The sequence below is a fragment of the Streptomyces sulfonofaciens genome, from assembly GCF_014656295.1.
In the GTDB taxonomy this organism is placed as follows: domain Bacteria; phylum Actinomycetota; class Actinomycetes; order Streptomycetales; family Streptomycetaceae; genus Streptomyces; species Streptomyces sulfonofaciens.
In genome coordinates, this window is sequence record NZ_BNCD01000027.1 from 1 (window position 1) to 57,671 (window position 57,671).

Genomic DNA, 57,671 nt, shown 5'->3' on the forward strand with positions numbered 1-57,671 from the left:
GTCACCGGGCGGGTCCCCGACCGCCAGTGGAAGCAGTCCTACTGGGACGCCAACAAGGACGCCTGGTGCAAGTCCGGCAAGAAGGACGGCGACTACGTCCAGAAGATCGCCTACGAGAACTGCCTCGAAGGCAACCGGATGCGTGCCGGTGACTCGGTGAACTACGCCATCGGCCAGGGCGACACCCTCGTCACACCGATCCAGGAGGCCATGATCTACTCCGCCCTGTCCAACGGCGGCACCCTCTACCGGCCCACCATCGGCAAGGCGATCATCAGCGCCGACGGCAAGCACGTCCAGGACATCAAGCCGCACGCCCAGGCCAGGCTGCCGATGACCCCGAAGCTGAACAAGGCCATAGACCAAGCTCTCGCGGGCGTCGTGACGCAGGGTACGGCGGCCTGGCGCTTCGGCGGGTGGCCCCAGAAGCAGATCCCGATGCACGCCAAGACCGGTACGGCCGAGGTCTACGGCAAGCAGACCACCTCGTACTTCTCGACGTACACCAAGGACTACGCCGTCATCATGACGATCTCCCAGGGCGGTACCGGTTCCGGCGCCTCGGGACCCGCGGTGCGCAAGATCTACGACGCGCTCTACGGCGTCAACCAGGACGGCAAGATCGACAAGAAGAAGGCGCTGCTGCCGTCGCCGCAGAAGAACCTGCCGAAGATCGATTCCGACGGTTCCATCGACGCGCCCCAGATCAAGCCCTACAACCCGCACGGCGACGAGACGGCGGCCCGGCAGCAGGCCGGTGACCAGCAGGCCGGTGACGAGCAGCCGGCCGTCCAGGACCCCGGTGCCCTGGATCCGGGCGGCCAGGACCAACAGGCGGCCGAGCCACCGGCGGGCGGGCTCCAGCCGGCCGCCTACCAGCAGCCTCCCGATGCCGCCGCGGGAACCCCGCCCCTCTACCAGGCCGGGGACCAGTTCGCGGACGGTGCCCAGGACACGACCGGGTCCGCCGTCGCGGGGCCGACCGGTGACCAGCAGAGCGACGGGCGCCCGTATGCGGCGCCGCCCGGCGAGCCCGTGATCTGGAGGCGGAGCTGACGATGGCAGGCCCCCACGGCTTCTCCGTCTCCGGATACGGACCCCAGCGCTCCAACTGGACGCGGCTGTTCGCACGGGACTCCGTGCTGCGCAAACTGGACTGGCCGATCATGCTGTCGGCCGTCCTGCTGTCCCTGATCGGCGCGGCCCTCGTCTTCTCGGCGACCCGCAACCGAACCGAGCTGAACCAGGGCGACCCGTACTACTTCCTGCTGCGGCACCTGCTGAACACCGGCATCGGCCTCGCCCTGATGGTGGCCACCATCTGGCTGGGCCACCGCACCCTGCGCACCGCGGTGCCGATCCTCTACGGCCTGTCGGTGCTGCTGGTCCTGCTGGTGCTCACCCCGCTCGGCGCGACGATCAACGGCGCCCACGCCTGGATCGTGTTCCCCGCCGGGTTCTCGCTCCAGCCCTCCGAGTTCGTCAAGATCACCATCATTCTGGGCATGGCGATGCTGCTGGCCGCAAGGGTCGACGCGGGTGACCGCGAGCACCCCGACCACCGCACCGTCCTGCAGTCCCTCGGCCTCGCGCTCGTGCCGATCATGGTCGTGCTGCTGATGCCGGACCTCGGGTCGGTCATGGTGATGGCGATGATCGTGCTCGGGGTGCTGCTCGCCTCCGGCGCCTCCAACCGCTGGGTGTTCGGCCTGATCGCCGCGGGCGCGGCCGGCGCCGTGGCGGTGTGGCAGCTACACATCCTGGACGACTACCAGATCAACCGCTTCGCCGCCTTCGCCAACCCGGAGCTCGACCCGGCGGGCGTCGGCTACAACACCAACCAGGCCCGGATCGCCATCGGCTCCGGCGGCCTGATGGGCACCGGGCTCTTCCACGGTTCGCAGACGACCGGGCAGTTCGTGCCCGAGCAGCAGACCGACTTCGTCTTCACGGTCGCGGGGGAGGAGCTGGGCTTCGTCGGTGCCGGCCTCATCCTCCTGCTGCTCGGCGTCGTGCTCTGGCGCGCCTGCCGCATCGCCCGCGAGACGACGGAGCTGTACGGCACGGTCGTGGCCGCAGGGATCATCGCCTGGTTCGCCTTCCAGTCCTTCGAGAACGTCGGCATGACGCTGGGCATCATGCCGGTGGCCGGACTGCCGCTGCCGTTCGTGTCCTACGGCGGGTCGTCGATGTTCGCGGTGTGGGTCGCGGTGGGACTCCTCCAGTCGATCCGGGTGCAGAAGCCCTTGGGGTAGCCGCCGCCCCCGGGGTGGCATCGCCGCTGCCCTCGGGGCAGCCGCGTCGACACCGGACCTGAGCCGGCCGGAGCCGACGGGAGCCGACCGGGACCCGGCCGGAGTCGACGGACCTGGCCGGTCCCGGCAGGGCAGGGCGCGGTCGGAGGCCGGCGGCCCAAGCCGGTCCGGCCCGGCCGGATGCCGGTGGGGCTTCGTGCGGCCGTGCCACGGGGCCTCGTGGCACGGCCGTCCTGCCCCCTCCCTCATCGGCCGCGGGAGCGCGGAGGCAGACCTCGCGGCGCGGGGGCGACTAGTGTCGATCCTGGGAGCGAGGGAGCGCGGATCGCACATGGCGGAGACGAAGCGCGAGATCGAGCGGAAGTACGAGGGCCCCACCGAGGGGTTCGACCTCACGCGCCTCACCCGGGTCGCAAGGGTCGCCTCGGTCGAGGACAAGGGCCTCGTGGAGCTCGACGCGGTCTACTACGACACCCCGGACCAGCGGCTCGCCGCCGACCGGATCACCCTGCGCCGCCGCACCGGCGGCACCGACGCGGGCTGGCACCTGAAACTTCCGGTCGCCCTGGAGGAGGGCGTACGTGAGGAGGTCCGGACACCGCTGCGGGACGCTCCGGGGAACGGGGCCCCCGCCGCCCGCCGGGCCGGTTCCGCGGCCCGGGCGGCCACCGGCGGGAACCCGGAGGCACCCGATGCGCGTGCGGAGGCACCTCCCGAAGCGCCCCACGAGGCACCTCACGAGGGATCTCCCGAAGCGCCCCACGAAGCACCTCCCGAAGCACCTCCCGAGGAGCTGGTCGCCCTGGTGCGCTCCCGGGTCCGTGACGCGCCGCTCGGCCCGGTGGTACGGCTGCGCTCCGCCCGCCGCCTCGGCCACCTCCTGGACGCCACCGGCACGCTGCTCGCCGAGCTGAGCATCGACGGGGTGCGCGCGGAGCGCCTGGGCGGCCGCCCCGCGGGCACCGGCGCCAACGGCACGGCCCGGGGCGGGGCGGGCCCTGCGACCGCGGCGTGGACAGAGGCGGAGGTCGAGCTGGCCGACGGCGTGGCCCCGGAGTTCCTCGACGAGGTCGAGGAGGAGCTGCGAAAGGCTGGCTGGCGGCTGTCCGACGCGCCGTCGAAGCTGGCCAGGGCCCTGGCGGAGACCGCCGGCCCCGGGACGGCGGCGCCGGGGGAGGCCCCCGCGGCCGGTGCGGGCGGCACCACCTGCACCGCGCACGGGCGCGCCGCACCGGAACATGCCGAGGGGCCCGAAGCACCGGAACGCGGCGAGGAGCCGGCCGCTCGGCAGCGCGCCGGCCAGGAGCGCACCGCACGGCAGCGCACCGGCCAGGACCGCGTCGGCCGCGACCGCGCGGCCCCCGCCGCCGAACCCGTCCTCGACTATCTCCGCACCCAGCGCGACGCGCTGGTCGAGCTGGATCCGGCCGTCCGCCGCGACCTGCCGGACTCCGTGCACCGGATGCGCGTCGCCACCCGGCGCATGCGCAGCGTCCTGCGGTCGTACCGCGCGGTCCTGGACCGCCGCGCGACCGCGCCCGCCGCCGACGAGCTGAAGTGGCTCGCCGGCGAACTGGGCGCCGACCGCGACCGCGAGGTGCTCGTCGAGCGGATCTCGGCAGCGCTCGACCACCTGCCGCCCGAGTCCGCCGCGGGAACCGCCCGCGGCCGTCTGGACAACTGGTCGGACAGGAGCCACGGTGACTCGCGGCGCCGCCTGATCGGCGTCCTCGACAGCGAGCGCTACCTGAGGCTGCTGACCGCGCTGGACCGTCTCCTCGCGGACCCGCCGCTGCTGGAGGCAGCGGCCAAATCGCCCGAGAAGGTGCTCGCCAAGGCTGTGCGGCGGGACCGCAGGCGGCTCGGCGGCCGCCTGGAGAAGGCGCTGCGCAGGCCACCGGGCACCAGCCGCGACATGGCCCTGCACGAGGCGCGCAAGGCCGCCAAACGGCTGCGGTACACGGCCGAGGCGGCGCGGCCCGTACTGGGTCGCCGTGCGAAGAAGGCCGTGTCACGGGCCAAGGGACTGCAGAAACTGCTCGGCGACCACCAGGACAGCGTGATGGCCCGCGCGACCCTGCGCGCACTGGCCGAGGAGGCGCACACGGCCGGTGAGAACGCCTTCCCCTACGGAGTGCTCTACGCGCGCGAGGAGCGGCATGCGGCTGAGGACGAGGCGCGGCTCGCGGCGCGTGAGGGCTGAGCGGGGCAACGGGGCAACGGTGGGCCGTGAGAGGCACCGTGAGGCCGAACTGGTCCCCGGGGGCTCAGCACGGCCCCGTGGGGGCCGTGGAGCCCGCGAGAGGCACCCCCGCAGGGCCCCGAAGCCAGCCCCCTGGGGCCCTGGGGCCCTGGGGCCCGAGCGGGGCACCGCGGGGCCGGGAGAGGCGCCGTAGGACTTCAGGACCCTGGGAGAGGAACCGCAGGGCTGAGAGGGCCACCGTGCGCGGGCGGGACCCGCGCGATCGCGAGGGGCGAGGGGCAAGGAGGCAAGGGACGAGGGACGAGGGGCGAGGGGACGAGGTCCGCGGAGAACCGGGGTCCCGGTGGGCGTGGTGCCGGAGCGGCCGCGGGCGGACGAGCGTGCGGAACGGTCCTCGCGCCGCGTTAGGGTGAAGGGTCATCTGCGTCCGCTCACGAAAGTCCCGAGATGTCTGTCGAGTCGGTCTTCCCACAGCTCGAAGCCTTGCTCCCGCATGTGCAGAAACCGATCCAGTACGTCGGCGGAGAACTCAACTCCACCGTCAAGCCCTGGGACTCCTGCGATGTTCGCTGGGCGCTCATGTACCCCGACGCGTACGAGGTCGGCCTGCCCAACCAGGGCGTCATGATCCTCTACGAGGTGCTGAACGAACGCGAGGGCGTCCTTGCGGAGCGTACGTACAGCGTCTGGCCGGACCTCGAAGCGCTGATGCGCGAGCACGGCGTCCCGCAGTTCACGGTCGACGGCCACCGTCCTGTGCGGTCCTTCGACGTGTTCGGCCTGAGCTTCTCCACCGAACTCGGCTACACCAACATGCTCGCCGCCCTCGACCTCGCCGGCATCCCGCTGATGGCCGGCGAGCGCGGCGCCGACGACCCGATCGTGCTGGCCGGCGGCCACGCCGCGTTCAACCCGGAGCCCATCGCGGACTTCATCGACGCGGCGGTGGTCGGCGACGGCGAGCAGGCCGTCCTGGAGATCACCGACATCATCCGGGCCTGGAAGTTGGAGGGCCGGCCCGGCGGGCGCGACGAGCTGCTGCTGCGCCTGGCCAGGACCGGCGGCGTGTACGTGCCCGGGTTCTACGACGTCGAGTACCTGCCCGACGGCCGTATCTCCCGGGTCGTGCCCAACCGCTCCGGCGTGCCCTGGCGGGTCTCCAAGCACACGGTGATGGACCTGGACGAATGGCCCTACCCGAAGCAGCCGCTGGTGCCGCTCGCGGAGACGGTGCACGAGCGGATGTCCGTGGAGATCTTCCGCGGCTGCACCCGGGGCTGCCGGTTCTGCCAGGCGGGCATGATCACCCGTCCGGTGCGCGAGCGCTCCATCACCGGCATCGGCGACATGGTCCACAGGGGTCTGGAGGCGACCGGCTTCGAGGAGGTCGGGCTGCTGTCGCTGTCCTCCGCCGACCACTCCGAGATCGGCGACATCGCCAAGGGCCTCGCGGACCGCTACGAGGACGAGAAGATCGGCCTCTCGCTGCCCTCCACGCGCGTGGACGCGTTCAACATCGACCTGGCGAACGAGCTCACCCGCAACGGCCGCCGCTCGGGCCTCACCTTCGCCCCCGAAGGCGGCAGCGAGCGCATCCGCAAGGTCATCAACAAGATGGTCTCCGAGGACGACCTGATCCGCACCGTCGCCACCGCGTACGGCAACGGCTGGCGGCAGGTGAAGCTGTACTTCATGTGCGGCCTGCCGACGGAGACCGACGACGACGTCCTGCAGATCGCGGACATGGCCATGCGGGTCATCCAGAAGGGCCGGGAGGTCTCCGGCTCGAACGACATCCGCTGCACGGTCTCGATCGGCGGCTTCGTGCCCAAGCCGCACACGCCCTTCCAGTGGGCGCCCCAGCTCGGCGCCGAGGAGACCGACGCGCGCCTGGAGAAGCTGCGCGACAGGATCCGCGGCGACAAGCGGTACGGCCGCTCCATCGGCTTCCGCTACCACGACGGCAAGCCCGGCATCGTCGAGGGCCTGCTCTCCCGCGGCGACCGCCGCGTCGGCGCCGTCATCCGCGCCGTCTACGAGGACGGCGGGCGCTTCGACGGCTGGCGCGAGCACTTCAGCTACGACCGCTGGATGTCCTGTGCCGCCCGCACCCTGCCCGAGCTCGGCGTCGACGTCGACTGGTACACCACCAGGGAGCGCGCCTACGAGGAGGTGCTCCCCTGGGACCACCTAGACTCCGGCCTGGACAAGGACTGGCTCTGGGAGGACTGGCAGGACGCCCTCGACGAGACCGAGGTCGAGGACTGCCGCTGGACGCCGTGCTTCGACTGCGGGGTGTGTCCCACGATGGACACCAGTATCCAGGTCGGCCCGACCGGCAAGAAGCTGCTGCCTCTGACGGTCGTCAACGGCTAGCCCGGATGACCGGCGGGCATCGGCCGTCTCGCCGCGGGCGCCGCCGCGTCGGATGCCCCGTGTGGGGCACCGTCCGCACCGGGCACCGTCCGCACCGGGCAGCCCCCGCACCGGGCGCCGGTCGGCCCGCTGAGCGCGCAGCGGACGAGCTTCCCGGGCGGCGGTGACCGCGGTGACCGAGGCGCGCGCAGTGCTCTTCGGCGCCCCGCGCCCGCGCACCGCGCCCCGCCGGGAACTCGGCGCGGGCGCGGCGCGTACTCTTGATAAGAGGTCCGGGCGCGTCTGAGCTCCGCCGGTGCGGAGCCCTGCTGCGGATACGGGCGGCGCCGGACGGGCGCCGACCGGTCCGTCACGCGAGGGCACGCGCCGAGGACCGCAGCACACAAGGAGACGTACCACTGGGCAAGCGACAGCCCGAAGGCCCGCCGCCCGCACCCGCGGTGCAGCGCATCCGACTGCGCTACACCAAGCGCGGCCGCCTCCGGTTCACCAGCCACCGTGACTTCCAGCGCGCCTTCGAGCGCGCCCTGCGCCGAGCCGAGGTCCCCATGGCCTACTCGGCGGGTTTCACCCCGCACCCCAAGGTGTCGTACGCCAATGCCGCACCCACCGGCACGGGCAGTGAGGCCGAGTACCTGGAGATCGCGCTCACCGAGCAGCGCGACCCGGACAAGCTGCGCGAGCTCATCGACGCGTCGCTCCCCGCCGACCTCGACGTCATCGAGGCCGTCGAGGCCCGCACCCCGCACCTCGCGGAGCGGCTCACCGCATCCGTGTGGGAACTGCGCATGCCCGGCGTCACGGCAGCCGACGCGGAGCGGGCCGCAACCGCCTTCCGGGCCGCGGACGCCGTCGAGGTGCAGCGCAGGACCAAGAGCGGTATGCGCACCTTCGACGCCCGTGCCGCCGTCGTGGATCTCACCGTCCGGGACACCGCGGCGACGGGCTCGGACGGCGGGAACACCGTGGCTGATAGGCCGGGGGACCAGCCCTGTGCGATACTGCGCCTGGTTGTTCGGCACGTGACGCCTGCCGTACGACCCGACGACGTCCTGTCCGGTATCCGAGCTGTGGCCGACCTGGCGCCGCCGGTCCCCGTCGCGGTGACCAGGCTGGCGCAGGGGCCATTCGATGAGGAGACCGGCACGGTGACCGACCCGCTCGCGCCCGACCGCGAGGCAGTGACGGCCGCCCCGGCCGAGGGCCAAGGGGCCGCCGGACTCGCCGCCGCGGCGGCTGCCGCGCCGGAAGGTTCCGCGTAGGACGGTCGTCGTAGCGCCGCCCTCGTACTCGGGAGCCACCGGGTCGGGCAGCGCACCGACCAGAAGACTTTCGCCAGGCCGTGCGCATACGGCGTACGGAACCGGCGAGACAGGACACAGAGAGCTCCCGTGCGGCGCCCGCGCCCCGGACGGCGGTTCCGCGCAGCACGCGCGGACCGCGGACGTCACCGGTACAGCGCGGCGCCCGGGAGCCTGACGGGAGAACCGCCCGCATGCTCGAACCGATCGAACCCACCGAGGGCTCAGAAGACAGCACCACAACCCCGAGCGACACGCTCCCACCGCGTCGTCGCCGCCGTGCCGCGTCCCGACCGGCCGGCCCGCCCTCGGCCGCGCAGGCCGAGGTGACGGCGGATGCGGCGTCCGCCCGGGCGGACGCCACCGCAGAAGCGCCGGCACCGGCAGGCGGTGCGGAGGCGGCCGCGGAGCGGACCGTTCCGGCACAGTCGGCCGCGTCCCCGCCCGCCGGGGGCTTCGTCCCCGATCCGGCCGAGGACGAGGGTGCCGACGCCGTTGACACCGACGCCGCCGACGCGGCCGATGACCAGGCCGCCGAGGCCGAGCAGCCGGCCACCGCCGGCGCGTCCGCACCGGCCCCGCGGCGTACACGCCGCCGCGCCTCGGCGCCGGCAGGCGCGCCCAAGAGCGCGGAGCACTCCGCGGCAGGGTCCGCCCAGGCCGCCTCCTCTCCCACCGGCACGGAGCCGGCCGAGCCCCTCGCCGGCGCGTCCGCCGCCGAGGCGGAAGCCACCGCCGAGCCGGCGCCCGCCCGCCGCACGCGCCGCCGCGCATCCGCCCCCGAGGGAGCGCCCAAGGGCGCAGCCGGAACCACCGCGGCTCCGACCGACGGTCCTGCCGCCGGGACGGCCGCCGAGTCCTCCACCGCCGCCCGGCCCGCGCGAGCGGAGAGCAGGGCGCGGCAGCAGGCCGCGGACACCGAAGCCGCCACCGGCGCCGCGCCCGTCCCCGCCAGCCGTACCGCGGCCGACGCGGAGGCCGACGGCGCGGCGGGCAGCAGCGTGGCCGCGCCCAAGAGGCCCAGGAGGGCCCGGAAGCAGAGCGCGGCACCGGCCGCCGCCGCGGAGCCTGCCGCCGAGGCCGAGCCGCCCACCGCCACCGAGCCGGCCGCACCCTCCGCGCCGGCCACCGGTGAAGGCACCGGCGACGGCTCCGACGAGCCGCCCGCGCCGCGCCGGGCACGGCGCCGCGCCACCCGCAAGGCGGCGGACGGATCCGCCGAGCCGGCGCAGCCGTCCACGGCTCAGGCCCCCACGGCGGCCCCGGAGTCCTCCGTGGCTCTCGCGGAGCCGTCCGTACCGCAGCAGTCCGCACCCGCACGGAAGCCGTCCGTACGGACGGCTCCGCCTCAGCAGCAGGAGGCCGAGATGGCCGAGGACGAGACCCCGGCGCGCCCGGCGCGTCCCGCCGTCGCCGTCTTCCAGGCGCCGGTGTTCACCGAGCCGAAGTTCCAGACGCCCGAGCGCGCCGCCGCCGAAGCCGCCGCGGAGGCGGCCGACGAGGACCGCGCCGCTGCTTCCGCCGACGCCTCGGCCGACGCCACGGACGACGTCGACCCCGAGGAGGCGGAGGGCCGTTCGCGGCGCCGCAGGCGCCGCAGGGTCGTCGTCGAGGGATCCGGCGGCCAGTCCGGCCAGGCCGGCCGATCCGACCAGCCGGCAGGCGAGGGCGGGTCCGGCGACGACGGCGACGCCGCAGCGGCCGAGCAGGACGGTGACGCCGACGACGCGGCCGACGGCGACGACGGCGAGGACACCGGTTCGCGCCGCAGGCGCCGCCGGGGCGGCCGCAGGCGCCGCCGCGGGGAGACCGCGGACAGCGCCGACCAGGACGAGTCCGACGAGTCCGGTGACGCGGGTGCCGAGCAGGGCGCGGACGACGAGGCCGAGGAGCCCGAGGACGACGAGCACGGCGACGCGTCCGATTCCGATTCCGGCTCCAGCAGCAGCCGGCGCCGTCGGCGCCGCCGGCGCCGCGCGGGTGACGGTGCCGAGGGCGGGGCGTCCTCCGACGACCCGGAGCGCACCGTCGTCAAGGTCCGCGAGCCGCGCAAGAAGGACGAGCGGCCCGGCACCGGCTCCGACGAGGTGCAGTCCATCAAGGGCTCGACCCGTCTGGAGGCCAAGAAGCAGCGCCGCCGCGAGGGACGCGAGCAGGGCAGGCGCCGGGTGCCGATCATCACCGAGGCGGAGTTCCTGGCGCGCCGCGAGGCCGTCGAGCGCGTCATGGTGGTCCGCCAGTACGGCGACCGCACCCAGATCGGCGTCCTGGAGGACAACGTCCTCGTCGAGCACTACGTCAACAAGGAGCAGTCGACCTCCTACGTCGGCAACGTCTACCTGGGCAAGGTGCAGAACGTCCTGCCGTCCATGGAGGCCGCCTTCATCGACATCGGCAAGGGCCGCAACGCCGTCCTGTACGCCGGCGAGGTGAACTTCGAGTCGCTCGGCCTCTCCGGTGGCCCGCGGCGCATCGAGACCGCGCTGAAGTCCGGCCAGTCGGTGCTCGTCCAGGTCACCAAGGACCCCATCGGCCACAAGGGAGCCCGCCTGACCAGCCAGGTCTCCCTGCCCGGCCGTTACCTGGTGTACGTGCCCGAGGGCTCCATGACCGGCATCAGCCGCAAGCTGCCGGACACCGAGCGCGCCCGCCTGAAGACCATCCTGAAGAAGATCGTCCCCGAGGACGCGGGCGTGATCGTGCGCACCGCGGCCGAGGGCGCGAGCGAGGATGAGCTGCGCCGCGACGTGGAGCGCCTCCAGGCGCAGTGGGAGGAGATCCGCAAGAGGGCCAAGGGCGGCAACGCCCCGACCCTCCTCTACGGCGAGCCGGACATGACCGTCCGGGTCGTGCGGGACATCTTCAACGAGGACTTCTCCAAGGTGATCGTCAGCGGTGACGAGGCATGGGAGACCATCCACGGCTACGTCGCGCACGTCGCCCCCGACCTCGCCGGCCGGCTGGAGCGATGGACCTCCGAGACCGACGTGTTCGCCACCTACCGGATCGACGAGCAGCTCCTGAAGGCACTGGACCGCAAGGTCTGGCTGCCGAGCGGCGGCTCGCTGGTGATCGACAAGACCGAGGCCATGGTCGTGGTCGACGTCAACACCGGCAAGTTCACCGGCCAGGGCGGCAACCTGGAGGAGACCGTCACCAGGAACAACCTGGAGGCGGCCGAGGAGATCGTGCGCCAGCTACGGCTGCGCGACCTGGGCGGCATCGTCGTCATCGACTTCATCGACATGGTGCTGGAGTCGAACCGCGACCTGGTGCTGCGGCGCCTGCTGGAGTGCCTGGGCCGGGACCGCACGAAGCACCAGGTCGCCGAGGTCACCTCGCTCGGCCTGGTCCAGATGACCCGCAAGCGGGTCGGGCAGGGCCTGCTGGAGTCGTTCTCCGAGACCTGCGTGCACTGCAACGGCCGCGGTGTGATCGTGCACATGGAGCAGCCGTCCGCGGTGGGCGGCGGCGGCAAGCGCAAGAAGCGCGGCCGCGCCGCCGAGTCCGTGCCGGAGCAGGTCAGGCCGACGCCGCAGCCGGAGCCCGCCGAACGCGACCTGGTGGCCGAGACGGCCGCCGAGGTGGCCGAGGAGGTCGCCGAGCCGGTCGCCCTGCCCAGCCCCGAGTTCCAGCCCGACGAGGAGCTGTACAGCAGCGTCGCCGAGGCGGAGGCCGCCGCGGGCCGGGCCGGCGGACGGCGCATCCGCCGCCGTGCCACCCGCCGTGTGTCGGCTCCTGCGGGCACGCCACGGGTCAGCGCCGCGGCACAGGAGCAGCCGGCCGAGGAGCGGGAGGCCGCCCCGGTCGAGTTCGGCCAGGCCGCGGCCGAGCCGCAGGCCCTGGCCGACCCCGTGGAGACGGCCGCCGAGCCGGGCCAGCCGCTCGCCGAGGCGACGCTTGCCCCGGCTGCCCCGGCTGCCCCGGCCGCCGAGGCCGCGCCGGCCCCGGCCCCCGAGGGCGCACCCAAGCGCGGCCGACGCCGGGCGACCCGCAAGGCCGCGGCTCCGGCGGGCGCGCCGGAAGCGGCGGAGGTCACGGTGACCGAGGCCGCCGCAGCCGAGCCCGAGGCGCAGCCCGCGCCGGAGGAACCGGCCGTCCCCGCGGAGCCCGTCGCCGCCGAGCCCGCCGAGCCCGCAGAGAGTGCCGCTCCGGCCCGTCCGAGGCGGCGTGCGGTCCGCAAGGCCGCCGCGCCGACCGCGTCGGAGGAGGGCGCCGTCGTGGTCGTACCCGCGGCACCCGCCGAGACGGCCGAGGCCAACGAGGCGGCCGGCCGCGACGAGGAGGCGGCCGAGGAGGCCGCCGCCGCCGAGGCGGAGGAGGCGGAGGGCGGCGCCGCCGAGGCACCGGCCGCCGTCGAACCGGAGGCCGAGGCCCCTGCTGGGGCGGAGTCCGAGGCGGGCGCCGAGGGCGCTGCCGCCAAGCGGGCGGCGCGCAAGACCGCCAAGAAGACGACGGCGAAGAAGGCCACGACCGCCAAGAAGACCGCGGCGAAGAAGACGACGCCCGCGAAGAAGACCGCCGCCAAGAAGGCCACGACCGCCAAGACCGCCGCCAAGAAGGCTCCCGCCGGAAAGACGGCCAAGGCGGCGGCCAAGAAGACGACGGCCAAGAAGGCGGCCGCCAAGAAGACGTCGAAGACGACCGCGGCGGCGGAGCAGCAGGCTCCGAGCTCCGTCACGGCCTCCACCGACGACTGACGGGCACCACCCGCCGCAGGCCATGGGGACCGTTCCGGGTGCCCGTGGCCTGCGGCGGGCGGGCCCCGGAAGGCGCCCACCGCCGGGCGTGCCCGGGCCGACGGCAGGGGACGGCGGAGGGGCATGGGGGCGAGGGGGCGGCCCGCCCCGCGGGGAGCCGCCCCGGGCCTCGGTTTGGCTGCCGTAACGGGCGCCGTGTAACCTTGACCGTCGGCGTTCGTACGCCATCCCTCTGAGCACCTTCCTCCGGGCGGTACCCCAAGGGCCCCACCCGGAGAGGCCGTTCCTTCCGCCGGGTGAGCCCTGTCGGTTGTCGGGCCCCGGCCCGTGTGGGCGGCTGGCATCAGAGGTCCCGATTCGAGCACAGAGAGTGAGATCCGCGTGTACGCCATCGTGCGCAGTGGTGGCCGCCAGCACAAAGTGTCTGTCGGCGACATCGTTGAGGTTGACAAGCTTTCCACGGCAAAGGTGGGCGACGCGGTAGAGCTCTCCACCCTGCTGCTCGTCGACGGCGAGACCGTGACCAGCGACCCCTGGGTGCTGGCCGGTGTCAAGGTCCAGGCCGAGGTCGTGGACCACCACAAGGGCGCGAAGATCGACATCCTGCGCTACAAGAACAAGACCGGCTACCGCCGCCGGCAGGGCCACCGCCAGCAGTACACGGCGATCAAGGTCACCGAGATCCCCTCGGCCGCGAAGTAAGGGACTGAAAAGACATGGCACACAAGAAGGGCGCATCGTCCACCCGGAACGGTCGCGACTCCAACGCTCAGCGGCTCGGTGTGAAGCGCTTCGGCGGCCAGGCCGTCAACGCCGGTGAGATCATCGTCCGCCAGCGCGGCACCCACTTCCACCCCGGTTCCGGCGTCGGCCGGGGCAGCGACGACACGCTGTTCGCCCTGCAGGCCGGTGCGGTGCAGTTCGGCACCAGGCGCGGCCGCAAGGTCGTGAACATCGTGCCCGTCGTCTGATCGGCACCACGCCTGATCAGCACGGACCACTGCCGAAGGCGGACCTCCCTTCCCCCGGTACGGGGAAGCGGGTCCGCCTTCTGCGTGTGACACAGACCCAGCGAACCCGTACGCATCTGGAGGCACCAACCATGACCACCTTCGTGGACCGCGTCGAGCTGCATCTCGCCGCAGGTAACGGAGGCCACGGCTGCGCCTCCGTGCACCGGGAGAAGTTCAAGCCGCTCGGCGGCCCCGACGGCGGCAACGGCGGCCGCGGCGGCGATGTGATCCTCGTCGTCGACCAGTCGGTGACGACACTGCTCGACTACCACCACAGCCCGCACCGCAAGGCCACCAACGGCCGCCCGGGCGAGGGCGACCACCGCTCCGGCAAGGACGGGCAGGACCTCGTGCTGCCGGTGCCCGACGGCACGGTCGTGCTCGACAAGGACGGCACCGTACTGGCCGACCTGGTGGGCCACGGCACCTCGTACGTCGCCGCCCGGGGTGGCCGCGGCGGCCTCGGCAACGCCGCGCTCGCCTCGGCACGCCGCAAGGCGCCGGGGTTCGCGCTGCTCGGTGAGCCGGGCCGGTCCGGCGATGTGGTCCTCGAACTGAAGACCGTCGCCGATGTGGCGCTCGTCGGCTATCCCAGCGCCGGCAAGTCGTCGCTGATCTCGGTGCTCTCCGCCGCCAAGCCGAAGATCGCGGACTATCCGTTCACCACCCTGGTGCCCAACCTCGGTGTGGTGACCGCAGGTGCCACCGTCTACACCATCGCCGACGTGCCCGGCCTGATCCCCGGTGCGAGCCAGGGCAAGGGCCTCGGCCTGGAGTTCCTGCGGCACGTCGAGCGCTGCAGCGTCCTCGTGCACGTCCTCGACGCCGCCGCGCTGGAGTCCGACCGAGACCCGGTCTCCGACCTCGACGTGATCGAGGAGGAGCTGGAGCAGTACGGCGGTCTGGAGGGCCGGCCCCGGGTCGTCGTCCTCAACAAGACCGACGTGCCGGACGGCAAGGACCTCGCCGAACTGGTCCGCCCCGAACTGGAGGAGCGCGGGCACCGCGTCTTCGAGGTGTCCGCCGTCGCGCACAGCGGCCTCAGGGAGCTGTCGTTCGCACTCGCGGACCTGGTCGCGAAGGCCCGTGCCGCGAAGCCGCGCGAGGAGGCCACCCGGATCGTCATCCGCCCCAAGGCCGTCGACGACGCGGGCTTCAGTGTCGTCCGCGAGGCGGACGGGCTCTTCCGGGTCCGCGGCGAGAAGCCGGAACGCTGGGTGCGCCAGACCGACTTCAACAACGACGAGGCCGTCGGCTACCTCGCCGACCGGCTCAACCGCCTCGGTGTCGAGGACGAACTGCTGAAGGCGGGGGCCCGCTCCGGCGACGGGGTCGCCATCGGCGCCGAGGACGACGCCGTCGTCTTCGACTGGGAGCCCACCATGCTGGCCGGCGCCGAGATGCTCGGCCGCCGCGGTGAGGACCACCGTCTGGAGACGCTGCGCCCCGCGGCCCAGCGCCGCAGGGACCGCCAGGCGGAACGGGACGAGGCGGAGCGGGAGTACGACGAGTTCGGGCCGTTCGGACCCGAGGGGAGCTGACCCTCCGAGGGCGGACGAGGGCACCCGCCAGGGTGGCCGGCCCCCGGTGGGCGCCCGCGTGGGTGTCCGGAGGGTTTCCTCTCTTCGGCCGGAAGGTTGCGCGCAGGTGTGCAACCATCGCGGCGCCCGGGAGGTCTGTGAAGGGCGTGGGGCGTTCAGTGGCGCTTCACGCCCTTTCCGTTGTCCGCGCGCTCCAGGGAGCGGGAGCCGTACCGCGGCGTGCACGACGTGTACGCCGTGCACGCCGTGTACGACACGGACCGCCGACCCACGGACAGGACCAGCCATCGGACATCAGCGTCACGTCCACGTCCCGGAGGATGGATCATGAACTTACGCAGAGCAGCCGGTGGTCTCGGTCTGGCTGCGGCCCTCGCGGTCAGCCTGTCGGTGACCGCACCGGTGGCGTTCGCGAACCCGGCGGAGCTGCCCGCCGGCGCCGCGCTGCGCGACGACTTCAACGGCGACGGCTACGCGGACGTCGCCTTCGCCGCACCGGACGCCACGGTGGGCGGCAAGGCCAAGGCGGGCTACGTCGCCGTCATGTACGGCTCGGCACAGGGTCTGAGGACCTCCTCCAAGCAGGTCTTCGACCAGGACTCGCCGGGCATGCCGGGCGTCGCCGAGGAGGGTGACGCCTACGGCAGCTCGGTGACCACCGCCGACCTCGACCGGGACGGCTACGCCGACCTGGTCGTCGGCTCCGCCGGTGAGGACGTCGGCACGGCGGGTTCCAACGCGGGCTCCCTCGCGGTGATCTGGGGCGGCGCCCAGGGCCTGGCCGGCTCGGCCACCCTCCTCAACGGTGCCGAGGCCTACGACGCGGCCGGCGGGCACACCGTGGCCGGCGACTTCAACGGCGACAGGGTCCCGGACCTGGCGACCGTCGCCGACTCCAAGGATTTGCGCGTCCTCACCGGCCCGTTCGAACGCAACGGGGCCCCGGTCGGCGGTGTCCGCGACGTCACGGACGACTTCGACAGCCGTATCCTCGACCTCGCCGCGGGCGATGTGAACGGCGACGGCATGACCGACATCGCCGCGGTCGCCAACGACGGCGACGAGTACGACGACCGCCGCATCACCTACTGGCAGGGCACCGGCGAGGGGCCGGCCCCGTACGTCACCGTGCGCAAGCCCGACGGCGGCCGCCTCGAAGGCGGCGAGAACCTCGACATCGGCGACGTGAACGCCGACGGCTACGCGGACATCGTCGCGGGCCGCCCCATCGACGGCTACGACAGCGACCTGGACCTGCCGCTTGCCGAGGGCGGCATGGTCACCTACCTGCCGGGCAGCGCCAAGGGGCCCGACGTCTCGCTGGCCGGGGTCCTCAACCAGGACAGCCCCGGCGTCCCGGGCGTCGCCGAGGGCAGCGACGGCTACGGCAACAGCGACAACTTCGGCACCGGGGTCTCGGTCGGCGACATCGACGGCGACGGATACGCCGACGTGGCCGTCGGCGTGCCCGGTGAGACCTTCGACGGCAGGACCCACGCGGGCAGTGTCGTCACCCTGCGGGGCAGCGCCAGGGGCCTCACGGGCACCGGTGCCGCGGTGCTCAGCCAGGACACCGACGGGGTCCCCGGCGCCGCCGAGGCCGAGGACCGCTTCGGTTCGGCCACCAAGCTCGTCGACGCGGACGGCAACGGCACGGCGGACCTCGTCGTCGGCGCCACGGGCGAGAACGAGAACGCCGGCTCCGTGTGGGTTCTGCGCTCCACCGCCTCCGGGGTGACGCCGGCGGGTTCCTTCACCTTCGGTGCGGGCACACTGGGCACCGTGGCCGCGAACGCAAAGCTCGGCTCGGGCTTCGACTTCTGACGGGGAGCGTGTCCGTGCTCCGTCCGTGCGGGCGTCCGCGCCTCGCGTCACGGGTGCTCGACACCCGGGAGGAAACCGGCATATGGGTGCCGGATTTCCTTGTGCAATCAGTCACATAGGTGTAAGGAGGGGCCGGCGATGGCCGCCGTCCGTGCCAGGGTGAACCGGCGATTGCCTGCACATGTGCGGTGCACGTCGCTCACCTTGCACCGCGGTAACCGTGAGTGAGACCATCGCCGGGTTCCCAGTCGCCCCGAGGTAGGTAACCCTGTGTCCCAGCTCATAGCCAAACCCCGTACCACCGCAGTCGTCCTGGCCGGCGGTACCGGTCAGCGCGTGGGTCTGTCGATTCCGAAGCAGTTGCTGAAGATCGCCGGCAAGGCGGTCATCGAGCACACGCTCACGACCTTCGAGCGTGCGGACTCCATCGACGACGTGCTGGTGCTCATGGCGCCGGGGTTCGTGCCGGACGTCGAGAAGATCGTCGCCAAGGCGGGGCTGAGCAAGGTCACCAAGATCATAGAAGGTGGCGCCACCAGGAACGAGACCACCGAGCGCGCCATCGAGGCCCTCGGCGAGGGCCTGGCCGAGGGCGAGGACCGCAACCTCCTCTTCCACGACGCGGTGCGGCCGCTGCTGTCGCAGCGCGTGATCGACGACTGCGTGGCCGCCCTGGAGCGCTACCAGGCCGTCGACGTCGCCATCCCGTCCGCGGACACGATCATCGTCACCCGCACGCACGGCGAGGACGGCGAGTTCATCACCGAGATCCCCGACCGCTCCCGGCTGCGCCGCGGCCAGACACCGCAGGCGTTCAAGCTCTCCACCATCCGCAGGGCCTACGAGGTCGCGGCCGGTGACCCGCACTTCCAGGCCACCGACGACTGCTCGGTGGTGCTCAAGTACCTGCCGGACGTTCCCATCCACGTCGTCGCGGGCGACGAGTTCAACATGAAGGTCACCCAGCCCGTCGACGTCTTCATCGCCGACAAGCTCTTCCAGCTCGCCTCCGGCGCCGCACCGGCCCAGGCCGGCGAGGAGGCCTACCGCGAGCTGCTGACCGGCAAGACGATGGTCGTCTTCGGCGGTTCGTACGGCATCGGCAAGGACATCGCCGACCTCGCCGAGAGCTACGGCGCCAAAACCTTCGCGCTGGGCCGCTCCACCACCGGCACGCACGTCGAGAACCCGGAGCACGTCGACGACGCCCTCTCCAAGGCGTACGCCGAGACGGGACGCGTCGACTACGTCATCAACACCGCGGGCGTCCTGCGCATCGGCAAGCTCGCCGAGACCGACAACGCCACCATCGAGGAAGCCCTCAAGGTGAACTACCTGGCGCCGGTGCAGATCGCCCGCGCCTCGTACAAGTACCTCGCGGAGACCAAGGGACAGCTACTGCTGTACACCTCCAGCAGCTACACGCGCGGCCGTGCCGAGTACAGCCTCTACTCCTCCACCAAGGCCGCCATGGTGAACCTCACCCAGGCCCTCTCCGACGAGTGGGCGGGCGACGGCATCAGGGTCAACTGCATCAACCCCGAGCGCACCGCGACCCCGATGCGCACCAAGGCCTTCGGCCAGGAGCCGGCCGGCAGCCTGCTGTCCTCCGAGGCCGTGGCGCGCGCTTCCCTCGATGTGCTGGTCTCGGAACTCACCGGCCACGTCATCGACGTGCGCCAGCAGGATCCGACCAAGCCCGCGCACCAGGCCACGGGCTTCGAGCAGGCCCTGGCTTCCGTCCTCGACCGCCAGGACGCCGTGTAATATTTCGCGACAACCATGGATACGGGCCTTCGAGAGCGCTGTAGCGGCGATCTTGAGGGCCTGTGCCCGTGAGGGCCGGAAATTCACATGGTGTGCACGGCGCACACAACCCGTACACGGCCGATCGACCCCGCGCGGCGGCCGATCACACTCCGCACGCACCGCAGTACGACCCGCACCGCACACACTCGACCGGGTTCGGCCACCCCCGGGCCCACACTCTGAAAAAGTCGGCATGACCCCCCAGAAGTAGGTCCTCCGTGATATCCACCGCCATCCGCGTCGCCCGCGTGGGCAGTCGCGCCGAGCTCGCCGCAGCCGTCCTCATGCTGCTGGGCTACCCCGGCCTCACCGTGGCCGCGCTGATACCGAGTGTCGGGGGCTTCGCAGCAGCAGGTGCCGTGACATACCTGGCGGACAGATACCTCCACCATCGCGGCAGCTACCTCATCAACCGGCTCGGCAAGGTCCGCGCCGGTCTGTCGATCCGCTTCCTGGTGCGCGAGCTGCTGCTCATCCTGCTGCTGGCCCGGATGGACCTCTCCACCCAGCCGGTGTTCTACGCCGCGATCGCCTGCTTCCTCGTCTTCTTCGGCTTCCAGGCCCCGCACAGCGTCCTGACCACGCTGATCAAGCTGCGCCGCAGGCTGCCGGTGGTCACCCGCAACGTCGACCTCTCGAAGGTGTCCATCCCGGACGCCCCGCCGCGCCGGCTCACCCACCGCGCCGCGGAGAAGATGCTGCACCTCGACCTCGCCGCGGTCGCGGGTCTGCTGGTCGCCGCCCGGGCCGACGCCCCCGTGGCGGGCTTCGCCGGCATCGCCGTCACCCTGGTGCTCGGCCTCGGCTACCTGGTCGCCCTGGTGCCCTACGTGCGCGGCAGGCGCATCCCCTCCGGCGCGGACGTCGTCCTGGACAAGGTGGACGACTGGCTGCGCTCCTACCGGCCCGAGACGGTGCTCTACTTCTCCGGCTCCAAGGACTCCGCCTACCAGGTCAACATGTGGTTGGAGACGCTGGAGCAGCTCGACACCCGCCCCCTGGTGATCCTGCGCGAGCGCGTCATCCTGAAGAAGCTCGCCCGCACCGGCGTCCCCGTCATCTGCGTGCCCGGCGGGGTGCACCTGATGAACATGGACCTCTCCTCCGTCCGCGTCGCCCTCTACGCCGCGAACGTCGGCAAGAACATCCACCTGCTGCGCGTGCCCACCATGAAGCACGTCTTCATCGGCCACGGCGACAGCGACAAGCTCGCCAGCGTCAACCCGTTCAGCAAGGTCTACGACGAGGTGTGGACGGCCGGCCGCGCCGGACGGGACCGCTACGCACTCGCCGACGTCGGCGTGCGGGACGAGGACATCGTCGAGGTGGGCCGGCCCCAACTGGCCCCCATCCAGCACTACGCCGGCGCGCCCGAGGGCCGGATCCCCACCGTGCTCTACGCGCCCACCTGGGAGGGCTGGGACGACGATCCGGGCAACACCTCGCTGCTGCTCGCCGGCGAGAACATCGTCCGATCGCTGCTCGCGGCCGACCCGGCGGTGCGGGTGCTCTACAAGCCGCACCCGTTCACCGGCACCCGCAGCAAGGCCGCCAAGGCGGCCCACGACCGCATCGTCGCCCTGGTGGAGAAGGCCGCGGCGCAGCGTGCCGCCGACCCCCGCTGGACCGCCGACGAGGCGGCCCAGGGCGCGGCACGCGCCGACCTGGTCCGCATCGAGGCGGAGCTCTCCCGCCTCGCGGGCGGGGGCGACGACGAGCGCGACGAGGCGGAGGCGTCCAGGGACGGCATCGCCGACCCGGAGCGCGAAGCCCGCGCCAAGCGGCTGCGGGACGAGTGGAACGCCGCCTACTGGCGCTCCTTCCCGACCTGGGAGCACCGCGTGATCACCGGTGCGGAGCCGCGCCTGTACGACTGCTTCAACGTCAGCGAGGGCATGGTCTCGGACATCTCCAGCGTGGTGTCGGACTTCATCGCCAGCGGCAAGCCGTACGCCGTCACGGACTCCGCGGGCCTCGGTGCCGAGGAGTTCAAGCGGCAGAACACCGCCGTGCGCGCCGCGGTGATCCTCTCGAACGCTGCGGTCGAGCTGCCCGAACTGCTGGCCGCGGTCCGCAGCGCCGACGCCGACCCGCTCGCCGAGGCCAGGATCGAGCTCAAGGAGTACCTGCTCGGCCCGGACGAGCCGACGTCCATGGAGCGCTTCAACGCCGCGGTGCGCGACCTGAAGGCGCGCGCCGAGGCGCGCAACGAGGGCCAGGGCGCCCTCGCTGCGGAGCTGGAGACCATTCCCGTGCCGCGCGCCGAGCGGAGCGCCGGGGCCGCGCCGACCGGGGCCGCGCCCGCCGGGAGCGAGGCGCCGATCGCCTGAGCGGGGCTTTTCCCCGGTCACCCGAGCGAGGCTGCCGCCCGGCGTCCGCCTGATCCGAACCGTCCACCCGATCCCGGGGCCCATGCCCCGGGGTCGGGTTTTCGTATATCCGTACGCGTGATGGACGTCACGTGAAGGATATGCGGTGTTCGGACAACGCCACCCCCCGGTGCGTCGTCTTCTTGGTGACCGGTGGAGGAGAACAGAAAAAGGGAGCCTGGATGAGTGTTCCTGACGTGAGCGTCATTGTCGGGGCATACGAGGCGATGCCGTACCTGGTCCGCTGCCTGGAGTCGGTCGAGGCGCAGACGCTGCCGGCCGACCGCATGGAGGTCATCGCCGTCGACGACGGCTCCACCGACGGGTCGGGCGAGTACCTGGAGAAGTTCGCCGCGCAGACGGATCTGGCGGTCAGGGTGGTCCGGCAGCCGAACTCCGGCGGCCCCAGCGGCCCGCGGAACGTCGGCCTGGGTCTGGCCCGCGGCCGGTACGTCTTCTTCCTCGACGCCGACGACCACCTCGGCGAGGAGGCCCTGGAGCGGATGGTCGCGATGGCCGACCGGCACGGCACCGACGTGGTTCTCGGCAGGATCAAGGGGATCGACCGCACGGCACCCAAGTCGATGTTCCAGGACGGCAACCTCGCCCGCACCGACGTCTTCTCCTCGAACATCAAGTACACCCTCAGCGCCCAGAAGCTCTTCCGGCGCGCCCTGGTCGAGCGCCACGGCCTGCGGTTCGACGAGTCGCTGACGACCGGCGAGGACGCACTGTTCACCCTGGACGCCTACCTGCGGGCCGACGGCGTCTCCGTCGTGGCGGACTACACCTGCTACTACCTGGTCGGCCGGGACGACGGAAAGCACGCGACGAAGCGCGGCAGCTACACGCGCCGCTTCGACTCGGCGCGCGCCCTGATGCGCCTGATCGAGGAGCGGGTGCCCGCCGGGCCCCGGCGCGACACGCTGATGGTCCGGCCCTTCGTGATCACCATCCTGCCGCAGTTCGGGCCGTCCTTCCTCGCGCTCGGCGAGGAGGTCGCACGCCACAAGATGGAGCTGGCCAAGCCCCTGATGGACGCCTACTGGACCAGGGGAGTCGCGGCCCGGCTCAAGGTCCACCAGCGGCTCCGGCTGCACCTGGTGGCGAAGGACCGCGCCGACCTGCTGGTGGACGTCCTCGCCTTCCTCAAGGCGAAGAAGACCCCGCAGACGGTCCTGGAGCGCCGAGGTCGGCGCGCCTACCTGGCCTACCCGCACTTCCGCAGCGCCTCCGCTGGCATCCCCGACTCCGTCTACGCGCCGTCCGAGGCCGAGACCGACGCCATCGCGGGCTTCCGTCCGCCCCGCCGCAGGCCCGGCCTCGGTGCGGCCCGGCGAATGGCCCTGAAGGTGTGGCGCACACGGAAGCGGGACCTGGCGGCATCCTGAGCGGGCGCCGGCGCGCGACGGGCCCGGCCCGCGACGCGGCGGGGCGGGCCCGTGCCGCGGGACCGGACGCGGCGCGGCGGGGCGGCAGCCGGTTCGCGGTGGCTGCCGACCGGTTCGCGGCGGGCGGTGGGACGGCCCGCCCCACCGTGGGACGGCCCGCCGCGGTGCCCGGCCCGGGGTCGTCGCGGGAACCCGTTGCTGCCGCCTGCCGCCTGCCGCCTGCCGCCTGCCGCCTGGTGCCGTCGCCGGTCCGGGCTAGGGCCGCCGCCGGCCCGGGCGGAAGCTCTGAGCGCCCGTCTGCGCGTCCTTCGCGGTGGGCGGGGACACCTGCTGCCCGGGGATCTCCGCGGCCTCCTGAGCGGCCGCCTGCCCCCGTACGGCGGTCTGTTCCCGGGCCCCGGCCTGTCCGGGCACGGTGGACGCCGTGCGACGGGCCATGCGCGCCCGGTGCGCGGCCGCCTCCTCGCACAGCGCCCGGACCGCCGCTGCGAAGCGGACCGCGGACGGCGGGTCGGACGGGCCGAGCAGCCGCAGCTTCAGCTCGGCACGGGCGCCGGCCAGGGCGTCCCGTCCCGGATCGCGCACGCTGCGCAGCAGTTCGGGCACCTGCGAGGCGTCCTCGGTGAGCACCGTGGCCGCGCGCACGGTCGGGAACGCCTCGCGGAAGGCATCCTCCGCAAGACCGCTCGTGTTCGCCACCGCGTACGGCTTCCCACTGGCGAGGTAGTCGGAGATCACGCTCGACACATCGCTGATCAGCAGGTCCGCCTGGTCGAAGCAGGAGTACAGCGCCGGGCGGGCGTCCGTGACGACCTGGTGCAGCCCGGCGGGCAGCGACGCCCAGTAGGCCGCTTCCCAGGCCGCCGTCGCCGCGTCCACCGCGGCCGCCCGGCCCGGCTCGGGAGCGCCCTGCACCAGCATCCGCTCCAGGTCGTCCGCGGCGCGCCGGAAGACCGAGGTGGTCACTCGGTCCAGCTCCTCGGTGCGCCGTGCGAGCGCGGCTCCCGCCGCCTCGTGGCCGGGGTGCCGCTCGCCCCCGCGCTCGGCGTTCGCGGCGTGGATCAACGCCTGGATGCGTTCGTTCGCGGCGCCCGCCCTCGGGTCCACGGATCCTGTCATGGGGTGCGGCTTGTACAGCAGCCGTACGCCCGGGTCGGCGAGCAGCGCCCGTACGACGTTCTCCCCGGCCAGGACCAGCGACGTGTTCCCCGGGTTGCCGTCCCAGCCCTCCCAGGTCGGCGCGTACAGCACGGTGACGAAGGAGCCCGCGGGCGGGCCCGCGAGGGGGCGGATGGCGTCCAGTTGGGGGCGGCCGATCTCGACGACGTCCTTGTCGTCGACGCCCACGTCCGCGAGCGCATAGCGCGCGCGTGCCTCGGGCCCGGCGACCCACACCTGGTCGTACGCCTTCGCGTACGGGTTGCAGGACGACAGCTTGTCGCTCTCGCCGTGGTTGACGAAGGCGTGCTTGAGGGTGGGGATGCGCAGGATGTGGGAGGTCTTGCCGGAGTTCGCGGGGTGGATGAGCACCTGGAGCGTGGAGTGTTCGAGGCGCATCAGGTGGGCGACCTTGGGGATGCACACGATCGGGATGTCCGTCGCGGCGATCCGCTGCACCATGAACCGCTCCCGCAGCACGATCACGGGCCGGCCGCCGAGCCCGGCCAGCGGTTCGAGCCACATGTTCGCCTGGTACGCGGAGGACGCACCCCCCGAGAAGTACATGCCGACCGTGGGCCGGTAGCGCGCGAGCCACGAGTCGAACCACTCCAGGACCTCCTGCTCGCCCGGCGGCCTGCGGCCCGGCAGCAGCCACAGCAGCAGCTCGCCGAGGCCGGCCGCCGCGCATCCGATGGACACCGCGATCCCCGCCGCTGCCGCCGCCGGTGCGCCCGTACCGGCGGTTGCCAGCAGTCCGGTGGTCGCGGGCAGCCCGAGGAGCAGCACCCGGTGCCCCGGGCGGCGCAGCAGCAGCGCGGGCGGTGCGGGTCTCAGCCCGAGCGCCGAGGCGTCCACGTTGCGGGTGACGACGGGCAGCGCCCGGCCGCGGCGCACCAGGATCGCCAGGGCGTGGCTGGCGAAGTGCAGGCCGTAGAAGAACAGCAGCCCGTACACCAGGGGCAGGTACCGGGTGTACTGCTGCTCGTCGTCCAGCCGCAGCAGGCCCGTGACGAGCAGCAGGTCGCGCAGCACCTGGCGGAGCGCGACGTCGGCACGGACCCGGGCGAAGGCGGTGACCACCCCCCTCTGCCAGCGGTACAGGACGCCCTCCATGGCGAGCCCCACGGCCACCGAGCCGACCAGCAGCGGCACATGGGGGAGCACCGCTCCGGCGGCCTGCGCGGCGAAGGACGCCGTCAGGAGCACGGGAGCGGGGAGTTGCGCGAGCGAGCGTCGGGCGCGGCTGGTGGGCGGCATGGCGGGTGGCTCCAAGCGGTACGCGCGCGTGCCCCTCGCGTCGGTACGGGGCGTACCGCCCTCGCGGCGGCCCGGCTGCGCTGTCATCCGGTGCGTGATCGTTCTCCCGGATCAACGCACCGGACGCCGCCTTGGTTATGGCCGTGTTACGGCCGGTACGGCCGGTACGGCCGGCACAGCCGGCCGCCCCGGGCCCTGGCTCCCCGCGCTCAGCCCTTGGCCTGGAGCGCGCGCTTGAGGGGACGGCCGACGGCCCGCCTGGCGCGGCGGTAGACGGACTGCCGGGGCTGTGCCGAGGCGGCCGCGGGGAGCCTGGCCAGGGCGCGCTCCAGCACGGTGTTCCGCTTGGTGACGTCGTCAAGGCGCGAGTGCAGCCAGTTGAAGCGCTCGCTCACCGAGGTGAGGTCGGCGGTGTTCCAGGGCCGCACCGCGGGCGGGAAGTCCGGCTCGCTCATCCTGGCCTCGAACTCCGCGCCCTGGTCGCCGTGCTCGAACGTGTTCTCCAGGCCGTTCTTGGCGAGGAAGCCGGTGAACCGCTCGAAGCGCTCCTTGTGCCCCTTCATCAGCGGGCCGAAGTCCGCCGCCGCGTAGAGGTCGGCGGCGTCCGGGTCCGCGGGCAGGTCGGTGAGCTTGTGGTGCGGGATCTCGAAGTAGCGCGCCAGCTCCAGCGTCCGCGAGTCGGCGCACAGCACGGTGCAGGGGGTGCCGGCGAGCAGTGCGGCGATGTTGCCGTGGATGCGGGACCCCAGGGAGTAGTCCACGCCCCGCAGTTCGCGGATCCAGGTGACGGGGTCGATGTACACGCGGACCTTGCCGTCGCGGTACAGCGGGTGCGCCGGGTGGGTCGGCATGGTGGCCGGACCCCCGTCCGACATGTCCCGCCAGTGCAGAGCCCTTGCCTCGCTGAGGTTCTGCCCGATGAAGCGGACGTCCTCGTACTGCTCCCAGGTGCGCCTCAGCAGTCCGGCGAGGCGCTTGTTGCGCATCGCGCTGTGCGATCCGTTGAGGGCGATGCGGGAACCGGGGGCGAGGGTGTCGGCCTTGTCGATCGTCAGCCGGTCGCCGTGCCAGAACAGCGAGGGGCAGCCGATGACGTCCACGTCCCTGAAGCCGAGGTCCTTGAGGTACTGCTCCGTGAACTCGCCGCGCACCCCGATGCACGCGCTGCGGTCCAGCACCGCCGAGACGAACCGCTTGACCGACGGCTCGATCGGGGCGAGTCGTGCCCGGTCGTGGTTCAGCCCCGCCTGCGCGCCCACGCCCAGCACGACCACCGGGATCCTCAGCTTCGAGATCAGCCGTGTCAGCCGCTTCAGCGGAAGCTCGAAGGAGGGCCGGAAGGCATTGGCGAGGGGGACCACGAATACGTCGAACTCGTCGTTGATGCGCTCCGCGGCGGCGATTTCCGTCCGCATGCCGTTGGAGACGACTTCGGTGCCGGGCGTCGAGAGTATCTTGTGAGCCGCGTCACTGAAGATCAGGTTTCCGGCATTGGTGGCAATGACATCCTGGTGGAGGGCGTCCTCTATGGACAGAGCGGTGAAAGGGCTCTTTCCGGATCTCAGCAGGATGCGGCGAACGGGGTGAGGCATGGATGTCATAAGTCAACTTTTAGTTCCCGAAAAGTTCAATAGCCATATGGCCCGAGTACAACCTTTTCAGCGATTACGGAACGCAGTGAAACGAATATCCTGTGTCACTCCCGGGGGTCCACCGACTGGACGCCGCCCCCGCCTCGTGCCCACCTCCCGTAGATTGCTGCCGTCTGCACGGATCGGCAGGTCGGCGCAACGAGGGGGGAGCGTGTGTCAGGGGTGAACCAGGGCGATGACATCCACAGGGTCTCGGTGGTGGACGCCCGCCGGGTCGTGGTCAAGGTCGGCTCCTCCTCGCTGACCACCGCCGCGGGCGGACTGGACGCCGACCGCGTGGACGCGCTCGTCGACGTGCTCGCCAAGCACCTCAGCCCGCGCGGCCCGCTGCGTGGGCCCGCCGCCGAGGGCCGGGCGCGGCGGGCGCCGGGCGACCGGGAGATCGTCCTGGTGTCGTCCGGCGCGATCGCGGCCGGCCTCGCACCCCTGGGGCTGCGCCGCCGCCCCACCGACCTGGCCCGCCAGCAGGCCGCGGCCAGCGTCGGCCAGGGCCTGCTCGTGGCCCGCTACACGGCGTCCTTCGCCCGCTACGGCGTCCGCGTCGGGCAGGTGCTGCTCACCAGCGACGACACCAGCCGCCGCGCCCACCACCGCAACGCCGCGCGGACTCTGGACAAGCTGCTCGCCATGGGGGCGCTGCCCCTCGTCAACGAGAACGACACCGTCGCCACCGACGAGATCCGCTTCGGCGACAACGACCGCCTCGCCGCCCTCGTCGCCCACCTGGTGCACGCCGACCTCCTGGTGCTGCTCTCCGACATCGACGGCGTGTACGACGGGGACCCGGACCTGCCCGGCAGTGCCCGGATCGCCGAGGTGCGCGGCCCCGCCGACCTGGACGGCGTGCCGATCGCCGGCACGGCCCGGGCCGGCGTCGGCACCGGCGGCATGGTCACCAAGGTCGAGGCGGCCCGGATCGCGGCCGCGGCCGGCATCCCCGTCGTGCTCACCTCCGCGAGCCAGGCGGCCGACGCACTCGCCGGCCGCGACACGGGGACCTACTTCCGGCCCGCCGAGCGGCGCTCCGCCGACCGACTGCTCTGGCTCCAGCACGCCTCCACTCCGCAAGGCGCCCTGATCCTGGACGACGGGGCCGTGCGCGCGGTCGTGGAGGGCAGCGCATCGCTGCTGCCCGCCGGCATCGCCGGGGTCGACGGCGACTTCGCGGCGGGCGACCCGGTCGAGCTCTGCGACAGCACCGGGCGCGCCGTCGCACGCGGCCTCGTCAACTTCGACGCCAAGGAGATCCCCAGGCTCATCGGCCGCTCCACGCGCGAGCTGGCGCAGGAGCTCGGGCCCGCCTACGAGCGCGAGGTGGTGCACCGGGACGACCTGGTCCTGCTGCACCCCTAGGACACGGCCTGCGCCGGCGGGGCCCCGCGCGCGTGGAGCCCCGCCGGGCCGCGGGACCTCCACCGGACACGGGGCGCGGGGCCCCGCGGAGGGGGCCGCCGGTCCCGCCGCGGCGGCCGTCGCCCTGGCGGTGTGTACGTTCCGCAAAAGCACCCCGCGCCGCCGCCCGGCCTGGTCAACTTTGAGCGATGACGTTCTGCTTGACCGTGCGCAAAGGAGACCCCCGTGAGGCGAGCATGCTCAGAGGCGACGTCCCGCGGCGGCGGTGTCCCGCGCGCCTTGAGCGCGGTGGCACAGGGGCGGCCCCTGGTGAGCGTCGCGGCCGAGGGCCCGCGGCACGACGCCACCGAGGAGGCGCCCCGCCTGTGGCACATCACCCTCAGCGTCTCCGGGGCCGAAGCACCCCTCAATGACGTCAGACAGGGCCTCGAACAGCTCGCCCATGACCACCCCTTCCTGCTGACCAGCAGGTACGCGAACGACCACGCGGAGATCCGCTACTGGGAGGAGGCCCGCGACCTGCACGACGCCGCCGCGGTGGCGCTGCGGTTGTGGGGCGAGCACCGGCAGACGGCGAAGCTGCCGCCCTGGGAGATCGTCGGCCTGGAGGTCATCGACCGCGACACCTACCACCAGCGCATCGCCGCCGGACACGGCCCCCTGCCCGCGACCCCGGTCGGCGTCCACCCCTTCTGAACGTCCTGGACGGCTGCCCGCGGGGGCGTCCCGACGGCTGCCCCGTGGGTGCCCGGGGCGCACGGCGCGGGGTGCGGGGTGCGGCCCCTGCCGGCCCGGTGACGCGCGGACCCGCCGCCCGGGCGCCGCTTCCCGGGCCCCGCTTCCCGGGCCCCGCTTCCCGGGGAGCCGCGTCCGGCAGGCATCCCGCGGGGGACCTCGAACGCCACTCGCCCACCACTCGGGCGCCACTGGTGCGCCCGCTCGAAGCCCGCACAGCCGTGCGCTCCCCTGTGGCTCCGCGCCCCAGGCCCGCCGTCTCGGGGTGTGGAACACCCCGGGGAAGGCCGCCCGGGTCGCATTACGCTTCCAGCATGACGTCGCTCTCTGAGAACTTCACGGGCTCGCCGTACGACAGCATGTCTCCGGTCGCGCAGGCCGCCTACCGTTCGCAGGCCGCCGCGGCCGACCTCGCGCCGCTGCCCAGGGCCACCAAGGACGACGTGCTGCTCGCCATCGCGGACGCCCTGGAGGTACGCACCAGCGAGATCGTCGAGGCCAACCAGCTCGACGTCGCCGCCTCCCGCAAGGCGGGCACGAGCGAGGCCGTCATCGACCGCCTCGCCCTCACCCCCGAGCGGGTGCGCACCATCGCGGCGGACGTGCGCGACGTCGCGGCCCTGCCCGACCCGGTCGGCGAGGTGGTCCGCGGCTCCACCCTGCCGAACGGCATCGACCTGCGCCAGGTACGCGTTCCGCTCGGGGTCGTCGGCATCATCTACGAGGCCCGCCCCAACGTCACCGTCGACGCGGCGGCCCTCTGCCTCAAGTCCGGAAACGCGGTCCTGCTGCGCGGCTCCTCCTCCGCCCACCAGTCCAACACCGCCCTGGTGCGGGTGCTGCGCGACGCGGTCGGCGGCGCCGGCCTGCCCGCGGACGCCATCCAGCTCGTGCCGGGCGAGAGCCGGGAGTCCGTGCGGGAGCTGATGCGCGCCCGGGGCCTCGTGGACGTCCTCATCCCGCGTGGCGGCGCCTCCCTGATCCGCACGGTCGTCGAGGAGTCCACCGTGCCCGTCATCGAGACCGGCACCGGAAACTGCCACGTCTACGTCGACGCCCAGGCCGACCTCGACATGGCCATCGACATCCTGATCAACTCCAAGGCCCAGCGGCCCAGCGTCTGCAACTCCGCCGAGACCCTGCTGGTGCACCAGGACATCGCGGACGCCTTCCTGCCGCGCGCCCTGGACGCCCTCGCCGAGGCCGGCGTCACCGTGCACGGCGACCGGCGCGTGCTCGCCCACGCGGAGCGCTCCAAGGCCGAGGTCGTGGAGGCCACCGCGGAGGACTGGGAGACCGAGTACCTCTCGTACGACATCGCGGCGGCCGTCGTCGACTCCCTGGACAAGGCCGTCGAGCACATCAGGCTCTGGTCCTCCGGCCACACAGAGGCCATCGTGACCACCTCCCAGCAGGCCGCCCGCCGCTTCACCCGGCTCGTCGACTCCACCACCGTCGTGGTGAACGCCTCGACGCGCTTCACCGACGGCGGCCAGTTCGGCTTCGGTGCCGAGATCGGCATCTCCACCCAGAAGCTGCACGCCCGCGGCCCGATGGGCCTGCCCGAGCTCACCAGCACCAAGTACATCGTCACCGGAGACGGCCACACCCGCCCCTGACCTCGGCTCGCACGGCCGTCCCGGCGCCGGGACGGCCGCGTCGCCACCGCCCGCGGCCCGGTGCCGCTCCGGGCGGTGGTTCCGGGGCCGTCTCGAGGGTTGGGAGAATTTCCTTACCGTCTGCCCAAATTGACCCCCCAGGACTACCCTGGTCCTGTGCCGGAGGATGTGGGGGGCGCGCCGTCTGCCGACGGCAGGGAGCCCGATGAGGACCACAACCGCGGAGGTGCGGACGACGAGTTCGCCTCCGTGGTCTTCGACGAGGAGTTCGTACGGTCGGCCCCGGTGCACGAGCCCACCGCCGTGGAGCGGCTGCTGGCGGCCGCCGAGGCCCGGGCCGAGGCGTCCGAGGCGGAGTCCCGGCGCGCCCGCACCCGCCGCCCCCGCTCCGACGACGACTTCTACGACGAGGGCTTCGACCCGGACGACGCCCGTGGCCGGCACGACCACGAGTTCGACGACGACCTCTACGACCCCGACCTCCTGGAAGACGGCTACGGACGCCGCCTGCGCTACGGCGCCCCGGCCCGCTGGCACCGCTCGGTGGCCTGGCTGCTGGCCGTGCTGATGGGCGTCGGCATGGTGGCCCTGGCCTTCACGGCGGTCTACCGGGGCGCCTCGTCCGGACGGCAGGACCGGGTCCCCGCGCCCGCTTCGACCGAGGTGGAGAAGACCCCGCCCCGGCACGGCAGCACTCCCCGCACCCCGGTGGACGGCTCCCGTCACTCCTCCGGCGGTACACCGAGCGCCCATACCCGCGCCTTTGCGGAGAACGGCGAGGGAGCGCCCGAGGACAGCAGGTCCCCGGTCCCCGCGATCCCGCACAGCCCCTAGGCCCCCGGGGCCACCCCGGTCCGCACCCCGGAGCCCCGCGTCACCCGGCGTCGCCGCCGTACGTGCCGTCAGGTGCCCCCGCGGCCCGCGCAGTCGGCCGCTACCCCGAGGAAAAGCTGTCCGAACTTGTCGCGCAGCAGTGCGTTTACCGGACAGCCCCGCGACCTACCCTGAAAGTATGGGCGGGCCAGGAGGACACCCACCGGACGGGGCCCCCGAGGGCGTCCCGGGTGGCGGCGAGGACGAGTACCGATCCGTCGTCTTCGACGAGTCGTTCGTCCGGGCTGCCCGGCTCCAGGAGTTCTCCGCGCGGGAGCGCATGGCCGATCACGCCCCGGCCGTCCGCCGCCGCCCCGCACTGCACGGCGGCCTGCCCGGGCAGGCCCTGATCCTCGTCCTGCTGATCGCCGTGGCCTTCGGCGCCGCCGTCTACATGGGCATCCGCCGCCCGTACCAGTCCCCGCCGGTGCCGCACGCCGAGCCGCTGCGGATGACCGTCATCCCGCTCGCCCCGCCCCGGTCGGTACCGGGCGCCGCCAACGCCCCGTACCTCTTCGCGCACAGCCCCGCCGCACAGTTCAGGATCGGCGCCCAGGGCATCAACCTGCCCGCCTCGCGCAGCACCGCGCACTTCTCCGAGAGCCAGGTGGTGACGGCACTGACCACCACCAAGGACTACCTGGTGGACTCCGCGCTCGATCCGGACGTGCTCGCCGGCCGGACCGTGCGCCCGGTGCGGCTGCTGGTGGATGCGCAGCAGCTCGACCAGTTCGACCGCAGCTTCGCCCACCCGGCCGCGGACGGGCGGCACGCACCCACCGGCTGGCTGGTCCGCTTCGACTCCGCCGCCGCCGAGCTGGCCGACCCCGAGATCCGGGTCCAGGGCAGTCTGCACGTGAGCGAGACCAGCCCGGAGACCCTGGAGGTCACCTCCGACCACACCTTCGTCTACGCCCTGCGCCCGGCCTCGGCCGGCCGGACCGGCCACGGCCTCGTCTCGCTGTTCACCGTCCGCCGCCAGATGGTGTTCCGCTTCGACCGCGACGACCTGCGCCTGCACCAGACCGATGTACTCGGGGCCTATGTGCAGGCCGGGCCGCTGTCCTGCTCCGCGGGCTCCGCCGACCGGCTGCGGCCGCTGCTCGCCGGACAGCGTGCGAAGCCCGGCGGCCCGCACACGGGCACCGACCCCTATGCGACCGGCCGGGCCGCCGAACTCTGCGGAACCCTCGCCCCCACCTCCCAGCCCACCCCCGGTCACCAGGGCGACGGGAAGGCCGCCGGTACCTGACCGCTGCCGGCACGGTCCGGGCACGGTCGGGGCGTGGACCGGGGCGGACCGGGGGCACGGGCGGGCGGAAGGACTCGCCGGAAGCGAGCGGGAGACGGCCGCGGGCCTTTCCAGGAAGCGAGCGGGAGGCGGCACGGGCCCCTACCTGGAAGCCGTCCCGCCCTCATGGGTGATCCACCCCCCGGGGTGATCTGCCCGCGAGGGTGCTCGGCCGCGGAACCGCTCCGGGCCTCAAAAGCCGCTCCGCCGCTGCCCCGGGCTCGTCAGCCCGCTTCTGCCCGTCCCAGTCCGTCTCAGCCCGTCCCAGCCCGCTTCTCCGCCCCCAGTCCGTCCCAGCCGGTCTCAGTCCGTCTCAGTCCGTCTCAGTCCGTCTCGGGCCGCGGTTCGTCGGAAGGGCCCTTCCTGCCCTCGGAGCCGTCGCCCGCCTCGGAGCCGGAGCCGGAGCCGTTGCCGCCGCCGAACCCGCCGAACCTGCTGCGCACCTTGCCGCCCAGGTCCCCGGCACCGCCCGCCAGGTCCGAAACCAGCTTCATCAACGGATCCTTGGAATGGCGTACGTCGTTCGCATAGGACGCCGCCGACTGGCGGAAGGAGTCGGAGACCGAGGTGTTCCCGTCGTCGTCGCGCTGCGGGTAGTGGCCGTCCAGGATCCGCTGGTAGTCACGGGACTCCGCCCACGCCTTGAGCTCCGCGGCCCGTACCGTCGCGAAGGGGTGGGTGCGGGGGAGGATGTTGAGGATCTTCAGCACCGAGTCCCGGAGGTCGCCCCCTGCCTCGTACTCCTCGGCCTGCTCCAGGAAGGCGTCGACGTTCATCTCGTGCAGGTGGTTGCCGCCGGCCATCTTCATCAGGCCGCGCATGGAGGCCCGCAGGTCCTGGCCGACCAGCAGCCCGGCGCGGTCGGCGGACAGCTCCGACTTGCGGAACCACTCGCGCAGCGCGGTCACGATCGCCATCACGGCGACGTTGCCGAGCGGGATCCACGCGACGCGCAGCGCCAGATTGGTGAGGAAGAGCAGGACGGTGCGGTAGACGGAGTGGCCGGAGAGGGCGTGGCCGACCTCGTGGCCGATGGCCGCCCGCATCTCCTCCGCGTCGAGCAGCTCCACCAGACCCGTGGTGACCACGATGATCGGCTCGTCCAGACCGATGCACATCGCGTTCGGCTGCGGATCCTGGTTGACGTACATCGGCGGGATCTTTTCCAGGTCCAGGATGTAGCAGGCGTCCCGCAGCATGTCGTTGAGGTGCACGAACTGCGCGTCCGAGACCCGTACCGAGTCGGAGAGGAACAGCAGCCGCAGGCTGCGCTCCGGCAGCAGGCCGCTGAGCGTCCTGAAGACGGTGTCGAACCCGCTCAGCCTGCGGAGCGCCACCAGGGCGGAGCGGTCCGCGGGATGCTCGTACGCCCGGGAGGAGATCCCCGGGAACCGGGAGCGGGACCTGCCTGGCACCCGGTCGTGCGGTTCGTGATTGGCGTCTGTCATGCCGTCCCCCTGCGAAGTCGGTCCCCCCGAGGCGGCTCCAGCCTAAGCGGAGTTACGGTGACGGGGCAGCGCACGACATCGGCTGTGCACATTCCATGACATTGTGCGAGCCGCAGGAGCCACCCAGGAGTCGCCCCTCATGGAGTTCATCCCTCACACCGCCTGGCTCGCCGGGGCCGCGAGCGCCGCGGACCAGCAGGGGCCCGGCACCCTCCTGCGCACCGTCCTGGCCGTGCTGCTGGTCGGCGTCGCCCTGACGGCCTGGTTCCTGCTCCGCGGCTACCGCGGCTCCCGTCCTTCCGAGGACGACGGCGCGGCCCGGACCCCCGGCGGCGCAGGCGAGAAGAGCGCTCCCGGGGGCGCCGCCGGCGAGCAGGGCGCCCCGGCGGACGGTTCCGGTACGCAGGGCGGGGCTCCGGCCGGCGGGCGCGGCGGGAACGGCTCCGGTGACGCTGGGCGAGAGCAGTAGACCCGAGTCGGCGTGAGCCTGCCCGGGACACCCGCATACGATGGCCCGGAAGTCTTCAGTCCACTGCCCGATCCCACCTTCCGGATAGGTCCTGCCGACGATGAGCCTCCACAGCACCGCCGCCCAGATGGCCACCCTCGCCGCCGAAGGCGAGAAGGGCGGCAACCACCCGAGCCTCAGCCCGTACCTCACCGGCGGCGGCGCGCTTTTCGTGCTCCTCCTGCTGCTGTGGATCACCACCCGCTTCAACCGGGACCGCTGAACCGCCGCGGTTCCCTTTCCCACCGCCGGCCGGGGCCCACCAGGGCCCGGCGGCCGGGCCGGTAGGGTCAGCACGCATGGGAGAGCAGGACATGCCTACCGGTCAGCACAGGCCGGCCGCCGCGGGCCGGGACGTTCCGGCGGGTCCGGCGAGCACCGGCAAGCGGCGTCTCGGTGTGATGGGCGGAACGTTCGACCCCATCCACCACGGCCACCTGGTGGCGGCCAGCGAGGTCGCTTCGCAGTTCCAGCTCGACGAGGTCGTGTTCGTCCCCACGGGTCAGCCGTGGCAGAAGACGGAGACCAAGGTCTCCGCGGCCGAGGACCGCTATCTGATGACGGTCATCGCCACCGCCGAGAATCCGCAGTTCTCCGTTAGCCGGATCGACATCGAGCGCGGCGGCCCGACCTACACCACGGACACCCTGCGCGAGCTGCGGGACCTCAACCCCGACACGGACCTCTTCTTCATCACCGGCGCCGACGCCCTGGGCCAGATCCTCACCTGGCGCTACACCGACGAGTTGTTCTCCCTTGCGCACTTCATCGGAGTCACCCGTCCCGGGCACACGCTCGCCGACCCGGGCCTGCCCGAAGGCGGTGTCACGCTCGTGGAGGTCCCCGCGCTTGCCATCTCCTCCACAGACTGCCGTGCGAGGGTCGCGGCGGGCGATCCCGTCTGGTACCTCGTGCCGGACGGTGTGGTGCGTTACATCGCCAAGCGCAATCTGTACCGCGGCACCTGAGCCGGGAGGGCACCTGTGAACGAGCGACACGACGGGTACGCGGGCGACCCGTACGAGCTCATCGGCTACGACGCGTACGGTCAGCCCGTGTACCGGCAGGTGCCGCCCCAGCAGTCCTCCCAGGACGCCCGGCAACCGCACGGTGACCCGTCGTACGGGTACGACGACCCCTACGGCACCGGTCAGCAGCAGGCCGCGGCGCCGTACGACCCGCAGGACCCGTACGGCACCGGCGGGCAGTCCGGCGGGCAGCCGTACGATCCGTACGGGCAGGATCCCTACGGGACGGGCCACCAGCCTGCCGTCCCGCAGCACGACCCGTACGGCACGGGCCAGCAGCAGCCCGTGCCTCCGCAGGACCGCTACGGCGCGGACCAGCGGAGCGCACCCCCGTACGACCCGTACGGGACGGGCCAGCAGCAGGCCGTGCCGCCGTTCGACCCGCAGGCAACCGGCGGTCAGCCGATAGTCCCGCCGGTCCCGCCCCAGGACCCGTACGGGACCGGCAGACAGCCCCTGACACCCTCCCAGGACTCCTACGACGCCTACGACCCCTATGGAGCCGCGGCGGACACCGGGCCGCAGCAGCGGCCTTCGCAGCCGCCGCGGGAGCGCGGTCCCGACAGCGGTCCGGGGGACGGGGCGCCGCCCGGCGGCGAGTACGGGACCGAGCAGTTCTCGTTCGTCGAGGAGCCCGACGAGGACTCCGAGGACGTCATCGACTGGCTGAAGTTCACTGAGAGCCGCACGGAGCGGCGCGAGGAGGCCCGGCGACGGGCCCGCAGCCGCGTCGTCGCGCTGGTCGTCGTCCTCGCGCTGGTCGTCGCCGGCGGCGTCGGCTACCTCTGGTACGCGGGCAAGCTGCCCGGCCTGTCGGCGGACGGCACCGAGGGGTCCGCCCAGGCGAGCGGGCCCCAGAACCGCGACGTGATCGTCGTCCACCTGCACAACACGAAGAAGGGCGGCACCTCCACGGCGCTGCTCGTCAACAACACCACCACCGGGCGCGGCACCACCATCCTGCTGCCCAACTCGCTGGCCCTGACCGACGAGGACGGCACCGCCACCACCCTGGGCAAGTCCGTCGACGACGACGGTTCCAGCGGCACCCGTGAGTCCGTCGACACCCTGCTGGGCACCCGGATCGAGGGCACCTGGCGGCTGGACACCCCGTACCTCAACAACCTCGTCGAGCTGGTCGGCAACATCGAGGTCAGCACCGACACGGATGTGCCCGACCCCGACGCCAAGAAGAACAAGAAGGGCGATACCGGGCCACTGGTGAAAAAAGGTGAGAACCAGACCCTCAGTGGCCCGATGGCCGTCGCCTACGCCACCTACCGCGCCCCAGGCGAACCGGAGACCGCCCAGCTCAACCGCTTCGGACAGGTCTTGTTGGGCGTGCTGCGGAAGATGTCGTCCGACCCGGGGTCCGCGACGGTCACCGTGCAGACCCTGGCCCAGATCCTGGACCCCTCGCTGACCGACAAGGACCTCGGCGCCTTCCTCGCCAAACTCGCCGACCACGCCAAGGGCGGCGACTACAAGACCATGCTGCTGCCGGTCCAGCAGGACGGCACCGTCAGCGAGCGGGCCACCGACAGCGTCGTCAAGAACGTGCTCGGCGGCACCGTCAAGGCCCCCGAGAAGGGCGCGGCGGTCCGGGTCGGCGTCAGGAACGCCACCGGCGCCAAGGCGGCGACCGAGTCCGCACGGGTCGCCCTGGTCAACGGTGGCTACACCTTCATCGACAGCGGACAGAACACCGCCCCGCAGGCGTCGTCCCAGGTCACCTACTCCGACACGGCGAAGAAGCAGGACGCGTCCGAGGTCGCCAAGACCCTCGGCCTGCCCGCGAGCGCCGTCAGGAAGGGCGACGTGCCGGCGAACGCCGACGTGTCGGTGGCCCTGGGCCGGGACTACGACTACCAGAAGGAGACGGCTTCGCCGTAGCCGCTTCCTGGCCCGCCGCCCCTCCTGGGCCCGCACGGCCTCGCCCGGGCCCCTGGCCCCTTCTGGCACGCGTAGCCCCTCCCGGGCCCGGGCCCATGGCGCCTCCTCGGGCTTCCCCCTCCCCGGCCCGGGAGGGGGAAGCCCGACCCGGATCCGGGAGGGGCGGCCCAGGCCGTCCGCCGTCCTCCTGGGGGGAGGGCCGAGGAGGCCCTCCCCCCAGGCCGCGGCGACAGCGTGCGGTAATCGTTTGAGGGCCGCACGGTGGTCCGTGAGACCCTGGGACGTACTGACCGCCGACGCACCGCCGGCCGCGGGGGTGTCCCGCTGCCCGGCGGCGTCTTTCCGCCCTTTTCCCGACCGAAAGCTGTGTAGTGACCGCCACGGACCGCTCCCTCGAGCTCATCTCCGCTGCCGCGCAGGCCGCCGCCGACAAGCTCGCGCACGACATCATCGCGTACGACGTCAGCGACGTGCTGGCGATCACGGACGCCTTCCTGCTCGCCTCGGCGCCGAACGACCGCCAGGTCAAATCGATCGTCGACGAGGTCGAGGAGCGGCTGAACAAGGAGCTGGGAGCGAAGCCGGTGCGCCGGGAGGGCGACCGCGAGGCCCGCTGGGTGCTGCTCGACTACGTCGACATCGTCGTGCACGTGCAGCACCGCGAGGAGCGCGTCTTCTACGCACTGGAGCGGCTCTGGAAGGACTGCCCGGAGATCGAGCTGCCCGCCGACGCGAAGGCCACCCGCGGCAAGAGCGAGGAGCACGCGCAGCGCGAGCGGGCGGCCGAGGAGGCGGAGGAGCTGCGCGAGCTCGGCGGGGAGCTGCGGTGAGCGGCCGCCGCGTCATCCTGTGGCGGCACGGCCAGACGGCCTGGAACGTGGAGCGCCGCTTCCAGGGCACCACCGACATCGAGCTCACCGAGGCCGGCCGCGGCCAGGCCCGCCGCGCCGCCCGGCTGCTCGCCTCCCTGCGGCCGCACGCGATCCTCGCCTCCGACCTCAGCAGGGCGGTCCACACGGCCGCCGAGCTGGCCCGGATCACGGATCTCGACGTCACCTACGACGATGCCCTGCGCGAGACGTACGCGGGTGTCTGGCAGGGCCTGACGCACGAGGAGATCATCGCGTCGTACGGCGACCAGTACGCGGCGTGGAAGCGCGGCGAGCCGGTGCGCAGGGGCGGTGGCGAGCTGGAGACCGAGGTCGCCGACCGCGCCGCGCCCGTCGTGCTGCGCCACGCGGAGAAGCTGCCGGAGGGCGGCACGCTCGTGGTGGTCAGCCACGGGGGCACCATCCGCACCACCATCGGGCGCCTGCTCGGCCTCGAACCCCGGTACTGGGAGAGCCTCGGCGGGCTCTCCAACTGCTGCTGGTCCGTCCTCGGCGAGGGTGCACGCGGCTGGCGGCTGCTGGAGCACAACGCGGGCACCCTGCCCGAGCCCGTGCTCGGCGACGACGACTGAGCCGGGGCCGGGCCCCGCGAAGGCCCGGATTTCACATTCCGGCAGCTCGCAGGCTAAAGTTCTGACTGTTCGCCGCACGGAGCGGAACGAACACAAGGGGCTATAGCTCAGTTGGTAGAGCGCCTGCATGGCATGCAGGAGGTCAGGAGTTCAATTCTCCTTAGCTCCACGGGTACGAGGGCGATCTGTTTCCGCGGTGAGCGGGAGCGGATCGCCTTTGTCATTGTTCTGCGTGAGACGGTGGTCGTGTACGGCTGACCGGACGACGACGGATGGTCGGTACCGTCGTCCTGTCCTGCAACTGTCCAGGCATGGCCTTGGCTCGGCCGGGCTCCGTGCCCGGGCCGCCGCCTTCCGCGCACCTCTTTCTGTACCGCCCACTCCGCCCCACCGCGCACCCGCCTCGCGGGCACCCGCCTGCATCCCATGGGGGCATCTCTTCGCGGACGCTCTCGGGGTGTGCGCGTGGGCGCCGCCCGGCTGGTGTGCGATTGGGTGCCGCCCGGCTCGTGTACGTGCCGCCCGGGCGGTTGTGCGCGTGGTCGCTGCCCGGCTCCGCCGTCCTCGGCGTCGTGTCCGGACTGGTACGCCTGCGTCGATGACCCCCTCGCCCCCTCCGTGGCAGAATCAAACGGCCGGTAGGGGACGCCCGACGGGAGGGAGAAGTGATGCCTGCGCGCATCCTCGGGGAGGCCGACCGCCTCCTCGAAGCGGTGATGAGACGAGACCGGACCACTTCCCCCCAAGCCCCCCTCGCCCGGCCCCTCCACGGTGGTTGTCCCGGCGGCGGCTCTCCGGGCGCGCCGTCCTTCGGCCCCCTCCTCAAGACCCGCCTCACCTGTCCGTCCTGCGGCTCCTCCCACGTCGCCCAGATGCTGGGGGACAACGGCGGGATCTCCTACGTGTGCACGGCCTGCGGCCATAGCTGGAGCTGACGGATGGGTGCACACAGGCGGAAGTGCGATTGGTGCGGCAGCGGTACGCCGATCGTCCGCGACATGGAACCGGTCAACCCCGACTACCAGTACTGGTGCGAGGAGTGCGCACGGGCGCTGATCATAAAGGGCGACCCGATCGAGACGTACCGGGAACTGGAGGGCGAGCCGATCTACGGCCGGCTCCTGGACGAGCACTGCACGCTCAAGCGGTTCTACTCCTTTGCCACCGCATGACGCCCCTGTGAGGGCTTGCCGGTGGCCGCAGGCCGCAGGGGATGCGGTGATCCGAATCGATTTGGTGATCCACCGGGAGGACCGTGTAGTGTTGGCGCAGCCGCCGGGCAACCGGGCGGCGGCCACTCGGGGCTATAGCTCAGTTGGTAGAGCGCCTGCATGGCATGCAGGAGGTCAGGAGTTCAATTCTCCTTAGCTCCACGGGTACGAGGGCGATCTGTTTCCGCGGTAAGCGGGGCAGGTCGCCCTCGTCGTCGTTGTGCCCGGCTCCGCGCTGTGGCGCGGCGGTCCGGTCCGGTTCGGCGGGCGCGGTTCTGGGTGCGGCGGTGGTGCGCTCAGGAGTCGTCACGGGGCAGCGCCGACGGGAGCGTCGTGCGTGCCGGGACACGCGGTGCCAGGGGTGACCGCGAGGTGTGCCAGGGGAGTCCCCGCGGTCAGATCGGGGGATCCGGCGGAACCCCCGGTCGACGTTTTCCGTTTACGGTGGAGGAGCGGGAGTCGGCACGGCGCCGGATCGACCGGTCCGCCGGGCAGTCGCAGGACCGTCAGCACCGAAGGAGCGTCATGGAGACCGTGTTCGCCGTCGTGGCGCTGGTGATCGTGCTCTTCGTGGTCTTCGGCGCCTACCTGACCGTCAAGGTGGTGGGCGCCGCCAAGCGCAGCGTGGACCGCACCATCACGCAGGCCCGGCGCTCGGTCGAGGACTCCGCCCTGCGGGCGAAGTCGTACGCGCAGCCGGGTCCGGCCGGTGAGCTGGCCCAACTGCGCCTGCGGCTGCGGACCACGATGCGCGCCACCCAGGACGCCCTGCACGCCAAGGCGGCCGAGGACGCGTCGCTGAAGGAGTCCCTCGGCCTCTTCGAGCGGCTCAGCTCCCATGGACACGAGCTGGACGCCGAGCTGAAGCGCCTCGAGCGGGAGCCGGACCGGGCCACCCTGGCCACCCGCCTCCCCGACCTGCGCAAACGCACCCAGCAGATCACGGAGTCCGCTGACTCCCTGCGCTGGGCGGCCCGCGAGCGCGCGCACCGCTTCGCCGACGACGACCTGGACAGCCTGAGCGCACAGATCGACATGGAGGCAGGAGCCCTACGGCACTGGACGCACGCGCCCCAGGCCCCGGGGCGGCGCGACCCGGGCCCGGCACCGCAAGCGCAGGGGCCCGGGCCCGGCCGCGTGCCGTCCGCCTGGCCCGAGCCCCCGGCGCAGGACGCCACGGGAGCGGAGCAGACCTGGCCCGACTCCTCCTCCGGAGCACGGCAAGCGGGCGCGCAGCAGCCCGCCCCTCCCGAGATCGCCCCTCCGGTCCGCCGGCCCACGTACTCCTGGCAGAAGAAGCCCCGCCCCGAGAACACCACATGACCTGCACACAGTCGGCCGGGGCCGGGCTGCCGACCGGCGTCGCCTGCGGGTAATCTCCAGCTCATGTCCCGCCATGTCGCCATCGTCACCGATTCCACGGCCTACCTGCCGCAGCGGATGGTGGAGCGGCACGGCATCACCTCCGTGCCGCTGACCGTCGTCCTCGGCAACCGGGCGCTGGAGGAGGGCACCGAGATCTCGGCGCGCTCACTCGCCGAGGCCTTGCAGAAACGGCGACCGGTGACCACCTCCAGGCCCAGCCCCGCCGTCTTCGCCGAGACCTACCGCAAGGTGGCGCAGGCGGGCGCGAAGGGCATCGTCTCGCTGCACCTGTCCGCCGAATTCTCCGGAACCTACGACGCCGCGGTCCTCGCGGCCCGTGAGGCGCCCGTCCCGGTACGGGTCGTGGACACCGGCATGGTCGCGATGGCCCTCGGCTTCTGCGCCCTGGCGGCGGCGGAGACCGCGGAGGCGGACGGCACCGTCGACGACGCGGTCACCGCGGCGGAGAAGCGGGCGGCGAGTACAGCTACATATTTCTATGTCGACACGCTCGACTATCTGCGTCGAGGTGGACGGATCGGCGCGGCGCAGGCCCTGCTGGGCTCCGCGCTCGCCGTGAAACCCCTGCTCCAGCTCGACGCCGGCCGCATCGAGCTGTTGGAGAAGGTACGGACGGCATCCAGGGCCATCGCCCGGCTGGAGGAGATCGTCGCGGAGCGGGCGGGCGCCGCCGAGGTCGACATCGCCGTGCACCACCTCGCCGCGCCCGAGCGGGCGGCGGTCCTCGCCGACCGGCTGCGGGACCGCGTTCCCGGTCTGGCCGACCTGCACGTGAGCGAGGTCGGCGCGGTCATCGGGGCGCACACGGGGCCGGGTCTGCTCGGGGCCGTGGTCTCACCGCGCTGAGGCCCGAGGCCCCGGGCGTCACACGTCCAGGTGACGGAGTTTTCCACAACTGCCCAGTAATCCACGGGAATCGAGCAAGATCCACGGGGCTCAGCGGTGCTGCTTAACGTCTCGTGCATGGGAATTCGCTCACTCTCCGTACGCAGCACATCCACCGCCACCAGCGGCCCCGGCCGCGTGCCCGCCTCCGACGGCCGCGTCCGCAGGCCCCGGGCGAGCCGCCCCGGGTTCCGCCCGTGCGGCGCCCGAGCGCGCCGCCGCCAGGCCATGAGGGAGTCCCTGCTCCTACGCACGGCCGCCGTCCTCGGGGCGCCCCCCGAGCCGCAGGGTCCATCGGCGACCGAGCCACGGGTGCCCGCCCAGCACCCACCGGCACCGCCGTGCATCGAAAAGGACCCGGTCGATGCCCACCTGGTCGATCCCCACCCGGTCGAGCGCTGGTCGGACCCGGAGACGGTGCGCTCGGAGACGGGCCGCCCGGGGGCGGTGCACCTGGAGACGGTGCACCAGGGCGGGGCCGGCCCGGGCGGCACGGTCCCTGCCGGGGCGGACACAGGAGGGGCGCCCACCGTGGCTTCCGCGACCCCCGAGGCCATGACGGGAAGGCCGCTCGGCGCCGTGCCCGCGACGGCCGGCGTGCGGGCTGACGGCGCGGGCGGCTCGTGGCGGGCGCGGTGTACGCGGGCGTCCGCTGCCGTGCGGGACCGCATGCCGCTCTGGATGCAGGCCCTGCAGGCGCGCTGCGGTCTGGAAGTGCGCAGTGTGATCGCCCTCGTGGTGGTGCTGGTCGCCGCTGCCGCCTTCGCCGTGCAGCACTTCTGGACCGGCCGCACCCAGCCGGTCAAGGCCCCGGATGTGGTCAGGGCGGCGCCGCCGGAGCCACACCAGGGGCCGCCCGGTCAGGCACCGGCCGCATCGGGCGCCGCGAGTCCCGCCGCCGGCGCGGGGAACACGATCGTCGTCGATGTGAGCGGCAAGGTACGCAGGCCGGGGCTCCAGCGGCTGCCCGCGGGTTCACGGGTCGCCGACGCACTGGAAGCGGCCGGCGGAGTCCGCCCGGGTGCCGACACCGACGGCCTCAACCGCGCCCGCCTCCTGGCCGACGGCGAGCAGGTGGTCGTCGGTCGGCAGGGGCAGGCCGCCGGACCGGTGACGGGTGCGGGTGCCGGTTCTGCCGGCGCGCAGGCGACGTCGAGCGGCGGCACGGGTGCCGCCGCGCCCGCGGGCCCGGTCAGCCTGAACACCGCCACCCCTGAGCAACTCGACACGCTCCCCGGCGTCGGCCCGGTCCTGGCCCAGCACATCATCGACTACCGCACCCGGCACGGCGCCTTCCGCTCCGTCGACGAACTCCACGAAGTCAACGGCATCGGCGACCGCCGCTTCGCCGATCTCCGGGATCTCGTACGGCTATGAGCACCCGGACGACAACCGGTGGCGACCCCCCGGGCGTGGACACGGCTGCCGGCTCCGACGTGATCGCCTGCTCCGATGCGGCTAGCGGTTCCGATGCGGTCGCCCGCTCCCTCGGGACGACCTCGTCCGCACCGGTGACCGGCCCCGGCCCGTGGGTCCCTGCCGATGCGCTGCCCGGAGACCGCCCGACGGCAGGCACCCGGGCCGCCCCCACACCGGGTGCCGCCACCGTCGGGACACCGGCACCCGGTCCCTCCGCCGAGCCGGCCGGGGGCGGCAGGCCGCGCCCCCCTGATCCGGCGGGGGATCCCGGGGATCCGGGACATCCGGACGGTCCGGGAGACCCGGGGACCCGGCCCGCGGTCCACCGCGACGCCCCCAACCGGCTCGGCGCCTCCCACCCCCGCCAGGAGGGCCCCGCAGACCTGCGGCTGGTCCCGCCGGCCCTGGCGGCCTGGGCCACGGCTGCGCTGACGCTGCACGCAGCACCGAACCGCGTCCTCGCGGTCCTGGCGGTGTCCACCGCTCTTGCGGCGGCCCTCGCCGTACTGGCAAGGACCCGGCATACAGCGCCGCGGGGCACGGGACGGCGACCATGGGTGCGGGTGTCCGCGACGGCGACCCTGCTCTGCGTCGCCGCCTCCGCCGCGTCGGCGGCCCTGCACGGCGCCGATCTGCGGCGCGGCCCCGTCCCGGACCTGGCCCGCCGCTACGCCTTTGCCACCCTCGACCTGGAGGTCACCTCGGATGCGCGCAGGACCCGCCCGCGGGTGACCGGAGACCATATGGCACCGACGGCGGTCATCCTCGACGCCAGGGCCGTTCGGGTCACGACCACGGACGGCGCGACCCGCATCACCCGGTCCCCGGTCCTGGTGATCGCCGACGCATCCGCGAGGGGAGACGAGGAGGCGGCAACCGCGACGGGACGGACCGGGGAGACGTCCGGGACGGGGCCCACCGGGACCGCGGAGGGGGCGGTGTCCACCGGGAGCGCAGTCAGGCCCGACGCGTCGGGATCCGCCCTGCCCGGCCCGCACCACCCGGAGCCATCGGCCCGCACCGATCCGGACCGCTCCGGTGCGGGCCCGCCCGGTACGCGGTCGCGGGCGGCCCACACCTCCTGGTCGGACCTGCTGCCCAGTACCCGGGTGCGGGTCCGGGCGCGCCTGGCGCCGCCCCTGTCCGGCGGTGACCGTGTCGCCGCCGTGGTCCGGGTCGGCCGGGGCGTGGCGCCGAAAGTGGTCCAGGGGCCTTCGGGCCCGCAGGAACTCGCCGGCAGGCTCCGTGCCGGGCTGCGTACGGCGACCCGGGACCTGGCGCCCGACGCCCGTGCGCTGCTGCCCGGACTGGTGGTCGGGGACACCTCAAGGGTCCCGCCAGATCTGGACGAGGCATTCGACGCCACCGGGCTGACCCATGTCCTCGCGGTCAGCGGCGCCAACTTCACGATCCTGCTGACCCTGCTGATCGGACCACCCGGCCTCGCGCACCGCGCCGAGCGTCGTGGGCTGGCGCCCCGACTGGGCATCGGCCTGCGTGGCACGGCACTGCTCGGCGGGGCGCTGGCCCTGGCGTTCGTGATGGTGTGCAGGCCCGAACCCAGTGTGCTGAGGGCCGCGGCGTGCGGCGGGATCGCACTCCTCGCCCTCGCCACGGGCCGGCGCAGATCGCTGGTTCCGGCGCTGGCGGCGGTGGTGCTGCTGCTTGTGCTGTACGACCCGTGGCTGTCACGGAGCTATGGCTTCCTGCTCTCCGTGCTGGCGACAGGGGCCCTGCTCACGGTGGCCCCCCGGTGGAGGAGCGCACTGCGGGAGCGAGGTGTTCCGCCGCGTGTGGCGGAGGCGTTGGCGGCCGCTGCCGCCGCCGAGGTGGTGTGCGCACCGGTGCTGGTGGTGCTGGCCTCACGGGTGAGCCTGGTCGCCGTGCCGTGCAATCTGCTGGCGGAGTTCGCGGTGGCCCCCGCCACGGTGCTGGGCTTCGGTGCCCTGGCGGCGGCACCGGCGGCCATGCCGCTCGCCAGGGCCCTTGCCTGGTGTGCCGGCTGGCCTGCGCGCTGGCTGGCCGGTATCGCCCGGACCGGCGCGGACCTGCCGGGCGGCACCGTCGACTGGCCCGGGGGCTGGCGCGGCGGACTGCTGTTCCTTGTCGTGATCGTGGTGGTGGCCGGGGCGGGCCGGAGGCTGATCAGACACCCCTGGGTGTGCCTGGCCTGTGTCTGCGTCCTGCTGCTGTTCGTCCTGCAGCCGAGACCGCTGCCGCGGGTGCTGACCGGCTGGCCGCCGCCCGGGTGGCGGTTCGTGATGTGCGATGTGGGACAGGGCGACGCCGGTGTGCTCGCGGCGGGTGACGGCACGGGCGTGGTGGTCGATGCGGGGCCCGACCCGGTGCGTGTCGACCACTGCCTGCGCAGACTGGGCGTCACCCGTGTCCCGCTGGTGCTGCTCACCCACTTCCACGCCGACCATGTGGCGGGGCTGCCGGGTGTTCTGCACGGGCGGGAGGTCGGAGCGATCGAGACCACCGGGCTGCAGGAGCCGAGAGGCGAGGCGGAGCTGGTCAGGACTGCCGCGGCGGCCCGGCACATCCCGGTGACACGGGCCGTGGCGGGGGAGCGGCGGCGGGCGGGGGCGCTGGAGTGGCAGGTGCTGTGGCCACCGTCGGGGCCGTTGCCGGAGTCCGACGGTCCCAATGACGCGAGCGTCGCGCTGCTGGTGCGCACCGGCGGGCTGCGGTTGCTGCTGCTGGGCGATCTGGAGCCGCCGGCGCAGCAGACCCTGCTGCGGAGCCCGGCGGGCACGGGCGTTGCGCATGTGGACGTGCTGAAGGTGGCCCATCATGGTTCGGCGTATCAGGACCCGCAGCTCCTGCGGCGGGCGTCACCTCGGCTGGCGCTGATCTCGTGCGGGGCTGACAACCCCTACGGCCACCCCTCGCCGCGCACGGTCGCACTCCTGCGGGCGGGTGGCGCCAGGGTGCTGCGGACCGACGCGGACGGCTCCCTGGCGGTCGTCGGGACGGCGTCGAGCGGGATGAGAGTAGCCGAGTCGTCCGCCCCGCGCTGGTGAGGCGGGGCAGGAAACCGCACCGCCGACAGGCGACAAGGGTGGAAAGTCTTGATCGCTATGAAAAATCATCCAGCCAATTCGAACCATAAGGCGCAAAAATCAGCATAAGTGCCTGATTTCCAGGGTGCGGACCTGCCCTGCCTCGGTCTCCGCAGGAGCGATGGAAGGTATCTTCGCAAAAGTTGATTGCCGGATAGGGTGTCCACAACTGCACGTTCACAAGTCCTGACGAGTTCTCACATCGCACTGGGGTGTTCGCAACATGTTCGGCCGCAGGCAGGGCAAGTACACGAACCGCGGGCCGGGAAAAGGGATCCTCTCGGCCCTTCCGACGCCGCCTGACGCGGGGGTGCTGAGCTGCCGGGTGCTCGACCCCGTCAGCGAGCCCGTGCGGCATGCCGAGTTGGCGGTCAGCGACACCCTGGGTCGTACGGTCGTCGCAGGGAGTACGGACCCGTACGGTTCGTTCGTGGCCACCGTCCCGGCCGGCGAGTACCGCCTGGCGGTCTCCGCGGAGGGCTATGCGCCCTACCGTGCGACCGCGACCGTCCCCGAGAGCGGCCTCGCCTCGCTCGGTGACCTCACCCTGCAGATCTCCACGCCTCCCGCGCTGCCCCTGCCGGGCGACTGGGAGATCGAGCCGGCCCACACCTCGATCGGTTTCACCGCGAGCCGCATCGGCTTCGCACGCATTCGCGGCCGGTTCAACACCTTTGCTGGTGCGATACGGATAGCCGACCCCATCGAGCACTCCGCGATGCACGTGGTGATCGACGCCTCCTCGATCGACACCAATGTCGCGGTGCGCGACAACCACCTGCGGTCCGCCGATTTCCTCGATGTGCGGCGCTTCCCGACGCTGGAGTTCTACAGCGACCGCTTTGTGCACAAGGGCGGCAGTCATTGGGCCATCACCGGCGCACTGTCCCTGCACGGCGTCACCCGTACGGTCACGCTCGACACCGAGTACCAGGGCCTGGGCAGCGGCGTGGAGGGCGAGCCCAGGGCGGCCTGCCATGCCACGGCCGAACTCCACCGCGACGACTTCACGCTCAGTTGGCAGAGGATGCTGGCCCGTGGCGTCGCGGCCGTCGGCCCGAGCGTCACGGTGGACCTGGACGTTCAGATCGTGCCCAAGTGGTGACCCGCGGCCGGTGCCCCGTTCTCCACCGCGACATGTGCACCGGCTTTCGCGCCGGGGCCTCTGGAGCCCCCCACCCGGGTCGTCGGTGCCGACCGGATGCCGGGAGAATGCCGTGGTGAGACAAGCGGTGTGTGTGATGCGACTGGTGTGGGGTTCGTGGAAGAGCTGAGCGACGTTGTGAGCGAGGTCAGGCATGTGCTGGTGCTGCCCGACCGTGACGCCGCGGAGGAGGCGGCCGAGGCGCTGGGTGAGCGGTTCGGCCTCGTGGAGGAACCGCAGTTGAAGCGGGACGCCCTCGCCGGTGAGGACGATGCCGAGGACGTCCAGTGGCTCCTGGTCGTCGAGGATGCCGAGGAGCAGCTCGACCCCCGGGAGCTGGACGAGTTCGCGGCCGAGTGGGACGGCTGGCGCGAGGAGCCCTGAGACGCCTGGCTCCGGCCGTGCCGCTCGGCCCTCTCGCTTGGGCCGCGTCGCTCCGGTGCCCCGCGCCGGCCGGGCCGCACCCGCCCGTCCGCGCGGCCGGGGCATGGGCGGGCCCGCCCGACCGCAGGACGCGATCGGCTGCGGAGGACGCGATCGGCTCCCGAGGGTGGGGCCGGCTGCGGGGCGTCGGGTCGGCCCGGCAGGGTGGGCAGCGCCGGGCACGGGACCTGCTGCCAGCGCGGACTGTCAGCGGGGCCGGTCAGCGCGGACTGTCGGCGGAGCTTGTCAGTGCCGCGTGGGATGCTTGGCGGCGATGGCCAGGAACAGCGAACGCACCGCAGGAACCCGCAGGTCCGACACCTCCGACCCGCTGGCGCCGGTCACCGTCGCCGTGGGGCAGGAGGAGCTGCTGCTCGACCGTGCCGTACAGCAGGTGGTCGCGGCGGCGCGGGCCGCCGACCCGGACACGGACGTACGGGACCTCGCCCCGGACCAGTTGGCCCCGGGCACGTTGGCCGAGCTGACGAGCCCCTCGCTGTTCGCCGAGCGGAAGGTCGTCGTCGTTCGCCAGGCGCAGGATCTGTCCGCGGACACGATCAAGGACGTCAAGGCGTATCTGGCGGCGCCCGTGCCGGAGATCACACTCGTACTGCTGCACGCGGGCGCCGCCAAGGGCAAGGCGCTGCTCGACGCCGCGCGCAAGGCGGGGGCGCGTGAGGTCGCCTGCCCCAAGATGACCAAGCCGGCCGACCGGCTGGCGTTCGTGCGGGGTGAGTTCCGGGCGCTTGGCAGGTCCGCGACGCCCGAGGCGTGTCAGACGCTGGTCGACGCGATCGGCAGCGACCTGCGCGAGCTGGCCTCCGCCGTGGCGCAGCTGACGGCGGACGTGGCCGGCACCATCGACGAGGCGGTCGTCGGGCGGTACTACACGGGCCGGGCCGAGGCGTCGAGCTTCACGGTGGCCGACCGCGCCGTTGAGGGGCGCGCGGCGGAGGCACTGGAGGCACTGCGCTGGTCGCTGTCGACCGGCGTCGCGCCGGTGCTGATCACCAGCGCCCTGGCCCAGGGCGTGCGGGCCATCGGGAAGCTGTCCGCGGCCCGGGGCGGAAGGCCCGCGGATCTTGCCCGGGAGCTGGGCATGCCGCCGTGGAAGATCGACCGTGTCCGCCAGCAGATGCGGGGCTGGACACCGGAGGGCGTCTCGGTGGCACTACGCGCCGTGGCGGAGGCGGACGCGGGAGTGAAGGGCGGCGGGGACGACCCGGAGTACGCGCTGGAGAAGGCGGTAGTCGCCATTGCCAGAGCGGCCCGCTCCCGGCGTTAGCGGTTCGGTCGGAGCCCGGGTCGGACGGCCGGTGTCCGCTGCCCTCGTCGGTGGCCGGTCCGCTCCCGGGCCGGTGGGTGGTCCGCTCCCGGGTCGGGTGGCCGGTCCGCTCCCGGCGTCGGCGGCACTCGGGAAGCGGTCGAAGCGGTCGAAGCGGTAGACGGAAGCGTGCGGGAGCACAGGACGACGACCGAACCCCGCCACTGACGCCAGGAACCCCCTCCCGGCCCCTGGGGAAGGGGCGGAAAGGGGTTCCTGGGACTGCTGCGAGGACCCCGCCGCAGCGTCGTGGCGAACGCGGACGAGTGCGGAGCCCGGGATGCCGGTGGGGAGCGGAGGAGAGAGGGCCCGCTCTGGGTCCCGGCCGGCGGTCAGACGTACGGATGACCTGATGATCGGCTAGGCGATCGGACGGCCGGGCCGGAGCCACGGCCGGGGTCGGTCACCGGGCCGCCCGTCTGGGCGGCTCAGCCCTTGAGGGACGCGACCTTCGACGCCAGGGCCGACTTCTTGTTGGCGGCCTGGTTCTTGTGGATGACGCCCTTCGAGACAGCCTTGTCCAGCTTGCGCGCGGCGTCGCGCGAGGCGGCCGTCGCCTTCTCGACGTCACCCGCGGCGACTGCCTCACGGGTGCGGCGGATCGCGGTCTTCAGGGAGGACTTGACGGCCTTGTTCCGCTGCCGGGCCTTCTCGTTGGTCTTGATCCGCTTGATCTGGGACTTGATGTTCGCCACGAAGGAGCCTTTTCAGGATCGAGTTCAGCTACAGAAGATGGATCTTTCACGTGTCCCGTCGGTCGGTCGCCCCGGCTTTGCGTACCGCGCCGCTCCGCAGAGGGCCCGGGACCCCGGGGGAGGGTCCGAAGACACAGCGGTCCAGGCTAGCAGCCGGCGCCCAAGCGGCCCAAACCGGTCGCAGTGCCCGGCCCGTGGGACGATGGGAGCTGCGTATCGATCTGCCCTCGAACTCATCAGAGGCTTGAGAAGCCTCAGGAGACAGGACCCTGCGTGCCCGCGACCACTGACCATGTGCCTGAGCCGAGCCGTACCGACCCGGCTCGGATCCGCAACTTCTGCATCATCGCGCACATCGACCACGGCAAGTCCACGCTTGCCGACCGGATGCTCCAGCTCACCGGAGTGGTCGACCAGCGGCAGATGCGCGCCCAGTACCTCGACCGGATGGACATCGAGCGCGAGCGCGGGATCACGATCAAGTCCCAGGCCGTCCGGCTGCCCTGGGCCCCCGTCGAGGGCCCCGACCAGGGCAGGACCCACATCCTGAACATGATCGACACTCCGGGACACGTGGACTTCACCTACGAGGTGTCCCGTTCCCTCGCCGCCTGCGAGGGCACGATCCTGCTCGTCGACGCCGCCCAGGGCATCGAGGCCCAGACCCTCGCCAACCTCTACCTGGCGATGGAGAACGACCTCACCATCATCCCGGTCCTCAACAAGATCGACCTGCCGGCCGCCCAGCCGGAGAAGTTCTCCGAGGAACTGGCGAACCTCGTCGGCTGCGAGCCGGACGAGGTCCTCAAGGTCTCGGCGAAGACCGGCCTCGGAGTGGAGGCGCTGCTCGACAAGGTGGTCGCCGAGATCCCCCCGCCGGTCGGCGTCCCCGACGCCCCCGCCCGCGCCATGATCTTCGACTCGGTCTACGACTCCTACCGCGGCGTGGTGACGTACGTACGTGTCGTCGACGGCCAGCTGAACAAGCGCGAGCGGATCCGGATGATGTCCACCGGCGCCACCCACGAACTGCTGGAGATCGGCACCAACTCGCCGGAGATGCTGCCCGCCGACGGCCTCGGCGTCGGCGAGGTGGGCTATCTGATCACCGGTGTGAAGGACGTCCGGCAGTCCAAGGTCGGTGACACCATCACCGCCCAGTCCAAGGGCGCGCAGGAGCCGCTCGGCGGGTACAAGGACCCCAGGCCGATGGTCTTCTCCGGTCTGTATCCGCTGGACGGCTCGGACTATCCGGAGCTGCGCGAGGCCCTGGACAAGCTCCAGCTCAACGACGCCGCGCTGGTCTACGAGCCGGAGACCTCCGCCGCGCTCGGCTTCGGCTTCCGCGTCGGCTTCCTCGGACTGCTCCACCTCGACGTGGTGCGCGAGCGGCTGGAACGCGAGTTCGGCCTCGACCTGATCGCCACCGCGCCGAACGTGGTCTACCGCGTCGTCATGGAGGACGGGGCGGAGCACACGGTCACCAATCCGAGTGAGTTTCCGGAAGGAAAGCTCGCAGAGGTGCACGAGCCCGTGGTGCGGGCCACGATCCTCGCGCCGAGCGAGTTCATCGGCGCGATCATGGAGCTCTGCCAGACCCGGCGGGGCGTGCTGCTCGGCATGGACTACCTCTCCGAGGACCGTGTGGAGATCCGCTACACCCTGCCGCTCGCCGAGATCGTCTTCGACTTCTTCGACCAACTGAAGTCCAAGACCCGCGGGTACGCCTCGCTCGACTACGAGCCCACCGGCGAGCAGAGTGCGCAGCTCGTCAAGGTCGACATCCTGCTGCACGGCGACAAGGTGGACGCTTTCTCGGCGATCACCCACAGGGACCAGGCGTACGCGTACGGGGTGCGGCTGGTCGCCAAGCTCAAGGAGCTCATCCCGCGGCAGAACTTCGAGGTGCCCGTGCAGGCCGCGATCGGCTCCCGGGTGATCGCCCGGGAGACCATCCGGGCCATCCGCAAGGACGTCCTCGCCAAGTGCTACGGCGGTGACATCTCCCGCAAGCGGAAGCTGCTGGAGAAGCAGAAGGAGGGGAAGAAGCGGATGAAGATGGTGGGCGCCGTCGAGGTGCCCCAGGAGGCGTTCATCGCGGTGCTCTCCAGCGACGACGGAGGCAAGAAGAAGTAGGCGCCTCGGCTCGCCCAGGGCTTCCCGGGCGGGCCGCGGCCACCGGACCGGCATCGGCGCGCCCGTGTGTGCGGGGCCCGCGCGTGCCGGTCGTCCCCGAGACCCGGCGCGCCCCGTGCGCCGGGTCTCGGGCGTTCTCGCGGCGGTCCGCTAGCACAGCCGTCCCATCCGGTGTGTGCGCAAAAGCGGGACTCTCTGCGAAGAGACGGAGCGCCGTGTAAAGAGACGCGTCATGGCCTCTTACGCGTGGCCCGGCTGCCCTCTACTCTGATCACGCTCGACAGTTACTCGTGAGTTAAACAAGCAGCCAAGCCGCGGGCAGTCGGCCACCTGGCAAAGAGCCACGCTGTCGCGGGCCCGGAGGAAGTCGTGAGCGACACACAGACCCTGATCGAGAACCGTCCGCCGTCGGTGGCGACTGTCTTCCTGGAGCGCGTGGCGGCCACGCCCGACAAGGAGGCCTACCGGTATCCGGTCCCGCCCGCCTCGGGCGCGGGGCCCGACGACTGGAAGTCGCTGAGCTGGGCGCAGGCGGCCGATCGGGTCACCGCCATCGCCGCGGGCCTCATAGAACTCGGCGTCGGGCCCGAGGAGCGGGTCGCGCTCGCTTCGACCACACGGATCGAGTGGGTCCTCACGGACCTCGGCATCCTGTGCGCGGGAGCGGCCACCACCACCGTCTACCCGCAGACCAACGCCGACGAGTCCGCGTTCATCCTCGCCGACTCCGGCAGCAGGGTGCTCATCGCGGAGGACGTCGAACAACTGGCCAAGGCGCGTCAGCGGCGCACCGACCTGCCCGGGCTCGCGCACGTGGTCGTGATCGACCCCCGCGGCGTGAGGGACGCGGCCCCCGCGGACGAGCCCGACGGCTGGGTCATCACTCTCGACGAGCTCCAGGCGCGCGGTGCCGCCCGCCTGGAGAAGGACCCCGACCTCATCAGGGAGCGGGTCTCCGCGATCACCGCCGACCAGCTCGCCACCCTGATCTACACGTCCGGCACCACCGGCCGCCCCAAGGGTGTGCGGCTGCCGCACGACTGCTGGTCGTACATGGCCAAGGCCATTGCCGCCACCGGCCTCATCTACCCGGACGACGTGCAGTACCTGTGGCTGCCGCTCGCGCACGTCTTCGGCAAGGTGCTCACCAGCGGCCAGGTGGAGGTCGGGCACGTCACCGCAGTCGACGGCCGGGTCGACAAGATCATCGAGAACCTTCCGGTGGTGCAGCCCACCTACATGGCCGCCGTGCCGCGCATCTTCGAGAAGGTCTACAACGGCGTCGCGGCCAAGGCCCGGGCCGGCGGGGCAGCCAAGTACAAGATCTTCCAGTGGGCCGCGGGAGTGGCCCGCGAGTACGCGAAGGTCACCCAGGACACCTACCGCCGCACCGGCAGGGCCTCCGCGCCCCTGGGCCTGGGCGCCAAGCACAAGATCGCCGACGCCCTCGTCTACAGCAAGCTGCGCGAGGCCTTCGGCGGGCGGATGCGGGCCTGTGTCTCGGGTTCGGCGGCGCTCGCGCCCGACATCGGCTACTTCTTCGCCGGCGCCGGAGTGCACATCCTGGAGGGCTACGGACTCACGGAGTCGTCGGCGGCGTCCTTCGTCAACCCGGGCGAGGCGTACCGCACCGGCACCGTCGGCAAGCCGCTGCCGGGCACCGAGGTCCGCATCGCCGAGGACGGCGAGGTCCTGCTCCGCGGGCCCGGCATCATGCAGGGCTACCACGGCCTGCCGGACAAGACGGCCGAGGTGCTGGAGGCCGACGGCTGGTTCCACACCGGCGACATCGGCGAGCTCTCGGCAGACGGCTATCTGCGGATCACGGACCGCAAGAAGGACCTGATCAAGACCTCCGGCGGCAAGTACATCGCCCCGGCCGAGGCCGAGGGCCAGTTCAAGGCGGTCTGCCCGTTCGTCTCGAACATCCTGGTGCACGGTGCCGACCGGAACTTCTGCACCGCGCTGATCGCACTCGACGAACCCTCGATCATGGACTGGGCGAAGGAGCACGGCCTGGCCGGCAAGTCGTACGCCGAGGTGGTGGCGGCGCCCGCCACGGTCGCCCTCGTCGACGGCTACGTCCAGCGGCTCAACGAGGGGCTCCAGCGCTGGCAGGCCATCCGCAAGTTCCGGCTGCTGCCGCGTGACCTGGACATCGAGCACGGTGAGCTGACGCCCAGCCTGAAGCTGAAGCGGCCCGTGGTGGAGCGGGAGTACCGGCATCTGATCGACGAGATGTACGCGGGGGCCCGCGAGGCCTGATCCGCGGCGGGGCGCGCCTTCGGGGCCCCGGCCCCGTCCGCCCCCGCCCTCCGCTCTCCCGGGTCCTGGCTTACCCGGGTCCTGGCTCTCCCGGCCCCTGGCCCCGGCCGAGGTCCGGAGCCTTCGCCCTGGCCCCTCTCCGGGCCCTGGTTCACCCCTGGGTGCGTTCACCGTTCGTCTCCGGGGTCTGGCCCGTGTCTGGGGTCTGGCCCGTCTCCGAAGCCTGGTCCGTGTCCGGGGCCCTGGTCCGCCTCCGGCGGGTGCCCGGTGCGTTTCAAGGTCCCTTTCGGGGTCGTTGCGTCTCCGGGTCCCTTTCGGGGTCTCCGCCGCACCCCGGTGGGTCTTCGGGGCGTTCCCGGCGGGGTGCGGGGTGCGGGGTGCGGGGTGCGGGGTGCGGGGTGCGGGGTGCGGGGTGCGGGGTGCGGGGTGCGCCGCTGTGCCGCTGTGCGGCTGACCGGTTCTGCCGCTGTGCCGCCCTGCGGCCGGTGAGTGGTCTGGGCCGGGTGTGCCACGGTGGGCCGGTGGCCGTGCGCGGGTGCGTCGTGGTCGCTCGCGCGCTTCCCCGCGCCCCTTCCAGGGCACGGGGCCTCGCCGGTGGCGAGCCGTCCTCGGCCGCGGGGCGCCCATCCCGAGCGGCCCCGCAGACCGACGGCGCACCGGAAGCGGACAACGGCAGGCCCGGCGGGAACCGGGCAGCGCCCCGGAAGCATCCTCGGCATGGCCGCATGGCCGCATGGCCGCATGGCCGCATGGCCGCATGGCCGCATGGCCGCATGGCCGCACAGCGGCACAGCGGCATACGGGAGAATGGTCCGTATGCCTTCCGTACCGCCCGACGGCGAGCCCGTGCCCGATGACGGGGCGCTGCCCGCGTCCGCCCTCGACGGTGCCGCCGACCGCCCCCTCGGGTTCTATCTGCACGTGCCGTACTGCGCCGCCCGCTGCGGCTACTGCGACTTCAACACCTACACCGCGACCGAGCTGCGCGGCACCGGCGGTGTGCTCGCCTCCCGGGAGAACTACGCGGCCACGCTGGCCGACGAGGTCCGCCTGGCCCGCAAGGTCCTCGGTGAGGACCCGCGCCGGGTGCGCACCGTCTTCGTCGGCGGCGGCACCCCGACCCTGCTTCCCGCGGACGACCTGGTGCGGATGCTGGACACGATCCGCTCCGAGTTCGGGCTCGAGGACGACGCGGAGGTCACCACCGAGGCCAACCCGGAGTCCGTCGGCCCCGCCTATCTGGCCCGGCTGCGGGCCGGAGGCTTCAACCGGATCTCCTTCGGCATGCAGAGCGCGCGCCGGCACGTGCTGGACGTGCTGGACCGCACGCACACCCCGGGCCGCCCCGAACAGTGCGTGGCGGAGGCACGGGCCGCCGGGTTCGCACACGTGAATCTCGATCTGATCTACGGAACGCCGGGCGAGTCCGACGACGACTGGCGCGCCTCACTGGACGCGGCGATCGGCGCCGGGCCCGACCACGTGTCGGCGTACGCGCTGATCGTCGAGGAGGGCACGGGACTGGCGCGGCGGATCCGGCGCGGCGAGATACCGATGACGGACGACGACGAGCACGCGGACCGCTATCTGATCGCCGAGGAGATGCTCTCCGCGGCGGGCTTCGCCTGGTACGAGGTGTCGAACTGGGCGACCTCTCCCGCGGGGCGCTGCCTGCACAACGAGCTGTACTGGCGAGGAGCGGACTGGTGGGGTGCCGGGCCGGGGGCGCACAGCCACGTCGGCGGGGTGCGGTGGTGGAACGCCAGGCATCCGGGCGCGTACGCGGCACGGCTGGCGGCCGGGCGGTCGCCGGGCGCGGGGCGGGAGGTGCTGGCGGCGGAGGACCGGCGGGTCGAGCGGATCCTGCTCGAACTGCGGCTCACGGACGGCTGCCCGCTGTCGCTGCTGCGGGCGCAGGGAGCCGCGGCGGCCCGCCGTGCCGTCGCCGAGGGGCTCCTTGAGGCGGGCCCCCACGCCGAGGGCCGGGCCGTGCTCACCCTGCGGGGCCGGCTGCTGGCCGACGCGGTGGTCCGGGACCTGGTGGACTGAGGAGCCGGTGGGTCGGGGACCCGGGCCGGGCGCGGAAGGCGGACGTATGCGCATCGCTTGGCAGGACGCGGGCTGGGAGGGGCTGACGGCACGGGTCGGGCGCTGCCGGCTGCCGGTGTGGGACTGCACGTCCGGGCTGGTCGCCGGGGACGAGGGGGCCCTGCTGGTCGACGCGGGCGCCACGCCGGCGCAGGGTGGCCGGCTGCGGGCCGCCGCGGCCCGGCTGCTCGGCGGCGGGCGCCGGGTGACCCATCTCGCGCTCACCCACCCGCACTTCGACCACGTGCTGGGTGCTCCGGCGTTCGCGGGTGCGCAGTTCCACGGCCCGGCCGGTGCCGGCGTGCTGCTCGCCGCGGACACCGAGGGACTGCGCGCGGACGCGGTGCGCCACGGCGTCGCCGTGCAGGACGCGGCGGACGCCGCCGGGGCCCTCGGGCGCCTGGCACGGGACACCGCTCACGCGCCCGACGCCCCCGACGCGCCCGACGCGGTGCGGCGGACCGCCGACCCGAGCCGCCCCACCGCCACCGCACCGGCGCGCCCTCGGCCGCCGGACACCCGTACCGGCGCCCGCGCCCCCGGGTCCGCCCCCGCCCCCGCTCCTGCG

General features: G+C 72.8%; 40 protein-coding genes and 2 tRNA genes (1 of these 42 running past the window's edge). 38 read left to right on the forward strand and 4 right to left on the reverse strand.

The annotated features are described in order from the left end of the window. The 13 genes from IE313_RS30340 to IE313_RS30400 all read left to right on the forward strand — a co-directional run. Nucleotides 1-1,056 (forward strand): penicillin-binding transpeptidase domain-containing protein (locus tag IE313_RS30340; RefSeq protein WP_268256806.1); only part of this gene is annotated, 1,056 nt, incomplete at its 5' end. A gap of 2 nt (nucleotides 1,057-1,058) precedes the next feature. Continuing rightward, nucleotides 1,059-2,255, forward strand: coding sequence for a rod shape-determining protein RodA (rodA, locus tag IE313_RS30345; protein WP_189937922.1), 1,197 nt, complete (start codon nucleotides 1,059-1,061; stop codon nucleotides 2,253-2,255). 331 nt (nucleotides 2,256-2,586) lie between these two features. Beyond that, nucleotides 2,587-4,458: a CYTH and CHAD domain-containing protein gene (locus IE313_RS30350; RefSeq protein WP_189937924.1), complete on the forward strand. Its 1,872-nt coding sequence runs from the start codon at nucleotides 2,587-2,589 to the stop codon at nucleotides 4,456-4,458. A gap of 447 nt (nucleotides 4,459-4,905) precedes the next feature. After that, on the forward strand, nucleotides 4,906-6,834 hold the full coding sequence (locus tag IE313_RS30355) for a TIGR03960 family B12-binding radical SAM protein (protein ID WP_189937926.1): 1,929 nt from the start codon (nucleotides 4,906-4,908) through the stop codon (nucleotides 6,832-6,834). 440 nt (nucleotides 6,835-7,274) lie between these two features. Continuing rightward, nucleotides 7,275-8,096, forward strand: coding sequence for a TIGR03936 family radical SAM-associated protein (locus tag IE313_RS30360; protein WP_189937928.1), 822 nt, complete (start codon nucleotides 7,275-7,277; stop codon nucleotides 8,094-8,096). Between the two features lie 233 nt (nucleotides 8,097-8,329). Beyond that, a complete protein-coding gene (locus tag IE313_RS30365; RefSeq protein WP_189937931.1) occupies nucleotides 8,330-12,835 on the forward strand; it encodes an Rne/Rng family ribonuclease in 4,506 nt (1,501 codons plus the stop codon). Nucleotides 12,836-13,216: 381 nt separating this feature from the next. Beyond that, complete coding sequence (gene rplU / locus IE313_RS30370; RefSeq protein WP_189937933.1) at nucleotides 13,217-13,537, forward strand: 50S ribosomal protein L21; 321 nt, start codon at nucleotides 13,217-13,219, stop codon at nucleotides 13,535-13,537. 14 nt (nucleotides 13,538-13,551) lie between these two features. Next, nucleotides 13,552-13,806, forward strand: a complete 255-nt coding sequence (gene rpmA, locus IE313_RS30375; protein ID WP_189937935.1) for a 50S ribosomal protein L27 — start codon at nucleotides 13,552-13,554, stop codon at nucleotides 13,804-13,806. A 131-nt stretch (nucleotides 13,807-13,937) separates the two neighbouring features. After that, the gene (gene obgE, locus IE313_RS30380; protein ID WP_189937937.1) at nucleotides 13,938-15,389 is read left to right on the forward strand and encodes a GTPase ObgE; all 1,452 of its coding nucleotides are present in this window, start codon (nucleotides 13,938-13,940) and stop codon (nucleotides 15,387-15,389) included. A 327-nt stretch (nucleotides 15,390-15,716) separates the two neighbouring features. Then, the gene (locus IE313_RS30385) at nucleotides 15,717-17,213 is read left to right on the forward strand and encodes an FG-GAP and VCBS repeat-containing protein (protein ID WP_189937938.1); all 1,497 of its coding nucleotides are present in this window, start codon (nucleotides 15,717-15,719) and stop codon (nucleotides 17,211-17,213) included. 270 nt (nucleotides 17,214-17,483) lie between these two features. Then, nucleotides 17,484-18,980, forward strand: a complete 1,497-nt coding sequence (locus tag IE313_RS30390) for a bifunctional cytidylyltransferase/SDR family oxidoreductase (RefSeq protein ID WP_189937939.1) — start codon at nucleotides 17,484-17,486, stop codon at nucleotides 18,978-18,980. 260 nt (nucleotides 18,981-19,240) lie between these two features. Then, nucleotides 19,241-21,352 (forward strand): CDP-glycerol glycerophosphotransferase family protein, encoded by a 2,112-nt coding sequence (locus IE313_RS30395; protein ID WP_189937940.1) that lies wholly within the window; start codon nucleotides 19,241-19,243, stop codon nucleotides 21,350-21,352. 221 nt (nucleotides 21,353-21,573) lie between these two features. Then, a complete protein-coding gene (locus tag IE313_RS30400; RefSeq protein WP_189937941.1) occupies nucleotides 21,574-22,782 on the forward strand; it encodes a glycosyltransferase family 2 protein in 1,209 nt (402 codons plus the stop codon). 255 nt (nucleotides 22,783-23,037) lie between these two features. Here the strand turns inward: IE313_RS30400 and IE313_RS30405 are convergent, their stop codons facing one another. Together IE313_RS30405 and IE313_RS30410 are read right to left on the reverse strand one after the other, a co-directional pair. Continuing rightward, a complete protein-coding gene (locus IE313_RS30405) occupies nucleotides 23,038-25,200 on the reverse strand; it encodes a hypothetical protein (RefSeq protein WP_229925091.1) in 2,163 nt (720 codons plus the stop codon). A 209-nt stretch (nucleotides 25,201-25,409) separates the two neighbouring features. Continuing rightward, nucleotides 25,410-26,801 carry a polysaccharide pyruvyl transferase family protein gene (locus tag IE313_RS30410; RefSeq protein WP_189937942.1) on the reverse strand — a complete coding sequence of 464 codons (1,392 nt, stop codon included), beginning with the start codon at nucleotides 26,799-26,801 and terminating at the stop codon, nucleotides 25,410-25,412. Nucleotides 26,802-27,047: 246 nt separating this feature from the next. On the opposite strand from IE313_RS30410, the gene proB reads away from it, so the two are divergent. The 5 genes from proB (at nucleotide 27,048) to IE313_RS30435 (ending at nucleotide 32,684) form a co-directional block, all read left to right on the forward strand. Beyond that, nucleotides 27,048-28,205, forward strand: a complete 1,158-nt coding sequence (gene proB, locus IE313_RS30415; RefSeq protein WP_189938015.1) for a glutamate 5-kinase — start codon at nucleotides 27,048-27,050, stop codon at nucleotides 28,203-28,205. A 225-nt stretch (nucleotides 28,206-28,430) separates the two neighbouring features. Next, nucleotides 28,431-28,901, forward strand: coding sequence for a DUF8830 family protein (locus IE313_RS30420; RefSeq protein ID WP_373317098.1), 471 nt, complete (start codon nucleotides 28,431-28,433; stop codon nucleotides 28,899-28,901). A 353-nt stretch (nucleotides 28,902-29,254) separates the two neighbouring features. Next, nucleotides 29,255-30,559, forward strand: a complete 1,305-nt coding sequence (locus IE313_RS30425) for a glutamate-5-semialdehyde dehydrogenase (RefSeq protein ID WP_189937943.1) — start codon at nucleotides 29,255-29,257, stop codon at nucleotides 30,557-30,559. A gap of 156 nt (nucleotides 30,560-30,715) precedes the next feature. Further along, a complete protein-coding gene (locus IE313_RS30430; RefSeq protein ID WP_229925092.1) occupies nucleotides 30,716-31,393 on the forward strand; it encodes an SCO2584 family spore wall biosynthesis protein in 678 nt (225 codons plus the stop codon). 178 nt (nucleotides 31,394-31,571) lie between these two features. Further along, a complete protein-coding gene (locus IE313_RS30435) occupies nucleotides 31,572-32,684 on the forward strand; it encodes an SCO2583 family membrane protein (RefSeq protein ID WP_189937945.1) in 1,113 nt (370 codons plus the stop codon). 362 nt (nucleotides 32,685-33,046) lie between these two features. Here the strand turns inward: IE313_RS30435 and IE313_RS30440 are convergent, their stop codons facing one another. Beyond that, a complete protein-coding gene (locus tag IE313_RS30440; protein WP_189937947.1) occupies nucleotides 33,047-34,171 on the reverse strand; it encodes a M48 family metallopeptidase in 1,125 nt (374 codons plus the stop codon). 139 nt (nucleotides 34,172-34,310) lie between these two features. On the opposite strand from IE313_RS30440, the gene IE313_RS30445 reads away from it, so the two are divergent. The 16 genes from IE313_RS30445 (at nucleotide 34,311) to holA (ending at nucleotide 49,880) form a co-directional block, all read left to right on the forward strand. Next, on the forward strand, nucleotides 34,311-34,640 hold the full coding sequence (locus IE313_RS30445) for a hypothetical protein (protein ID WP_189938043.1): 330 nt from the start codon (nucleotides 34,311-34,313) through the stop codon (nucleotides 34,638-34,640). A 100-nt stretch (nucleotides 34,641-34,740) separates the two neighbouring features. Then, nucleotides 34,741-34,902 carry a hypothetical protein gene (locus tag IE313_RS30450; RefSeq protein ID WP_189937949.1) on the forward strand — a complete coding sequence of 54 codons (162 nt, stop codon included), beginning with the start codon at nucleotides 34,741-34,743 and terminating at the stop codon, nucleotides 34,900-34,902. A gap of 76 nt (nucleotides 34,903-34,978) precedes the next feature. Then, nucleotides 34,979-35,647 (forward strand): nicotinate-nucleotide adenylyltransferase, encoded by a 669-nt coding sequence (nadD, locus tag IE313_RS30455; RefSeq protein ID WP_373317099.1) that lies wholly within the window; start codon nucleotides 34,979-34,981, stop codon nucleotides 35,645-35,647. Nucleotides 35,648-35,662: 15 nt separating this feature from the next. Further along, complete coding sequence (locus IE313_RS30460) at nucleotides 35,663-37,600, forward strand: LCP family protein (RefSeq protein WP_189937951.1); 1,938 nt, start codon at nucleotides 35,663-35,665, stop codon at nucleotides 37,598-37,600. A 371-nt stretch (nucleotides 37,601-37,971) separates the two neighbouring features. Then, a complete protein-coding gene (gene rsfS, locus IE313_RS30465) occupies nucleotides 37,972-38,430 on the forward strand; it encodes a ribosome silencing factor (RefSeq protein WP_189937953.1) in 459 nt (152 codons plus the stop codon). Further along, nucleotides 38,427-39,062, forward strand: a complete 636-nt coding sequence (locus IE313_RS30470) for a histidine phosphatase family protein (RefSeq protein ID WP_189937955.1) — start codon at nucleotides 38,427-38,429, stop codon at nucleotides 39,060-39,062. Before rsfS ends, IE313_RS30470 begins: the two co-directional genes overlap by 4 nt. A gap of 96 nt (nucleotides 39,063-39,158) precedes the next feature. Continuing rightward, nucleotides 39,159-39,231, forward strand: a tRNA-Ala gene (locus IE313_RS30475). A gap of 769 nt (nucleotides 39,232-40,000) precedes the next feature. After that, nucleotides 40,001-40,234 (forward strand): hypothetical protein, encoded by a 234-nt coding sequence (locus tag IE313_RS30480; protein ID WP_016643127.1) that lies wholly within the window; start codon nucleotides 40,001-40,003, stop codon nucleotides 40,232-40,234. A 128-nt stretch (nucleotides 40,235-40,362) separates the two neighbouring features. Beyond that, nucleotides 40,363-40,435, forward strand: a tRNA-Ala gene (locus IE313_RS30485). Nucleotides 40,436-40,798: 363 nt separating this feature from the next. Next, the gene (locus tag IE313_RS30490) at nucleotides 40,799-41,596 is read left to right on the forward strand and encodes an AAA family ATPase (protein ID WP_189937957.1); all 798 of its coding nucleotides are present in this window, start codon (nucleotides 40,799-40,801) and stop codon (nucleotides 41,594-41,596) included. Nucleotides 41,597-41,659: 63 nt separating this feature from the next. Next, nucleotides 41,660-42,505, forward strand: coding sequence for a DegV family protein (locus IE313_RS30495; RefSeq protein ID WP_189937958.1), 846 nt, complete (start codon nucleotides 41,660-41,662; stop codon nucleotides 42,503-42,505). Between the two features lie 117 nt (nucleotides 42,506-42,622). Then, nucleotides 42,623-43,921 carry a ComEA family DNA-binding protein gene (locus tag IE313_RS30500; RefSeq protein ID WP_229925093.1) on the forward strand — a complete coding sequence of 433 codons (1,299 nt, stop codon included), beginning with the start codon at nucleotides 42,623-42,625 and terminating at the stop codon, nucleotides 43,919-43,921. A gap of 605 nt (nucleotides 43,922-44,526) precedes the next feature. Further along, the gene (locus IE313_RS30505) at nucleotides 44,527-46,989 is read left to right on the forward strand and encodes a ComEC/Rec2 family competence protein (RefSeq protein WP_229925094.1); all 2,463 of its coding nucleotides are present in this window, start codon (nucleotides 44,527-44,529) and stop codon (nucleotides 46,987-46,989) included. Between the two features lie 262 nt (nucleotides 46,990-47,251). Next, nucleotides 47,252-48,133 (forward strand): YceI family protein, encoded by an 882-nt coding sequence (locus IE313_RS30510; protein ID WP_189937959.1) that lies wholly within the window; start codon nucleotides 47,252-47,254, stop codon nucleotides 48,131-48,133. A gap of 177 nt (nucleotides 48,134-48,310) precedes the next feature. Next, nucleotides 48,311-48,556: a hypothetical protein gene (locus tag IE313_RS30515; protein ID WP_189938025.1), complete on the forward strand. Its 246-nt coding sequence runs from the start codon at nucleotides 48,311-48,313 to the stop codon at nucleotides 48,554-48,556. A 313-nt stretch (nucleotides 48,557-48,869) separates the two neighbouring features. Further along, nucleotides 48,870-49,880 carry a DNA polymerase III subunit delta gene (gene holA, locus IE313_RS30520; protein WP_189937960.1) on the forward strand — a complete coding sequence of 337 codons (1,011 nt, stop codon included), beginning with the start codon at nucleotides 48,870-48,872 and terminating at the stop codon, nucleotides 49,878-49,880. A gap of 467 nt (nucleotides 49,881-50,347) precedes the next feature. Here holA and rpsT read toward each other — a convergent pair whose 3' ends face one another. Further along, nucleotides 50,348-50,614: a 30S ribosomal protein S20 gene (gene rpsT, locus IE313_RS30525; protein WP_189937961.1), complete on the reverse strand. Its 267-nt coding sequence runs from the start codon at nucleotides 50,612-50,614 to the stop codon at nucleotides 50,348-50,350. 273 nt (nucleotides 50,615-50,887) lie between these two features. Here rpsT and lepA point away from each other — a divergent pair, with 273 nt between their 5' ends. The 4 genes from lepA to IE313_RS30545 form a co-directional block, all read left to right on the forward strand. Next, a complete protein-coding gene (gene lepA, locus IE313_RS30530) occupies nucleotides 50,888-52,750 on the forward strand; it encodes a translation elongation factor 4 (protein ID WP_189937962.1) in 1,863 nt (620 codons plus the stop codon). 369 nt (nucleotides 52,751-53,119) lie between these two features. Further along, nucleotides 53,120-55,015, forward strand: coding sequence for an AMP-dependent synthetase/ligase (locus IE313_RS30535; RefSeq protein ID WP_189937963.1), 1,896 nt, complete (start codon nucleotides 53,120-53,122; stop codon nucleotides 55,013-55,015). 816 nt (nucleotides 55,016-55,831) lie between these two features. Then, the gene (gene hemW, locus IE313_RS30540; protein WP_189937964.1) at nucleotides 55,832-57,064 is read left to right on the forward strand and encodes a radical SAM family heme chaperone HemW; all 1,233 of its coding nucleotides are present in this window, start codon (nucleotides 55,832-55,834) and stop codon (nucleotides 57,062-57,064) included. 46 nt (nucleotides 57,065-57,110) lie between these two features. Next, nucleotides 57,111-57,671, forward strand: the 5' portion of a protein-coding gene (locus tag IE313_RS30545) for an MBL fold metallo-hydrolase (protein ID WP_189937966.1). The gene runs 348 nt beyond the window's last position; the window shows 561 of its 909 coding nt (coding positions 1-561); the start codon lies at nucleotides 57,111-57,113; its stop codon lies off the right edge, out of view.

Excerpts from the sequence above, each read along its gene's own strand:
- rodA (WP_189937922.1), top strand. The coding sequence starts at position 1,059 with ATGGCAGGCCCCCACGGCTTCTCCGTCTCCGGATACGGACCCCAGCGC.
- IE313_RS30350 (WP_189937924.1), top strand. The coding sequence starts at position 2,587 with ATGGCGGAGACGAAGCGCGAGATCGAGCGGAAGTACGAGGGCCCCACC.
- IE313_RS30355 (WP_189937926.1), top strand. The coding sequence starts at position 4,906 with ATGTCTGTCGAGTCGGTCTTCCCACAGCTCGAAGCCTTGCTCCCGCAT.
- IE313_RS30365 (WP_189937931.1), top strand. The coding sequence starts at position 8,330 with ATGCTCGAACCGATCGAACCCACCGAGGGCTCAGAAGACAGCACCACA.
- rpmA (WP_189937935.1), top strand. The coding sequence starts at position 13,552 with ATGGCACACAAGAAGGGCGCATCGTCCACCCGGAACGGTCGCGACTCC.
- obgE (WP_189937937.1), top strand. The coding sequence starts at position 13,938 with ATGACCACCTTCGTGGACCGCGTCGAGCTGCATCTCGCCGCAGGTAAC.
- IE313_RS30385 (WP_189937938.1), top strand. The coding sequence starts at position 15,717 with ATGAACTTACGCAGAGCAGCCGGTGGTCTCGGTCTGGCTGCGGCCCTC.
- IE313_RS30400 (WP_189937941.1), top strand. The coding sequence starts at position 21,574 with ATGAGTGTTCCTGACGTGAGCGTCATTGTCGGGGCATACGAGGCGATG.
- IE313_RS30405 (WP_229925091.1), bottom strand. The coding sequence starts at position 25,200 with ATGCCGCCCACCAGCCGCGCCCGACGCTCGCTCGCGCAACTCCCCGCT.
- IE313_RS30410 (WP_189937942.1), bottom strand. The coding sequence starts at position 26,801 with ATGACATCCATGCCTCACCCCGTTCGCCGCATCCTGCTGAGATCCGGA.
- IE313_RS30425 (WP_189937943.1), top strand. The coding sequence starts at position 29,255 with ATGACGTCGCTCTCTGAGAACTTCACGGGCTCGCCGTACGACAGCATG.
- IE313_RS30435 (WP_189937945.1), top strand. The coding sequence starts at position 31,572 with ATGGGCGGGCCAGGAGGACACCCACCGGACGGGGCCCCCGAGGGCGTC.
- IE313_RS30440 (WP_189937947.1), bottom strand. The coding sequence starts at position 34,171 with ATGACAGACGCCAATCACGAACCGCACGACCGGGTGCCAGGCAGGTCC.
- IE313_RS30445 (WP_189938043.1), top strand. The coding sequence starts at position 34,311 with ATGGAGTTCATCCCTCACACCGCCTGGCTCGCCGGGGCCGCGAGCGCC.
- IE313_RS30450 (WP_189937949.1), top strand. The coding sequence starts at position 34,741 with ATGAGCCTCCACAGCACCGCCGCCCAGATGGCCACCCTCGCCGCCGAA.
- nadD (WP_373317099.1), top strand. The coding sequence starts at position 34,979 with ATGGGAGAGCAGGACATGCCTACCGGTCAGCACAGGCCGGCCGCCGCG.
- IE313_RS30480 (WP_016643127.1), top strand. The coding sequence starts at position 40,001 with ATGGGTGCACACAGGCGGAAGTGCGATTGGTGCGGCAGCGGTACGCCG.
- IE313_RS30490 (WP_189937957.1), top strand. The coding sequence starts at position 40,799 with ATGGAGACCGTGTTCGCCGTCGTGGCGCTGGTGATCGTGCTCTTCGTG.
- IE313_RS30495 (WP_189937958.1), top strand. The coding sequence starts at position 41,660 with ATGTCCCGCCATGTCGCCATCGTCACCGATTCCACGGCCTACCTGCCG.
- IE313_RS30500 (WP_229925093.1), top strand. The coding sequence starts at position 42,623 with ATGGGAATTCGCTCACTCTCCGTACGCAGCACATCCACCGCCACCAGC.
- IE313_RS30510 (WP_189937959.1), top strand. The coding sequence starts at position 47,252 with ATGTTCGGCCGCAGGCAGGGCAAGTACACGAACCGCGGGCCGGGAAAA.
- holA (WP_189937960.1), top strand. The coding sequence starts at position 48,870 with ATGGCCAGGAACAGCGAACGCACCGCAGGAACCCGCAGGTCCGACACC.
- hemW (WP_189937964.1), top strand. The coding sequence starts at position 55,832 with ATGCCTTCCGTACCGCCCGACGGCGAGCCCGTGCCCGATGACGGGGCG.